The 56,464-nt window shown below is 71.4% G+C and carries 51 protein-coding genes (1 of these 51 running past the window's edge); 25 read left to right on the top strand and 26 right to left on the bottom strand.

Annotation, left to right across the window (positions count from 1 at the left end; translation table 11 throughout):
* Nucleotides 1–453: the 5' portion of a TMEM175 family protein gene (locus BJ992_RS12920; RefSeq protein WP_184980733.1), read on the bottom strand. The gene continues 147 nt to the left of window position 1, outside the view; 453 of the gene's 600 nt are visible here — the first part of the coding sequence; the start codon lies at nucleotides 451–453; the stop codon falls past the left edge of the window.
* Nucleotides 454–661: 208 nt separating this feature from the next.
* On the opposite strand from BJ992_RS12920, the gene BJ992_RS12915 reads away from it, so the two are divergent.
* Complete coding sequence (locus BJ992_RS12915) at nucleotides 662–1,432, top strand: hypothetical protein (RefSeq protein ID WP_184980731.1); 771 nt, start codon at nucleotides 662–664, stop codon at nucleotides 1,430–1,432.
* A gap of 8 nt (nucleotides 1,433–1,440) precedes the next feature.
* Here BJ992_RS12915 and BJ992_RS12910 read toward each other — a convergent pair whose 3' ends face one another.
* From BJ992_RS12910 to BJ992_RS12890, 5 genes are read right to left on the bottom strand one after another with little or no spacing between them, the layout of a single operon-like run.
* A complete protein-coding gene (locus tag BJ992_RS12910) occupies nucleotides 1,441–4,788 on the bottom strand; it encodes a CHAT domain-containing protein (RefSeq protein ID WP_184980729.1) in 3,348 nt (1,115 codons plus the stop codon).
* Between the two features lie 4 nt (nucleotides 4,789–4,792).
* Nucleotides 4,793–5,278, bottom strand: coding sequence for an FHA domain-containing protein (locus tag BJ992_RS12905; protein WP_184980727.1), 486 nt, complete (start codon nucleotides 5,276–5,278; stop codon nucleotides 4,793–4,795).
* A complete protein-coding gene (locus BJ992_RS12900) occupies nucleotides 5,275–7,137 on the bottom strand; it encodes an AAA family ATPase (RefSeq protein ID WP_184980725.1) in 1,863 nt (620 codons plus the stop codon). The genes BJ992_RS12905 and BJ992_RS12900 overlap by 4 nt, the downstream gene beginning before the upstream one ends.
* Nucleotides 7,134–8,639, bottom strand: a complete 1,506-nt coding sequence (locus BJ992_RS12895) for a coiled-coil domain-containing protein (protein WP_184980723.1) — start codon at nucleotides 8,637–8,639, stop codon at nucleotides 7,134–7,136. Before BJ992_RS12895 ends, BJ992_RS12900 begins: the two co-directional genes overlap by 4 nt.
* A complete protein-coding gene (locus BJ992_RS12890) occupies nucleotides 8,636–10,843 on the bottom strand; it encodes a protein kinase domain-containing protein (protein ID WP_184980721.1) in 2,208 nt (735 codons plus the stop codon). The genes BJ992_RS12895 and BJ992_RS12890 overlap by 4 nt, the downstream gene beginning before the upstream one ends.
* 136 nt (nucleotides 10,844–10,979) lie before the next feature.
* On the opposite strand from BJ992_RS12890, the gene BJ992_RS12885 reads away from it, so the two are divergent.
* From BJ992_RS12885 to BJ992_RS12870, 4 genes are read left to right on the top strand one after another with little or no spacing between them, the layout of a single operon-like run.
* The gene (locus BJ992_RS12885; RefSeq protein WP_184980719.1) at nucleotides 10,980–11,576 is read left to right on the top strand and encodes a hypothetical protein; all 597 of its coding nucleotides are present in this window, start codon (nucleotides 10,980–10,982) and stop codon (nucleotides 11,574–11,576) included.
* A gap of 16 nt (nucleotides 11,577–11,592) precedes the next feature.
* Nucleotides 11,593–12,312 carry a hypothetical protein gene (locus BJ992_RS12880; protein WP_184980717.1) on the top strand — a complete coding sequence of 240 codons (720 nt, stop codon included), beginning with the start codon at nucleotides 11,593–11,595 and terminating at the stop codon, nucleotides 12,310–12,312.
* A 13-nt stretch (nucleotides 12,313–12,325) separates the two neighbouring features.
* Nucleotides 12,326–13,654 carry a hypothetical protein gene (locus tag BJ992_RS12875; RefSeq protein ID WP_184980716.1) on the top strand — a complete coding sequence of 443 codons (1,329 nt, stop codon included), beginning with the start codon at nucleotides 12,326–12,328 and terminating at the stop codon, nucleotides 13,652–13,654.
* The gene (locus BJ992_RS12870) at nucleotides 13,654–14,301 is read left to right on the top strand and encodes a 4Fe-4S single cluster domain-containing protein (RefSeq protein ID WP_184980713.1); all 648 of its coding nucleotides are present in this window, start codon (nucleotides 13,654–13,656) and stop codon (nucleotides 14,299–14,301) included. Before BJ992_RS12875 ends, BJ992_RS12870 begins: the two co-directional genes overlap by 1 nt.
* On the opposite strand, the gene BJ992_RS12865 is transcribed toward BJ992_RS12870, so the two are convergent.
* From BJ992_RS12865 to BJ992_RS12845, 5 genes are all read right to left on the bottom strand, one after another.
* The gene (locus BJ992_RS12865) at nucleotides 14,287–16,110 is read right to left on the bottom strand and encodes a tetratricopeptide repeat protein (RefSeq protein ID WP_184980711.1); all 1,824 of its coding nucleotides are present in this window, start codon (nucleotides 16,108–16,110) and stop codon (nucleotides 14,287–14,289) included. The two genes, BJ992_RS12870 and BJ992_RS12865, sit on opposite strands and share 15 nt — an antisense overlap.
* 733 nt (nucleotides 16,111–16,843) lie before the next feature.
* Nucleotides 16,844–17,455, bottom strand: a complete 612-nt coding sequence (locus BJ992_RS12860) for a GAF domain-containing protein (protein WP_221474792.1) — start codon at nucleotides 17,453–17,455, stop codon at nucleotides 16,844–16,846.
* Entirely contained in the window at nucleotides 17,442–18,317 is an 876-nt protein-coding gene (locus BJ992_RS12855) for a S8 family serine peptidase (protein WP_221474791.1), read from the bottom strand. The genes BJ992_RS12860 and BJ992_RS12855 overlap by 14 nt, the downstream gene beginning before the upstream one ends.
* Nucleotides 18,292–21,384 (bottom strand): adenylate/guanylate cyclase domain-containing protein, encoded by a 3,093-nt coding sequence (locus BJ992_RS12850; RefSeq protein WP_184980709.1) that lies wholly within the window; start codon nucleotides 21,382–21,384, stop codon nucleotides 18,292–18,294. The genes BJ992_RS12855 and BJ992_RS12850 overlap by 26 nt, the downstream gene beginning before the upstream one ends.
* Entirely contained in the window at nucleotides 21,381–21,593 is a 213-nt protein-coding gene (locus tag BJ992_RS12845; protein WP_184980707.1) for an aroma-sacti cluster domain-containing protein, read from the bottom strand. Before BJ992_RS12845 ends, BJ992_RS12850 begins: the two co-directional genes overlap by 4 nt.
* Nucleotides 21,594–21,784: 191 nt before the next feature.
* On the opposite strand from BJ992_RS12845, the gene BJ992_RS12840 reads away from it, so the two are divergent.
* The 12 genes from BJ992_RS12840 (at nucleotide 21,785) to BJ992_RS12805 (ending at nucleotide 30,648) form a co-directional block, all read left to right on the top strand.
* Nucleotides 21,785–21,925, top strand: a complete 141-nt coding sequence (locus BJ992_RS12840; protein WP_184980705.1) for a hypothetical protein — start codon at nucleotides 21,785–21,787, stop codon at nucleotides 21,923–21,925.
* Between the two features lie 86 nt (nucleotides 21,926–22,011).
* A complete protein-coding gene (locus BJ992_RS33755; protein ID WP_281390350.1) occupies nucleotides 22,012–22,143 on the top strand; it encodes a hypothetical protein in 132 nt (43 codons plus the stop codon).
* Between the two features lie 87 nt (nucleotides 22,144–22,230).
* On the top strand, nucleotides 22,231–22,365 hold the full coding sequence (locus BJ992_RS33750) for a hypothetical protein (protein ID WP_281390349.1): 135 nt from the start codon (nucleotides 22,231–22,233) through the stop codon (nucleotides 22,363–22,365).
* 88 nt (nucleotides 22,366–22,453) lie between these two features.
* A complete protein-coding gene (locus tag BJ992_RS33745; protein WP_281390348.1) occupies nucleotides 22,454–22,585 on the top strand; it encodes a hypothetical protein in 132 nt (43 codons plus the stop codon).
* Between the two features lie 87 nt (nucleotides 22,586–22,672).
* Complete coding sequence (locus BJ992_RS12835) at nucleotides 22,673–22,810, top strand: hypothetical protein (protein WP_184980703.1); 138 nt, start codon at nucleotides 22,673–22,675, stop codon at nucleotides 22,808–22,810.
* Between the two features lie 81 nt (nucleotides 22,811–22,891).
* Nucleotides 22,892–23,023, top strand: coding sequence for a hypothetical protein (locus tag BJ992_RS33740; protein WP_281390347.1), 132 nt, complete (start codon nucleotides 22,892–22,894; stop codon nucleotides 23,021–23,023).
* 82 nt (nucleotides 23,024–23,105) lie between these two features.
* Complete coding sequence (locus BJ992_RS12830; RefSeq protein ID WP_184980701.1) at nucleotides 23,106–23,246, top strand: hypothetical protein; 141 nt, start codon at nucleotides 23,106–23,108, stop codon at nucleotides 23,244–23,246.
* Nucleotides 23,247–23,533: 287 nt separating this feature from the next.
* Nucleotides 23,534–24,748, top strand: a complete 1,215-nt coding sequence (locus BJ992_RS12825; protein WP_184980699.1) for a radical SAM protein — start codon at nucleotides 23,534–23,536, stop codon at nucleotides 24,746–24,748.
* Nucleotides 24,749–24,756: 8 nt separating this feature from the next.
* Entirely contained in the window at nucleotides 24,757–26,892 is a 2,136-nt protein-coding gene (locus BJ992_RS12820) for a prolyl oligopeptidase family serine peptidase (RefSeq protein ID WP_343072633.1), read from the top strand.
* A complete protein-coding gene (locus BJ992_RS12815) occupies nucleotides 26,889–28,064 on the top strand; it encodes a glycosyltransferase (RefSeq protein ID WP_184980695.1) in 1,176 nt (391 codons plus the stop codon). The genes BJ992_RS12820 and BJ992_RS12815 overlap by 4 nt, the downstream gene beginning before the upstream one ends.
* Nucleotides 28,061–29,245: a cytochrome P450 gene (locus tag BJ992_RS12810; protein ID WP_184980693.1), complete on the top strand. Its 1,185-nt coding sequence runs from the start codon at nucleotides 28,061–28,063 to the stop codon at nucleotides 29,243–29,245. Before BJ992_RS12815 ends, BJ992_RS12810 begins: the two co-directional genes overlap by 4 nt.
* A 29-nt stretch (nucleotides 29,246–29,274) precedes the next feature.
* Nucleotides 29,275–30,648, top strand: coding sequence for an MFS transporter (locus tag BJ992_RS12805; RefSeq protein WP_184980691.1), 1,374 nt, complete (start codon nucleotides 29,275–29,277; stop codon nucleotides 30,646–30,648).
* Here BJ992_RS12805 and BJ992_RS12800 read toward each other — a convergent pair.
* From BJ992_RS12800 to hutU, 8 genes are all read right to left on the bottom strand, one after another.
* Nucleotides 30,598–32,391: an AfsR/SARP family transcriptional regulator gene (locus BJ992_RS12800; RefSeq protein WP_281390346.1), complete on the bottom strand. Its 1,794-nt coding sequence runs from the start codon at nucleotides 32,389–32,391 to the stop codon at nucleotides 30,598–30,600. The two genes, BJ992_RS12805 and BJ992_RS12800, sit on opposite strands and share 51 nt — an antisense overlap.
* A gap of 36 nt (nucleotides 32,392–32,427) precedes the next feature.
* Nucleotides 32,428–33,444: an ATP-grasp domain-containing protein gene (locus tag BJ992_RS12795; protein WP_184980687.1), complete on the bottom strand. Its 1,017-nt coding sequence runs from the start codon at nucleotides 33,442–33,444 to the stop codon at nucleotides 32,428–32,430.
* A 353-nt stretch (nucleotides 33,445–33,797) separates the two neighbouring features.
* On the bottom strand, nucleotides 33,798–34,301 hold the full coding sequence (locus BJ992_RS12790) for a flavin reductase family protein (protein WP_184980685.1): 504 nt from the start codon (nucleotides 34,299–34,301) through the stop codon (nucleotides 33,798–33,800).
* Nucleotides 34,302–34,315: 14 nt separating this feature from the next.
* Nucleotides 34,316–36,043, bottom strand: coding sequence for a tryptophan halogenase family protein (locus tag BJ992_RS12785; protein WP_184980683.1), 1,728 nt, complete (start codon nucleotides 36,041–36,043; stop codon nucleotides 34,316–34,318).
* Nucleotides 36,044–36,407: 364 nt separating this feature from the next.
* Complete coding sequence (gene hutI / locus BJ992_RS12780) at nucleotides 36,408–37,565, bottom strand: imidazolonepropionase (protein WP_343072632.1); 1,158 nt, start codon at nucleotides 37,563–37,565, stop codon at nucleotides 36,408–36,410.
* 43 nt (nucleotides 37,566–37,608) lie between these two features.
* On the bottom strand, nucleotides 37,609–38,982 hold the full coding sequence (locus tag BJ992_RS12775; RefSeq protein ID WP_184980679.1) for a formimidoylglutamate deiminase: 1,374 nt from the start codon (nucleotides 38,980–38,982) through the stop codon (nucleotides 37,609–37,611).
* A gap of 77 nt (nucleotides 38,983–39,059) precedes the next feature.
* Nucleotides 39,060–40,322 carry an allantoate amidohydrolase gene (locus tag BJ992_RS12770; protein WP_184980677.1) on the bottom strand — a complete coding sequence of 421 codons (1,263 nt, stop codon included), beginning with the start codon at nucleotides 40,320–40,322 and terminating at the stop codon, nucleotides 39,060–39,062.
* A complete protein-coding gene (gene hutU, locus BJ992_RS12765) occupies nucleotides 40,319–41,980 on the bottom strand; it encodes a urocanate hydratase (protein WP_184980675.1) in 1,662 nt (553 codons plus the stop codon). Before hutU ends, BJ992_RS12770 begins: the two co-directional genes overlap by 4 nt.
* A 260-nt stretch (nucleotides 41,981–42,240) precedes the next feature.
* On the opposite strand from hutU, the gene BJ992_RS12760 reads away from it, so the two are divergent.
* Entirely contained in the window at nucleotides 42,241–43,125 is an 885-nt protein-coding gene (locus BJ992_RS12760; protein WP_184980673.1) for a hypothetical protein, read from the top strand.
* A gap of 51 nt (nucleotides 43,126–43,176) precedes the next feature.
* The gene (locus BJ992_RS12755) at nucleotides 43,177–44,694 is read left to right on the top strand and encodes an aromatic amino acid ammonia-lyase (protein ID WP_184980671.1); all 1,518 of its coding nucleotides are present in this window, start codon (nucleotides 43,177–43,179) and stop codon (nucleotides 44,692–44,694) included.
* Nucleotides 44,695–44,710: 16 nt separating this feature from the next.
* Here the strand turns inward: BJ992_RS12755 and BJ992_RS12750 are convergent, their stop codons facing one another.
* Entirely contained in the window at nucleotides 44,711–45,307 is a 597-nt protein-coding gene (locus tag BJ992_RS12750; protein WP_184980669.1) for a TetR/AcrR family transcriptional regulator, read from the bottom strand.
* Nucleotides 45,308–45,384: 77 nt separating this feature from the next.
* Between BJ992_RS12750 and BJ992_RS12745 the strand changes: the two genes are divergently transcribed.
* Nucleotides 45,385–45,597, top strand: coding sequence for a hypothetical protein (locus tag BJ992_RS12745; protein WP_184980667.1), 213 nt, complete (start codon nucleotides 45,385–45,387; stop codon nucleotides 45,595–45,597).
* Nucleotides 45,598–45,700: 103 nt separating this feature from the next.
* Here BJ992_RS12745 and BJ992_RS12740 read toward each other — a convergent pair whose 3' ends face one another.
* On the bottom strand, nucleotides 45,701–47,272 hold the full coding sequence (locus BJ992_RS12740) for a carboxylesterase/lipase family protein (protein WP_184980665.1): 1,572 nt from the start codon (nucleotides 47,270–47,272) through the stop codon (nucleotides 45,701–45,703).
* Between the two features lie 626 nt (nucleotides 47,273–47,898).
* Between BJ992_RS12740 and BJ992_RS12735 the strand changes: the two genes are divergently transcribed.
* Nucleotides 47,899–48,666: a DUF72 domain-containing protein gene (locus tag BJ992_RS12735; RefSeq protein ID WP_221474790.1), complete on the top strand. Its 768-nt coding sequence runs from the start codon at nucleotides 47,899–47,901 to the stop codon at nucleotides 48,664–48,666.
* 10 nt (nucleotides 48,667–48,676) lie between these two features.
* Here BJ992_RS12735 and BJ992_RS12730 read toward each other — a convergent pair whose 3' ends face one another.
* The 3 genes from BJ992_RS12730 to BJ992_RS12720 all read right to left on the bottom strand — a co-directional run bounded on the left by BJ992_RS12730 (nucleotide 48,677) and on the right by BJ992_RS12720 (nucleotide 51,964).
* Entirely contained in the window at nucleotides 48,677–49,213 is a 537-nt protein-coding gene (locus tag BJ992_RS12730) for an NUDIX hydrolase family protein (RefSeq protein ID WP_184980663.1), read from the bottom strand.
* A 37-nt stretch (nucleotides 49,214–49,250) separates the two neighbouring features.
* A complete protein-coding gene (gene recD2, locus BJ992_RS12725) occupies nucleotides 49,251–51,416 on the bottom strand; it encodes an SF1B family DNA helicase RecD2 (protein ID WP_184980661.1) in 2,166 nt (721 codons plus the stop codon).
* 149 nt (nucleotides 51,417–51,565) lie between these two features.
* Nucleotides 51,566–51,964 (bottom strand): ATP-binding protein, encoded by a 399-nt coding sequence (locus BJ992_RS12720; protein WP_184980659.1) that lies wholly within the window; start codon nucleotides 51,962–51,964, stop codon nucleotides 51,566–51,568.
* 197 nt (nucleotides 51,965–52,161) lie between these two features.
* Here BJ992_RS12720 and BJ992_RS12715 point away from each other — a divergent pair, with 197 nt between their 5' ends.
* Nucleotides 52,162–52,983, top strand: a complete 822-nt coding sequence (locus tag BJ992_RS12715) for a helix-turn-helix domain-containing protein (protein ID WP_184980657.1) — start codon at nucleotides 52,162–52,164, stop codon at nucleotides 52,981–52,983.
* Nucleotides 52,974–53,186, top strand: a complete 213-nt coding sequence (locus BJ992_RS12710; protein WP_184980655.1) for a DUF397 domain-containing protein — start codon at nucleotides 52,974–52,976, stop codon at nucleotides 53,184–53,186. The genes BJ992_RS12715 and BJ992_RS12710 overlap by 10 nt, the downstream gene beginning before the upstream one ends.
* An 82-nt stretch (nucleotides 53,187–53,268) precedes the next feature.
* On the opposite strand, the gene BJ992_RS12705 is transcribed toward BJ992_RS12710, so the two are convergent.
* Nucleotides 53,269–54,174: a helix-turn-helix domain-containing protein gene (locus BJ992_RS12705; RefSeq protein WP_184980653.1), complete on the bottom strand. Its 906-nt coding sequence runs from the start codon at nucleotides 54,172–54,174 to the stop codon at nucleotides 53,269–53,271.
* A gap of 148 nt (nucleotides 54,175–54,322) precedes the next feature.
* Nucleotides 54,323–54,571: a DUF397 domain-containing protein gene (locus tag BJ992_RS12700; RefSeq protein ID WP_184980652.1), complete on the bottom strand. Its 249-nt coding sequence runs from the start codon at nucleotides 54,569–54,571 to the stop codon at nucleotides 54,323–54,325.
* Nucleotides 54,572–54,803: 232 nt separating this feature from the next.
* Between BJ992_RS12700 and BJ992_RS12695 the strand changes: the two genes are divergently transcribed.
* The gene (locus BJ992_RS12695) at nucleotides 54,804–55,454 is read left to right on the top strand and encodes an ATP-binding protein (protein ID WP_184980650.1); all 651 of its coding nucleotides are present in this window, start codon (nucleotides 54,804–54,806) and stop codon (nucleotides 55,452–55,454) included.
* Nucleotides 55,455–55,567: 113 nt separating this feature from the next.
* Nucleotides 55,568–56,389, top strand: a complete 822-nt coding sequence (locus tag BJ992_RS12690) for an SAM-dependent methyltransferase (protein ID WP_184980648.1) — start codon at nucleotides 55,568–55,570, stop codon at nucleotides 56,387–56,389.
* Nucleotides 56,390–56,464: the final 75 nt, after the last annotated feature.

The following is a 56,464-nucleotide window of genomic DNA, read 5'->3' as shown; positions in this document are numbered from 1 at the left end:
CCTCACCGGCACCGGGTCCTCGGCGACCACCGCGTCCGGCGTGCGGTGCAGGATCAGGATCATGGCCGTCTGGCAGAGGCTCGCGGCGAGGATCGTCGCGATGTAGAAGCCGGCGGTGAAGCGGTCCCCTCGGTACACCGAGGTCATCGCGGTGGGGAACGGCAGCACCACGATCGCGAACAGCCACCCGAGGTTCCACCGCATCAGCCCGCGCGTGTAGGCCCGCACATGGCGGAACAGGTGGTGGTGGTTCAGCCAGAGCTGCGCGATCACCACGAAACTCAGCACGAAACTGAACACCTGCGGCCAGTGCTCGGCCACCACGTCGTACGCCGGCCGTCCCACCCCTTCCGGCACCACCTCGACCAGAGGCAGCACCAGAAGCGTGAGCGCGATCGCCACTACGGCGTCGGTGAACAGCACGAGCCGATCAGGCTCCCGCGGAATGGTCATGACGCCGCAATCTATCGCTAAATCCTAAACAACCGAAAATGGGTCGTTCCGCCGCTGTCACCTGACCGATAACCGGTTACGGACCGGCCGCCGCGCGGTATCGGAAAAGCCGTCTCCACCTGGGGTGGGAAGCCGATCGGATGGCCATTGTTCTCCAATCGGCCGTCAATCGGCGCGAGGCAGGCTTGCCAGCACCGGAAAACGACAAATGGACGAGGACACGATGGCCGAGCAGGCGACCACCCCCTACAGCGAATTCGACGAGCTGGTACCTCTCACCGGTCTCAAGGACTGGGCCTTCAAGGCGCGCACCGACCTCGCGCGGTACCTGAAGCCGCTCACGATCCAGGACGACGTCAAGCCGTACGCCGAGGCGGTGCACGGCCGGCTCATCACCCTGGAGACCGCCATCGGCGTCAAGAACGTCGCGGAGGCGGACGCGCGGGCCGCCTTCGTGGGCTGGCTGGAGAAGAACGACTGGGGTGGCGGCTTCCGGTTCTTCATCGACACCAACACCGAGGAGGTCAGGAAGGCGCAGGAGGCGGCGGCCCAGGCCGCCGTCAACAGGATCATCCAGAGTGCCACCAGCGTCGCCGTCGACTTGCGCAACGGCTACAGCGGCGTAGGAAACAAGATCGGCACCGTGGTCGCCGGCCTGTCCGAGACCGCCGCCGGCCGCACGTTCACCGGCAACAGCGGCGGCTACGTCCGCGCCGCGCAGCAGCACGCTCTCATGGCGGAACTCCTCTCCCGGACGGCCCAGCGCGAGGACTGGGACGTGAACGCCTGCGCCGAGGTCGACGCCATGAACAAGTACCTGCTCGCCACCCCCGCCGTCCGCCGCCTGTCCGACATCCCCCGAGGCAAACTCTTCTTCCACGCCGAGACCTACGCCTGGGAGAAGGGCACCTGGCAGGCCCGCAAGGCCTGCAAGAACTGCGACCAGTGGCTCATCCGCATCGGCGCCGGCCGCGTGTAGAACCGGCGTCAGCGTCCCTGATGCGTGAACGCCGCCCAGCACCGCATGTCGGTGAGATCGACCCCCGGCGCGGTGAGTGCCGTGCGCAGACGTTCCGGCATGGCCGGCGGACACACCCGGGCCGGATCGAGCATCCACATCTGCGCGCGGCGCAGCGCGTCGGCGGGTGACGCGTCGGCCAGGTAGTGGTGGAACATGAACATCAGGCCGGCGGTGCGGTCGTCCGGCACGGCCCACCGGCTGCCGACGACGGTCGCCGCGCCGGCCACGAGGAAGGCGGTGGCGAGCGTCAGCGCCTCGTCGTGCGCGGACGGCGTGAGGTCGGTGCGGCACGCCGACAGGACCACCAGCCCACCCGGCGCGCCGGCGGGACGGCCGCTCGCCTGGCGCAGGATCCGGGCGGCCGTGAGCGATCGCGAGGTGTCCGGGTCCGGATCGGCGGCCAGCTTGAGGTAAGAGGCCTCGGGAGTCGCGGCGGAACTCGCGTGACAGGCCAGATGGAGCAAGGACGCGCCGAGCCTGTCACCCGTCGGCAGGCAGCCGAGCACTTCGGCCGGCCGGCCGGTCCCGCTCTCCCCCTGCGGCCCGTAGACCCTGCCGAACGGGTAGAAGGCGGCGCGCAGCGCGTCCACTTCGAGGCCGGCGTACGGCAGGTCCCGCGTGGGGTCGGCGACCATCGCCACGTTCGCCGTCAACGGCCGGGACGGCCGGCCCGCGAGATCGGCGAGTTGCCGTCCGGAGGCGATGTAAGAGATGACGGCGTCCTCGCAGGCGTGGCGGCCTCCGTACCTGGCGGCGTGCCAGTGGACGCGCCTGAGGGCCATCATCGGCACGAGCGTGAGCCGTGGTTCCCTGCCAGGGGCCCACTCCCTGGCCGCGCGGACGAGGGGTTCCATCACCGCGATCCCGGCCCAGTCGCAGACCTCCTCGAGCCCGGCGGAGACGGGGAACCTCATGTCCAGCGGTTCGACCTGGGTGAACGTGCCGTCGGCGCGCAGGACGAGCACGCGGCCGACGGCACGGACGCGGCCGGGCAGCAGATAGACGAGCGCGTCCATGCCGACCCGCCGCAGGGCCTCGGCGAGCACACCGGAGGACGGCGGGGGCAGCACGCTCCGTCCGGCCTCGGCGAGCGCGCTCAGTACACGATGCCGCAGATCGCTCGGCAGCGGCGCGGCCATCTGCGTGCCGACGACCGTGCTCACCAGGTCGCCGTAGGACCGGTCGCGCAGCGCGTTCCACTGGTCCGGCAGCGTGTCCCACCGCACGGTCCGTCTCCCGCCGCCGGTGAGCTCCCATTGCTCGGCCAGCCTCTCCTCACCGCCGGAGCGCAGCAGGTCGGGAACGCTCAGAGAAGCGGTCGCGGCGCTGAGCACCAGGCCTCTCCCGCGCTCCAGGGCCGCCAGTGCCGCCTCGCAGTCGCCGAGGTCCAGCGCCGACGACGCCACCGTCGCCGAGTACGCCGCGGCGTCCCGCACGGCCGTCAGCCCGTAGGCGACGTCGGTCTGCAGGAGCACGTCCTCCTCCATGCGTTCCAGTGCGGCGAGACCTGCGGCTACGGCCTCCTCGCGCTCACCCGGTCCAGCGCGCCGCTCAAGGGCCGTGGCCAGATCGCGCAACATTCTTCCGGCAACCGGGTTGAACCGGTCCTTCGCCAGGAGCGCGCAGCCTTCCTTGAGAACCCGTATCGCCTCATCGAGGTGGTCGTCGTCACCGGTCTGCCGATGCAGTGCCAGGAGCACGCCGGCGCGGCTGGAACGCGTGATCACTGCCTCACCCGGGGCCGCACCGGCCAGGTCCTGCGCCTGCTCCAGCAGGTGCAGGCCGCCGGTGATCCGCTCGTCCGTGGGACGTCCTCCCTCCGCCTCGATCATCGCGAGCAGGATCGTCCCCATCCCGGCCAGACCCTTCATGCCCGCCTCGGCGACCGCGCGCGGCGGCGGACCGTCCGCCAAGGTCATCATCATCCGAGCGCCTTCCGCGATCTCCGTGACGTCAGCGCGACGCGCTCCTCTTCCGATCTTGGTCGCGGCGAGACCGGCCACCAGCGACCGGCGCATCACGTGACCCCGAGGCAATCCGGCGACCGCCTCCTTCAAGGCGTCGATGTGCTGGTCGACCCCGTCGAACTCCCCGTCATCCCACTTCTGCTTGATACCCAGCAGAGCGGACATGCCGCGGACCGTGAGCAGGTCGCGCGAGGCCGAGGGGGTCATCCGTGCCACGTCCTCCAGGCGCCGACGGGCCATCCGCAGGTACGCCTCACCAGCGGCGGCACCCTCCAGTCCGTCGTTGCGCATCCATTCCTCGCTGAGGGTCGCGCCGAGCATGGCCATGGTGACAGGCCACATCTCGTGTTCGGGGTGCATGTGGCCCGCGGCAGTCGCGATGTCCCTCACGGCGTCGCCGAACCTGTCCTCCTCACCATGAAGATAAGACAGGAGCAGCGAGGACAGACCGGCGAAGAACTGTGAACCCGGCTCGTCGCCGCCTTCTCGCGCGACCAGCCCCGCGAGCCGCTGCGCTTCGTCGCGCGCACCGCTCTCCCCGCTGAGAACGGCCTCCACGACACTGGCGCCGGCGTTTCTGCGCAGGGCCAGCGACCAGAGCGGATGGTCCCGGTGCGGCGCGATGCCGTGCCACCCGCGCGACAACAGCCGTCCCGCCAGTTCGAGGTCCTCGCCGTCACCGGACTCCTCCGCCCGCCTGGCGAGGTCGGCGCCGAGTTCGGCCAGGAGCATCGGCCCGAGCAGGTGGGTCTCGCCGAGGCTGTCGGCCAGGGCTTCGGCGGCGGACACGACGGGGCCCGCGGGCTCACCGGCGGCGATCGCGGCGGACGCGCGGCACCAGAGGGCGATGCCCTGCAACTCGGCGTGCCCGGGGCCGGGTGGCATCCCGGCGAGCACCTGCTCCAGCAGCCCGCCCATGGAGACGATCTCCTGGTCGAGCTCCGGCAGGGTCTCGGCCTTCAACGCGGCGGCGGATGCCGTGATCAGCCCGGCGAAGGCCTGTAGCTCGGCCGGCACCGACGGGTTCCCTTGTGTCCCGCGCAGCAGGGCCGCCGCGCGGTCCAGTTCGGCGCGCACGGCCGGATCGGACAGGTCGCGCGGCACGGGAGGCGAGGCGAAGACCGACGCCAGGGAGTGCCCGGCACCGGCCGGCAGGCCGATCACCCGTTGGTACAACAGGATCCCGAGCAGGGCCTCGGCCATGACGGCGGACTCCGCCGACGGCGCCTCGTCCCGCAGCAGGGCCTCGATCCGGCCGATGGCGGCGTCGCGGTCCTGCGGGGGCCCGCCCTCGGCGAGGTGGCGCACGGCGCCGGACAGTTGTTCTCTGAACTCTTCGTCGTTCATCGGGTCACCTGGGAAGCTCGATGGTCACGCGGACAGGCACGCGGCGGGACAGACGCAGTACACAACCGTCGGCGAGGGCTACTCTGCGGCCGGGTTCGACGAGGTCGTCACCTGCGTAGGTGTCGTTCCTGGTGCCGGGCTCGACCAGGATCCAGGCGGTGCCGCTCTCGCGCAGGCCGACGGTCGCGTGCCTGCGCGACATATGGCCGTAGGGGGCGAGCAGGTCCGCGTGCGGGGACCAGGCGGGGTCACGGCCGAGCCGCACGTCGGTACCGGGTTCCACCTCCACCACGTCGCCGTCGCCGAACGTCAGGCGCAGCAGCGTCCGGCCGGTTCGCGTCCCTGGTCCCGGCGGCCCCGTCCCGATGGGGACGGCGCCGCCTGCCTCCGCGGTGACGACCGACGGGACGAGTGGTGCGTAGTCGTGCGGGCACGCGGTCTCGGCGTCGTCCTCGGTCACATAGGGGCAGTACTCGCATCGTCTGGTCATCTCAGCTCCAGTGAGACGGTTCCCGATCCGTCGTCCCTGACGTCCGTCACGGTGAAGCGTGCTCCAGGCCCCGCGTCCCCGCGGGGGAAGAGCGCGCGGGCCAGCGGGTTGACGAAGCAGGACTCCAGTGCGGTCCCGATGCCGCGTCCGCCCTTGAGCAGGCGCTCCGGCCTGGTGCACCACTTCAGGAGCAGGGCCCGCACGTCGTCCGGGACGAGGATCTCGACGCCGAGGACCTCCCGCACCCGCGAGACGATCGTGGTGAGCATCAGATCGAAGATCTGCCCCGCGACCTCCTCGCTGATGTACCGGAACACGATGATGTTGTCGCCGAAGCGGTTGAGGAGCTCCGGCCGCTTCAGCACCTTTTCGAAGTGCTCCTCGATCGCCTCCCGCAGCTTGCGCTCGTGCACCCGGTAGTCCTCGCGGTCCCCGTTCTCGATCAGGCGGCCGGGGTTGTCGGGGTCGGGGACGAGAACCCCGAGGTTGGAGGTGAACACGAGCACGCACTCGGAGAAGTACGTGGTCCTCCCCTGGCCGTCGGTGAGCCTGCCGTCCTCCAGGATCTGCAGGAACTTGTCGAGGATCCTCGGGTCGGCCTTCTCGATCTCGTCGAACAACACGACGCGGAAGGGATCGCGCCGGACCGCGCCGGTCAGTTCCCCGCCGGCCTCGTACCCCACGTAGCCGGGAGGCGCGCCGATCAGGCGGTCGGCGGAGTGCTCGGCGGCGAACTCGCTCATGTCGAACCTCAGCGGTTCCGACGCGGCGCCGAACAGGACCTTGCTGATCGCCTTGGCGAGCTCGGTCTTGCCGACGCCGGTCGGCCCGGCGAAGAACAGGATCCCGCGCGGCCGGGTCGCGGCGGAGGCGGCCTGGGCCCCCGACAGGCCGAGCGCGGCGCGCTTCAGGATGTCCATGGTCTTGGTGACGGCCTCGGGCTGGCCGAGCACCTTCTCCGGTATCCCCTGCTCCCCCGCGATGATCAATCGCCTGACGTGGTCGCTGCGCCACGGATTGCTCTCGATGCCGAACTTGTAGACCCGGATGGCGTCCGGCAGGCCGGAGTGATCGTGACCGCCGTCCCTCGCGAGCACGGCGACCTCCCGCACGGCGCGCAGGGTCATGCCGTCGGTCTGGTCGGCGAAGTACCTGATCTCCGGTGACTCCTCCACGTCCGGACCGGACAAGCCGAGCCGGGCCGCCTCCAGCACCGCGACCTCGGTGCGCTGTTCCAGGCCGGGAAGCGGCACGCTGATCGGCCGGATCCTGTCGTTGCCGACGACCAGCGCGGCGGGGAGGTCCCGTTCCCCCTCCACCAGCCAGATGATCGGGTTGAACAGCAGCTCCGGCCGGGACGGCGGGCCGGGTCTCGCGCCGGTGACCTGGGAGAGCTTCTCGGCGAAGCGGAAGAACGCGCGTTCCTCCTGACGCATGCGGTCGGGGCTCGCGGCGATGCGGGAGGCGTAGTCGATCACCACGGCCGCGCGCCGCGGCGCCTGCGGCCGGGTCACATTCCTCAGCACCGGCTCCAGGTCGGCGAGCGACAACCGGTCGGACGGCTTGACGTCCGGCAGCAGATCATTCTCGATCTTGCTCACCGTCTCGGGGTCCACGCCGAACGCCTGAACGCCGAGCAACCGGTCGACGGGGTCGTACACCACCAGGCACTCGTAGCCGTGGACCCGCAGCGCCTCCCACAAGGTGGGGATCATCGGCAGCAGCAGCGGAACGGAATCGGGAGTCCGCCGCACCAGGAAGCTGTCGCGGATGTTGCCGTACAGCACGAACTGCGAGTGGACCGGCAGCGTCGCGCACAGTTCCCGCACGAAGTGCGGCACGGCGGCCGGCGCGTTCACGGGTTCCTCCTGGCCCTGAGCTCGTGGGTGGCCTCGTCGTCGAGGTCGGCGTCGGCGTCGGCGTCGGCGTCGGCGTCGTCGGGGCCGGGCCGCGCCTGGACGTCACCGGCCGACCGCGGGTCCACGGGCTCCGCCGTCGTCTCCACCAGATGGAGATCTATCCCCTCCAGGTGGTCGCTCAGCGTCGCGGCCTGAGCCCGCCACCGCTCGACCTGCGCCGGGGCCGGCGCCTCGCCGGTCACCGTGCGCAGGGTCGCCGCCACGTGGTTCCGCGCGTCGACCTCCAGATCCACGAAATGGCCGCCCCAGCGGGGCCCCTGCACGCGGAGCCCACCGGTCACGGTGACGTCCACGTCCATGCCGAGGCCGTCCAGAGTGCCGGAGACGATCTCCATCAGGTGCCGCCGCTCCCGTGACCGGCGAACCTCGGCGAGGTGCTGTTCCGCCTCCTCCAGCAGCGCCTGGTCGAGCGGTGCGCGGCCGGCGCGCACCGCACGCAGACGCTCGGCCAGCCGCCGGGGGCCGCCGTCGGGGCCGTCGAGGACCTCCAGGTAGACGGCCGCGCGCTCGGCCTCCGCCGCCGCTCCGTTGGCCTGGCGCACCTGGTCCTGCAGCTCCAGCAGCCAGGTCCGCGCCATGGACGCGTCGGCGCCGCGGGCCACGCCGGCGATCCGCAGGACCTCGGCGAGGTTCCTCGCGCCGACGTCCTGGCGCAGCTCACGCAACTCCCGCGCGACCTTGTCCTCGATCTCCTCGGTCCCCTTGGTCCCGCCGTTACGTGCGGCCTGACGCGTCTCGTCCGCCGAGGCGTCGGGGCCGGGCCAGATCTGCTCCTCGAACCTGTTCACCTCCGCCATCGCCTCGTCGTCCTCGTGCTCGCGCAGCTTCGCCCTGGCGGCGGCGCGGCGCGCACGGAACAGGGTCGCGACAGCCTCCCCGAGTATCTGGTCGGCCGTGCGGCACCAGTCCAGGAGCGCCTCGACCGTGGAGCCGCCGATCGCGCGCGCGGCGGGAAGGGGGAGGTCGGGGTCGCCGGGGCCGAGCGAGTCCCGCAGCGCGGCGATCCGCGCGTTGCGGCTCAGCACCCCGGCGACGGCCCTCTCCCAGAGTCTCTGCGCCTCCTCGTCCCGCAGGTTCCTGCTCCGGTCGCGCTCGATCTCCTCGGCGAGGTCCGCCAGCCGCTCGGTCGCCCCGCCGGCCAGGCGCGCCGCGGCGTACGTGACGAGGACGGCGGCCGCGGTGACCGCGATCGGCGTCGCGACCGCCGCCGCCACGCTCAGCCCCGAGTGGACCCCTGCGGCGCTCCCGGCCCCGACGACGCTCCCCGTGCTCGCCGCGCTTCCGGCACCCGCCACACCGGCCGCGTTGAGCTTGGCCACGGTGGCCAGCTTGGCGAGGTACGCCGCCTCCGCGGCCTTGGCCGCCGCCACCTTCGCCGCGTAGGCCTGTGCCGCGGTGACGACACTGTTCACCGACGCGTATGCTCCCTTGCCGATACTCATGCGGTGCTCCTTTCTCCGGTGTGACCGGCACTCCGGGAACGATCAGGCCGGCGCCGCACCCGGATGACGAACCACACGAGGTGGGCCGCGATCGCGGCGGCCGGCAGCACGACCGGCAGCAGTGACAGAGCGGCGCCGAGGACGAGAGCCGCCGCGACCACCACGGCCAGTGACGCCAGCCGCCGCCCCCGGACCGGCCGCGCGAGCCTTCCGAGTACGCCGATGATGTCGGCGGCGAGTGAGTGCGCGGGGTGGTAGTCGCGGCCCACCCACGTGGCGAAGGGGATCTCGGTGGCCGCGATGACCAGGACGCACAGTGCGGCCCACAGCCACGACTGGGCCAGCGCGGCCGTGGAGGCCATGCCGATCAGGTCGCTCACGGTCAGTGCGACGACCCACGCCACGGCGGGGACCCCGACCGCGACGGCGGCCCAGCCGAGTGCTGTGGAACGCTGTGTGCGGTCCAGCCAGTCGTTCAGCGCGTCCGTGCGCCGATCGGCGAGATAGGCGCGCCACTGTTCGAGCCGTTTGTACGCGTACTCCAGGGCCGCCTCGGCGAGCAGGTGCGCCGCCAGTGCCTCCACGGGATCGGTGTCGGCGCGCAGAGACGTGAACCAAGGCACCGGGACCCGTGTGCGCGCCAGGTCGCGCAGGTCCGGAGCGAGCAGGCGCCGCAGCTCAGCGTGCCGGTCACGTTCGCAGGCCAGGCGGAGCGTCTCCGCGCGCATCACCTCCGGGCCGAGTCGTTCCACCGGCGCGCCGCTGCCACGCAGCCGCGACCGCAGGCTCCGCCAGCGCGCGTCGAGGTGCCGCCATGTCTCGTCGGCCACGTCGAGTCCGCCGCCGCCGTGTCCTCGCGCGAGCACGGGAAGCAGCCGGTGCCGCCACAGGTCGGCGACGACGCGCTCGTAGTCGCCGAACCCTTTGACGGCACGCCGGCAGATGACCGGCAGGTGGTCCGCGGTCATCTCGAACCCGCGGTACCGCAGCTGGCCGGAGGGGTTGAGTGCGACGAGGAGGTGCAGGAGAGCGACGTCGGGGTCGGGATGGCGGTGCTCCGGCGCCGGACGGCCCGCACCGGGGAACAGGCCGAGCCACTCGGTGAGTTCCTCGTCGTGCTGCCCCACCCAGGCCACCGCGGCGTCCCACGACAGGGACAGGACGATGGCCAGTTCGCGCGGTGTGCGGCAGGGATGACCGTGGAACATCAGCGGCCGCACGCCGGCTTCGCCGGCCGGATCGGGTTCGAGCGGCGGCGGGTCGCCGTCCAGGCACGCCGTGACCTCGCGGTACTTCCACCGCCGTTCCGAGTCGTACCGCAGGAGGCCTTGGCAGAGCACGCGCAGCAGAGGGTCGGTGATCGCGGTGAGCCTGATGGGTGCGTGCCGGACGAGGTGGTCCACGTAGGCCGAGTCGCCGATCCGCGGGGGACGCCGGTCCGGGTGGGCCGGATCGGCGGCGTCACTTCCGACGGGATGCCGGCCGAGTGCCAGTTCCGCGAGCGTGATCCCGAGCGACCACCAGTCGTCGTCCGTGGACACCAGGCCCGCCACGGCCTGGGGTGACATGTAGGGCACGGTCCCCGACCGGTGCGAGGCGAGGCGGACACTGGCCACGCCGGTGCCGGGGAGGCGATCCCCTCCGCGTGCCACGCCGAAGTCGGCCAGCGCGATCACCACCGGGTCGGCCTGTCTGACCAGGATGTTGTCCGGTTTGATGTCCCGGTGTTTGACCAGGTTGCGGTGCAGGTCGTTCAGGGCCTCCGCGCACTGCCGCGCGATCGCGAGCACGACGGGAGCGGGGAGGCGGCCCCCGTGCCGGGCCGTGAGCCGCCGCAGGTCGCCACCGGGGACGAACTCACTCACCTCGTACGGCGGCGAGGCGTCCGGCGCCGCCTCCGTGGGCCGCACGACGTACGGGCTGGTGACCTCGCGCAGTGCCGCGTACACCTCGGCACGGTCCCGGGACGGCCGGTGGTAGATCTTCAGCACCACCGGCTCGCCGTCCAGCGTCGTCCGGTACACCCGCGCTTCGTGCGTGTCCGACAGCAGGTGGAGCTCGCCGAAGCGGCCGGTCAGCTCGGCGGGTGGCGGCGCGGGCCGGGGATCTCCTTCGTCGCCGGTGGCCGGCGGTACCTGAGAGGTGTCGATCAGGGTCGGCGGCGGTGGCTCGTCCGGGATCGTCGGGGCAGGGGATCGGCTCACGGTTCCTGATTGTCGGGATGGATATCGCGTTTGGCACTGCCGCGAATTTGACCTCGGCGGCATAAATGCGGATACGCGTTAGATGCCGCGCGAGAGGCATTCTTTAGTCCTGATCACATTCGTCAGGGTGGAAGGCATGACGATGGCGAAGAGTGACACGATCAAGCGGGAAGCCCGGATGGCCGAGCTACCGCTCCTCGACCGCGCGAAGGCCGCGTGGAACGGCAGGCGGGACGGCCGCCTCACCGTGCCGTACGGAGATCCGCCGGTCACCGGGTACCTGAAGTACCTGGAGGGACGCGCTCACCGTGCGTCCAAGCAACTCCAGGCCGGCTTGCGGCGGCGTGGCAGGCGGGAGGTCGTCATCATTCACGGCCTCGCTCAGGTCGTCGTGCACGCGCACCTGAACAGAGGAGCGCTCACCGAGGGTGAGCGCGGCCGGTTCGGTCAGGCGTACGCCGCATGGGTGTTCCAGGTCGAGGAGTACCGGCGTCGCGCCGAGGCGATCACGGATTATCTCAACGAACTCCGGAACTACTACTGGATGCATCTGACGAGGGTGCGGGAGGCGGCGGCAAAAGACGGCGCCGTGCCGGTCCCGCTCACTCCTGATCCTATTTGGGATAAATCCGACGTGCTGCTCTTCCTCAGGACCGACGCCACCGACGATCCGGAGTCGGCGCGGCAGATCCGCGTCATCACCAAGGCGCTCGAACTCCTCACCGACCTCTGAGCAACCGGGAGCACAGATGACCAACCTCCGGCGCGGTCTCGCCGCCGCCGCGATCGCCGCCGCCGCGCTGCCTCTGTCGTCGTGCGGCGAGGACCCCGAGCCCCTGGCCACTCCCTGCGCGGTCGTGCTGGACGGGTCCGGATCCGGTGAGGCGCTCAAGGTCGAGCAACTGATGAGACAGCACCTGCTCGCCTTCATCAGTGAGAAGAAGTGCGGAGTCGTGAGCTTCGTTCCCATCACCGGCAACTCGGCGTCCTCCCGCTGCTATGTGCCCGACGTCGACCTCGACCCGCCGAAGAAGGCGAACACCGACCGCGACCGGATCCGCGCCGCCGCTCTGCAGAACGTCAAGACGAACGCGACGGCCATGCTGAAGTGCGCCAAGCAGGAGGAGGACACCGTCGCACCCGGGTCGGACATCGTCGGAGGCCTGCGGCGGGCCGTGGAGAAGCGTCCGGACGGCACCGGCTACTACGAGATCCTGGTGATCAGCGACTTCGGCCAGTCGGCCGGCGGGATCGACCTGTACCACGACCGGCAACTCGGGTCGAAACAACACAGAACCGTGCTAATCGCCAAGCTTGCCGCAAAAGCCCGCATCCCGGACCTGTCGCAGGCCCACATCACCACGCGTGGCTTCGGTGCGGGGTTGCCTGAGGTGGGGCTGCTCAAGGCGTTCTGGGTGGAGCTGATCACCGGGCCAGGCAAGGGCACCGTACCGGACAAACTGCCCTGACCGAGGGGGTCGCATGGAGACGACGAACGATCGCGGCCCCGGCCGCTTCCTCCGGAGGCGGATGGAGTCGATGCGGGACCGCGGCCCTGGCCGGCTTCTCTTCCGCGCACGGCGCGAGGGACGCCGGGCCGGCAGGTCCGGCAAGATCGACCAGTGGCTGATCGCCGACCGCGACCGGGTTCCGTACCTGAACCGGCTGACGGCGGAGATGAACGGCCGGCTGGCCGAACTGCGCGCGGGACGGGTCCAGGCCGTCGAGAAGCTGCGGCGCGGCGCGGCCGAGCGGCGCGGCGCGGCCGACGTGGCCGCGCACGGCGTCGCGGCCACCGAGAGGGACATCGCCGGGGTGCAGCGGTTCATGGACTCCTCCCTCGCGCGCATGGACCGCCTCGCCGTGCACGAGGCCAAGGTCAGGGACCGCACGCGTACGCGGGACGACACCGGCCGTCCCCCGGACATGCCGCCGGACATGGAACTCGACGACCTCGCCACGCCGGCGCACACGGAACTCACCGGGGAGTCCGCGCGGGGACAGGACCCGGCCCGGTGGGAGGGCCCCATGGGCAAGGGCCTCCCGGCCTGGCTGAGGTACGGCCTGATCGCCATGCTCATCGGGATCGAGGTGCCGGTGCAGTTGCAGATCTTCCTGCACTTCGACGACGACGTACGGCTCACCATGCCGTTCGCCGCGTCGGTGTCGGTGATCATGGCCGTCCTGCCGCACCTGTCGGGGAGGATCTACCGCGCGCGTCACCAGACCGGCGCGGAACGTGGCTCCGGCCCGGTGGCCCTGGTCCTGCTCGTGCCCTGGGCCGTCCTCGCCTGCCTCTTCGGCGACCTGCGGCGCAGGGTGCTGTTCCCCTCCGCGGACGCGGAGGGAACGGACGGGGACGACGGCTGGACCCTCCCCGACGACCAGGGGGTGGCCCCCCTGCTGATCGATCGGCTCGGCCTTGACTGGTTCACGGTCAGCGTGATGTTCGCGGCCCTTCTTCTCCTCTCCGGCGCCGTGGCGTTCCTGCTCGGGATCTCCGAGGACCATCCGGCGGTGTCGGCCTACCGAGGCGCGGCGGAACGGCAGAACGCGCTGGAGAGGTCGCTGCGCCAGGGCCGGGCCGCCGCCGACGAGGCGAAGCGGACGGCGACGGAGCTGGAGGGACGGGTCACCGCCATCAAGGAGGGGTTCGCGCACAAGGAGGAGCGGACACGGGCCCACTATCAGGCCGCCGGCTCGGCGTACCTGGACGAGGCGGCGCACGTCCTGCGCGACCCGAGCGTCACCGAGGCCGCCGGCCGCGCCACCGGCCCTCTCCCCGGCGACGACCCGAAGGTGAAGGTCTGATGGCCTGGCTCAGGGTGAGCCGGACGTACTATCCCGTCACGGCCCTCGGGCCGGGACGCCGGCTCGGCGTCTGGACCCAGGGCTGTCCCCTCGCCTGCCGCGGCTGCATGTCGCGCCACACGTGGGACCCCGGGGACGGCGAACGTGTCCCCGTGACACGCCTGCTCTCCCTGTGGCGGCGCGCGCTGGCCGCCGGCGCGACGGGACTGACCGTCTCGGGAGGGGAGCCGCTGACCCAGCCGGACGCGCTCGTGGAACTGCTCTCCGGTGCCAGGGACGCGGGAGACGGCGCGGCCGACATCCTGCTCTACACCGGCTACGAGCCGGCCGAGTTCGACGAGGCCATGCGGGCCGCCGCGGACCAGGCAGACGCCTTGATCACCGGCAGGTACGACGTGGGCCGGCCGACCCGGCTGCTGTGGCGCGGATCGGCGAACCAGCGGCTGATCGTCAACACCGGGCTCGGCAGGGCACGCTTCGGTCCGTACGAGACGGCGGAGGTGGACCGCGCACCCGTACAGGTCGTCCTCGGGGAGCAGGACGACCTGCTGTTCATCGGCGTGCCGCCGCCGGGGGCCCTCGGCCGGATGGAACGGGCCCTGGCGGAGCAGAGCGTCCACCTGCGCGACGTGTCATGGCGTCCCTGAACGTCCGCCGTCCGGGTCGCCGTAGATGCGCAGGAGGCGGGTGGCCTCCTCGGCGAGTTCGAGGTCGGGGTCGAGCAGTTCCACCGGAGGCAGCGTCGCGACCAGCCTTGTCGCGGTGGCGTGATCCCCGGCGTGACGAGCGACGCGAGCCCTGCCGAGGACGGCGGCGATCCGCAGCGGATGCGCGGCGTCCAGCGCCGCGTCGCCGATGACCCGGTCGTACCGCCGCGCGGCCTCGCCGGCGGGGTCGCCGGCGGCCTCCGCGCACTCCCCCAGTTCCAGGTGGGTGGTGGCGACACAGGGGTGCATGGGGAACAGGCGTCCGTCCGCCACGCGCCGTTCCTGGGACTCCGCGACCTGGATCAACTCCTCCACCGCCGCCGCGACGTCCCCGCGGTTGCGCAGCAGCCGTGCCATGGCCCAGCCGAAGTCGTCGAACAGCGGATCATCGTGCTCGAACACCGGCCGGCCGCGTGCCTCGTCCCGATGTGCGGCCAGCGCGTCGGCGGAACCCGACGCCAGAGCCGTGAGGATGAGCATGTGGAACGTCGCGCGCACGGAGACGTGAGTGGCGTACCGCCGCCAGTTGTCCGTCAACGGGAGGAGGACCCGCAGTGCCGCCGCGGGCCGGTCCAGGTCGAGCTCACAACGCGCTCGCTCGGTGTGGCATTCCAGGCCGAAGGCCACCTCGTCCATGCGCGCGGCACGGTCGAGGCATCGCAGCGCCGCCGACGGGTGGCCGGCCTGGCGCAGCACCGCGGCGTGGAGCACCAGGTCCGCCGGCTCCGGGGAGCCGTCGGCGAGGAGCCCGGCCAGTTCCACGGCCCTGGTCACGCGGCCGTACTCGGCGTAGGCGGCGGCCCGCACCCGCTCGATGGTCCGCACGCGGCCCGGCCCGGCGGGACCCGTGTCCCGCGTCCGCGTGTCGAGCACACGAGTGATCATGCTCAGCGCATGGTCGGGCCGGCCGCTCCTCGCCAGCAGTTCGGCCTGGCCGGACAGGGCTCGCGCGACCCTCGGGTCGTCCTGTCCGAGATGAGCACGGCCCAGGTCCTCCGCCTCCCTCAACCGCGAGCCCGCCTGAGCCCAGTCGCCGTAGCGCAGTGCCGCCAGGCCCGCCCTGCTCAGGGAGTCGCACGCCTCGCCCCAGTGGCCGAGGGACGCCGAGCGCTTCGCGGCCTTCGCGAACGTGGCGGTCGCCGCCGGAAGGTCCTGTGCTCCGGCGAGCAGGCTGCGCGCCAGGCGCGTCAGCGGCGGACCCTGGCGCTCACCGGCCCTGAGTTCGTGCTCCGCACGTTCCCGTTCTTCTGCGGCGGGACCGGCCCGGCCGACCACGCACTGCTGGAACCAGAACCCCCACACCGCGTCCGGACGAACCGGACATCCCACGGTGTCGAGACAGGTACGGATGATCAGATCGGACAGCATCTCGGCGTCCTGCCGCACCTCGCGGGCCGTGAGCGCCTGCACGGGATACTGGGCCCCCGTCAGGACGGGCACCAACGCCTCGGCGAGCACCGCGCACCTGCCCTGCCTGGCCGCTCTGATGATCGGCTGCATCACGGCGTCCCGATGCAACCTCCCCACCTGCGCGTCCGTCACGTCGGTCATCGCGTGGAGCAGTTCACGGAACAGGATGGTCTCCCCGTCGAGGAAGGCCAGCAACCGGCCGACGGCATCGATCACCAGCAGCCGTGCCTCCATGATGGACGACGCGGGCCGAGGGGCCGTCCAGTCGTCATCCGCGCCGGCGAACCGCGTCCAGGCGACCCACCCGGAAAGCAGCGCGGCGCAGGACTTGTGACCCACCCGGTCACGGACCCAGTTCTTGGTGCGCCTCGTCCCGTCCGCCGGCCGGCCCGCTCGGCGAGGCAGATCGATCCTGCGTCCGATTTCCGATAAATCGACCTTCTTGTAACCTATTTCATGAAGAGCCAGACTTGTTGCACGACCCAGCTCCATGAGCGTTTCATCCATAGCAACCTTCGCATCTCCCACGGACAACCACGGAAGTCCAAGAACCATCCGCACGTGATTGTGACGAGGCACTACAGGATCTCGTTGTCATGAATCCATAAACTCATAGAATTATGACAATTATCCGGTATAAGCAGAATGACGGGTTGACCACCGGGACGATGACACCGGCAGGACCGCCATTCGACCGACGACCCGGCACACCTGCGGATCAGGCTCAGAACGCCGTGACACGGTGGCACAGAACATCGTCGGAGCAGACGGAACAGGAGCTTCGACCGGCTCCCGGACGACCGGTACCCGATCAGGGACGGAACGTCGCGCGGCGCACGGAAATCGCCCCTTCACCTGGGGCCGAAGCCGACCCGCCGACCATTGTCGTCCCATCATTCGCCGGTCGGCGCGAGGCGGACTTTCCAGGCATCGGAAAACGACGATCGGACGAGGAGACCATGACGCGCAGCCGCCTCCCGGCGCGGGATGACCGGCGCGGTTCCGGCATCGGGATATGCAGGACCGTCTCGCCGGTCAGGCGGACCCGGTCCGGTGAGCGGCCGGCGAGTGGTCAGGCGAGGAGTTCGTCGGCGGCGGCGAGGAGTTTGAGGGCCGTGGGGTGGGGGGCTCCTCGCGGGACGCGGGTGGCTATGCGTTGGAGGAGGATGTGGACGTCGTCGGCGCCGGACAGTGCGGTGTCGGTGTGGCGGAGGCGCAGGAGGAGTTCGAGGCCGCAGGCGGCTTGCGCGGCTATCAGGGAGAGCAGGTCGACGTCGGCGAGTTCGCCTCGGTAGGAGGTGGAGCGGTCGAGGACTTCCAGGACGCCGATGACCTCTTCCCCGCGGAACAGGGGTGCGGCCATGATGCTGCTCGGGACGTAGCCGGTGGATTCGGCGGCGTCTCTGGCGAACGGCGCGTCGAGGAGGTCGTCGGCGATCATGGGCTGGCCGCTGGCGGCGACCCAGCCGGCGATGCCGGTGCCCTGGGGGAAGCGCATGCCGATGAGGTGTTCCTCGCCTTCGCCGGCGACGGCCTCGAAGACGAGGTCGCCGGTGGTCTCCTCGACCAGGAAGATCGAGGAGGCGGCGGCGCCGAAGACGGCGCGTGCGACGTCCACGATGGACAGCAGGAGCCGGCGTTCGATGAGCGCCGTGCCGGAAAGCATGGGGTCATACGCGGACATGTGTGCCTCCGTTGACGGCCGTGACGTTGTCGGCCGCTAGGTAGAGGACCGATTTGAGCTGGAACGGGGTCATCCACCGGTGCTTGCTGAGGATGAGCGCGCAGATGCCGGTGATGTGGGGGGCCGCGAAGCTGTTGCCGGTGCTGCTGATCTCGCGGCCGCCGGGCCAGGCGACGGGGACGCGGACGCCTCGCGCGTAGAACTCCGCCGGGGGGTTCGGGTTGTAGTAGTAGGCCAGCGGGTCGGGCCGGTCGTGGCTGGCGACCGAGATGACCGAGGAGAACGTCCAGGGGAAGCTCAGCACCGGCATGTTGTGCGCGGAGGCCACCAGCAGGCAGCGGCGGAAGTACGCGCGGTCGGCCAGCTCGTGCAGCGCCGGCTGGAACTCGGTGCGGGTGGTGGACAGGCTGAGGTTGATCAGGTCGTACCCCTCGTCGACGGCCCAGCGCAGGCCCTCGATGAGCGCGGCGCCGGTGCCGGCCTTGCCGTCGGTGAGGACGCGCACCGACGACAGCGCGACCCCGGGGGCGATCGACCTGATGACGCCGGCGCACGCGGTGCCGTGTCCCGCCGGGTCGACCGGTTCGCAGTCGGTGACGGCGAGGCGGCCGTCCTCGCCGCGTGCCACCACAAGAGAGCGTTCCAGCCCGCCGACCCTGGGATGGGAGCCCTCGACGCCGGTGTCGAGGACGCAGACCCGTACGCCGGAGCCGTCGGCCCCGCCGTAGGCCCACTCCTTGGTGATCTCCTCCTGACGGCTGACGTGGAACTCCTCCAGCGCCGCCTGCGAGGTGCTGAGGCTCCACGCCGGCATGCCGGGGAAGTGTTCCCGCCGCTCACGGCGCCAAGGAAGCTCGGTCACGTGTCCCCTCCTCCGTGGGTGATCCGAATGCGGTGAGCCGCTCGCGTGCGCGCGCGGCGGGGAGTGTGGCGCCTTTGTCGGTGTAGTGGCGCAGCGCGCGGCGGGCCGCGGTGACGGACTCGGCGAGGAGTCCGGCCTCGCGGCAGATGTCGGAGATCTCCACGAGCACGTCGCCGCGCAGGCAGGGGTCGTCGGTGCGTTCCAGCAACCGCTCGGCCTGCGCGGTGAGCGCGACGGCGGCGCGGTGGTCGCCGCGGTGGGACAGCACCCTGGCGCGCAGCACGAGCCGGGTCAGCTCACCGCGTGACTGGAGCCGCGCGGCGTCGGCCTCCAGCGCGTCGAGCTCCGCCGCGGCCTCCTCGACGCGTCCCTGGCGCAGCAGCTCGCGCGCGGCGTAGGTCTCCAATGTGGTGGCGGGCCCGGTCTGGCCGGTGGCGCGCAGAGAGGCCGCCCCCTGCCTGAACAGCCGTTCGGCCTCCGCGTGCCATCCGGCCAGGGACTCCACCAGGCCGCCGACCTGGACGACGGCGGTACCCGCGAGCTCCAGGTGCAGGTCCTCCGCGTGCCTGCCCGCGGTGCGCAGGACCTCGCGCGCGGCGTCCACCTCGCCGGACAGGGCCAGCAGGCGTCCCTTGGTGACGAGGACCGGCACGAGCAGCGCGCGGTCCCCGGCGAAACGCTCGGTGAGGTCCTCGCACAGCGCGAGGCCGTCGGCGACCGGGGTGGAGGACCACTGCGCGAGCTCGCACAGCCCGCTGAGCAGCCGGCTCTCCTCGTACCTGTCGCCGAGGGCCCGCGCACGGGTGAGGCCCTCACGCAGCGCGTCCTCGGCGCCGGCGAAACATCCCTCGCCGAGGTGGACCAGTGCTTCGAGCTGGTGGAAGCGGCACCAGCTCAGGTCGTCGCCGGGGTCGGCGAGCAACAGTTCGCTCAGCGGGCCGAGATCGGGGGTGCGTGCGCCGAAACGCACGGCCAGGGTCTCGTGACCGATGGCGCAGGTGAGCAGGTTACGGGGGTCGTCGGGGAGCATGTCCTGCGCGGCGTGCAGCGCGGCGGACGCGCGGTCGCCGTCGCCGTACGCCAGTCCGGCGTCGCAGATGCGCACGGCGAGCTCGCGGTGGCCGGGGTCCCCGGCCGGCAGCAGGGTGCGGCCGCGTTCCAGCAGCGCGAGGGCCGCGGGGAGGTCCTTGCGGTGCAGCGCCTGGGTGCCGGCACCGATGAGCGCGTGCGCGGCGCGTCCGGTGAGGACCGGCAGGCCGGGGTCGTCGGGCCGGACCTCGCGTCTGAGCAGGCAGGCGGTCTCCAGGTGGTGCGCGAGGTCGCCCTGCGCGGAGTCCTCGAAGGAGAACTCTCCCGCTCTCTGGGCCCTGGTCCGCTCGGTCCGCTCCGCCAGCCGGTCGGCGAGAGCCAGGTGCCAGGTGGCACGCAACTCCTTGCGGGTCATGGCGTAGACGGTATCCCGGGTAAGCGTCTGGGTGAACTGGTACGCACCCGGCGTCTCGCCGCGCCTGATCATGCGGTTGCGCAGCAGCCGCCGCAGCAGATCGTCCAGCCGGGGACGGTCCGCGGCGGCGTCCTGGAACAGCAGGCGCATCTCCTCGACGGTGAAGGCGTGACCGATGGTCGCGGCGCGTTCCAGCACGTCGCGTTCCCCGTCGCCGAGCCGGTCGAGGCGCGCGCCGAGCAGCGCCTGGATGGTGGGGGGCAGCGGCGCGTCCTCCCCCTCCTCCAGCAGCATCTCCAGCATGAGCTCGGCGAACAGCGGGTTGCCGTCGGCGCTGTCGGCGATGCGCTGCCACGGCGGGTCGGCGCCGTGCGCCATCACCTCGACGTCGCCGGCCTGCGCGGCGGTCAGCTCGGCCACGAGGCGGCCCATCTCCATGACGCCGAGCGGCCCGAGTTCCAGTGACGCGGCGCACGCCATGCCGCCACCCCACGTCGGCCTGGCGTCGAGCAGGTCGGGCCGCGCCACGCACACCAGCAGCACCGGCACGTCCAGCAGCCACGTGGCGAGGTCCTCGATCAGTTCCAGCAGCGTGGGCTCGGCCCAGTGCAGGTCCTCCCACACCGCCACGAGGGGACGTTCCGCGGCCAGGGTCTCGAACAGCGACCGCACCGCGCTGGAGATCTCCTCGACACCCGCGCCTTCCCCGCCGCCGCCGGACGCGCCGGTGAGCCCGCGCAGGGCATTCGACCCGGCGGATTCCGGCGCGGGGACGGCGGACGGCCAGTGCAGGCTTTCCAGCATCTCGGCGACCGGCCGGTAGGTGATGCCGGCGCCGTAGGACAGGCACCGGCCGGTGACGACGGTGACCTCACCGGGGAGCGCGCCGGTGAAGTCGCGCACCAGGCGGGACTTGCCGATCCCCGGCACGCCGAGCAGCGTCACCACGCAGCACCTGCGGCCCTGGGTGGCGCGGCGGTACGCCTGGAGAAGCTGCTCCATCTCGTCCTCGCGGCCCACCAGCGGGATCTGGTCGTCGTCGGGCCGCCTGCCGTACGGCTCCAGCGACAGCAGCCGCCAGGCCCGCACCGGCGCGCTCTTGCCTTTCAGCGTGAGCGGCGGCACGGGTTCCACGGTCGCCTCGGCGCGGACCATGCGGGCCACCTCGTCGCCGAGGAGGATCTCTCCGTCCCCGGCCGCGGACTGGAGCCGCGCGGCGGTGTTGACGGTGTCGCCGATCACCCGCAGGTCCGATCCCGGGCTGACGATGACGATGGCCTCACCGGCGGAGATGCCGCAGTGCACGTCGAGGCGGATGCCGTGGGTGGGGGCCAGCTCGTCGCTGAGCAGGTGCACCCCGGCCATGGCGGCGTGCGCGGCGCGCGCGGCGCGCAGCGCGTCGTCCTCACTGCTGACCGGGATGCCGAAGGTCGCCATGATGGCGTCGCCGATGAACTTCTCGACGACGCCGCCGTGCTCGGCGATTGCGGTCGTACAGACCCGGTAATAACGGTCCAGGATGTGCCGGAGCAGTTCGGGGTCGAGGCGTTCGGCCATCTCGGTGGAGCCGACGAGGTCGATGAAGACCACGACCACGTGGCGGCGAGCCGGGCCGGCGTTCATACGAGCTTGAGCTCCTGGCCCTCCACCTCCCCCGCTGCCGCGTCCAGGCGCGTCTTGATCGAGTTGAGGAGTTCGACCTCCGGCGGGCTGAGCTCGGCGAACACCTGCCGCTGCCGTTCGCTGAGCAGCTCGATGGGGTGTCCCGCCTCACGTAACAGTGTCAACGCGTCGAACGGCTCGGTCCGCGGTCGAGCCTGGCTGGGGTTCATCGGCTACCTCCGGGGTCCACGGCCGCCGTTCCTGTGCTCGGCCGGCTGAATGACTCAGAAGCTAGTGACCTCAGGTTTCGAGCCAGTATGGCGTCGCCATGCCGTCGCCATACTGGGCCGAAACTGGGTCTCCCTAGCGTGTTGCTCGCCGATGAACAGCACGGCCTGCGGACCACTTCGAGGAGCCTGCCATGACCGAGCCCAACGAAGCCGTGAACCCCGAGATCGAGCCCGAGGACGAGCCCGACGTGATCGCCCATGAGGACGAGAGCGGAGAGGGCGAAGAATTCCCGAAAGACGGCTGGTGCGGCGTCCACCAGTCGCAGAACTAGGTCCGGCGCGGCACGAACAGGTTTCCCCTGCCGGCGTTGATCGCCGATGAGCGGCACCGCCTGCGGACCACTTCGAGGAGCCTGCCATGACCGAGCCCAGCGAAGCCGTGAACCTCGAGATCGAGCCCGAGGACGAGCCCGACGTGATCGCCCACTCCGAGGACGAGAGCGAGGAGCTTCCGGCCGACGGCTGGTGCGGCCTGCTCCAGCAGAACTGAGCCTGACGCGGCACGGACGAGATTCCCCTGCCGGCGTTGATCGCCGATGAACGACACCCACCACCGGACCACTTCGAGGAGCCAGCCATGACCGAGCCCAACGAAGCCGTGAACCCCGAGATCGAGCCCGAGGACGAGCCCGACGTGGTCGCCCACGAGGACGAGAGCGAAGAACTCCCCGGCGCCGACTGGTGCGGCGTCCACCAGGAGAAGACGAAGTAGGCCTGACGCGGTACGAGCGAGCTTCTCCCCTGTCGGTGTCACCCGCCGACGAACACCATCGCATCCGGACAAATCCGAGGAGCCTGCCATGACCGAGCCCAACGAAGCCGTGAACCCCGAGATCGAGCCCGAGGACGAGCCCGACGTGGTCGCCCACTCCGAGGACGAGAACGAAGATCTCCCGGCCGACGACTGGTGCGGCGTACACCAGAAGAACTAGGCCCGACGCGGCACGGACGAGGTTCCCCTGCCGGCGTTGATCGCCGATGAACGACACCCACCACCGGACCATTTCAAGGAGCCTGCCATGACCGAGCCCAACGAGGCCGTGAACCCCGAGATCGAGCCCGAGGACGAGCCCGACGTGGTCGCCCACTCCCTCGACGGGAGCGAAGAGTTCCCGGCCGACGACTGGTGCGGCGTACACCAGAAGAAAGACGCCTGACGCGGCACGAACAGGGTTCGCCCTGCCGGTGTTGACCGCCGATGAACGGCACCGCCTCCGGACCACTCTAAGGAGCCAGCCATGACCGAGCCCAACGAAGCCGTGAACCCCGAGATCGAGCCCGAGGACGAGCCCGACGTGGTCGCCCACTCCGAGGACGAGAGCGAAGGCCTCCCGGGCGATAGCTGGTGCGGCATCCACCAGAAGAACTAGGCCCGACGCGGTACGAACACCCCCTGTCGGCGTTGATCGCCGATGAACGGCACCCCCTTCGGTCAACTTCGAGGAGCCTGCCATGACCGAGCCCAACGAAGCCGTGAACCCCGAGATCGAGCCCGAGGACGAGCCCGACGTGGTCGCCCACTCCGCGGACGAGAACGAAGAGTTCCCGGCCGACGACTGGTGCGGCGTTCACCAAGAGAAAAAGGGCAGCTGACGCGGTACGAACAGGGTTCCCCCTATCGGCGTTGACCGCCGATGAACGGCACCGCCTCCGGACCACGTCGAGGAGCCTGCCATGACCGAGCCCAACGAAGCCGTGCACCCCGGGATCGAGCCCGACGTGGTCGCCCACGAGGACGAGAGCGAAGAGCTCCCGAGCGCGGACTGGTGCGGCATATACCAGTCCGAGCAGTGACGCGGTACCTACGATTCCCGGCCCTCGCGGGGGCCGGGCTCGTTCCTGAAGCCGGCCGGGACACCGGAACGACGCGGAGGAATCCGATGTACAAAGGTCAGCACCGTGGCGCGGAGATCCTGCCCCGCGTGCTCCGCGGGGAGCACGGCTGGTGGTTCCTCGGGCCCGGCGGCGTAGCCCGCCTCAAGGACGATCACCTCACCGCGAGCCGCGAGCTGCGTCCGGCCGCCGAGCGCAGTCTGCGTCAGCGCGGCCTCTTCGACGTCCCCGCGTACAGCGGCTACTCCCTCACCGTACTGACGAGCACCCACTGCAACCTCGGGTGCGCCTACTGTTTCCAGAACACCGAGCAGGACACCAGCGGCGCGAACCGGCCGACGCGTATCCGGTACGCGCGCCTGACCTCGGCCACCATCACCTCGGTCCTTGAGTTCGCCGCGCGCCGCATGGCCGACGCGGAGCTGAGCCACCTCGACGTGATGCTGTTCGGCGGGGAACCGCTGCTCAATCCCCAAGGCTGCCGCGAGCTGCTCGCACGGGCCGCCGACTACGGTCTGCGCCGGGCCAGCATGACGTCCAACGGCACGCTGCTCACCCCGAAGCTCGCCAGGCAGCTCAGCGACCTCGGGCTGCGCGACGTCCAGGTGACGTTCGACGGCGACCTGGCCGACCACGACGCGATCAGGGTCCGCAGGACCGGCGGCGGCACCTTCGACGACATCGTGCGCAACATGGCCGCGGTGACCGAGGCCACCCCGCTGACGTGGGGCCTGCGGGTGAACGTCTCGCACCACAACCACCGGGGCATCGACGAGCTGGTGGAGCGGCTCGCCGGCGGTCTCGACCCCTCCCGCTGCTCGCTGTACTTCGCGCGCGTCGGCGACGTCGGCATCGGGTACGGCAACGACCTGGAGTTCTCCGGCACGATCGCCGCGAGCTTCATCAGGTGGCAGCGCCGCGCGCTGGAACTCGGGTTCCACGTGTCGCGGCCCCGTACGGTCAACCCGTGCCAGGCGTGCTCGTACACCGACGGCAGATACGGCGCCGTGGTGAACGCCGACGGCACCCTGTCGAGCTGCTGGGAGACGGCCGGCAAGCCCGGCTGGCAGGTGGGGACGGTACGCGACGGCTACCTGCCGCGTGAGCGCACCGAAGGCAAGTGGATCTCCTGCGAGGAGTTCTACCAGTACGACGACGAGCTGTCGGCGCTGACGCGGTTCCAGGACACCGTGGACGCGGCGCTGCTCGACTACCTCAGCGCCACCGGACGGCTCGGCCGGCGCACGCGCCAAGACAGATGAGGAGTACCGTGCGGTACCCGGACGCACCGCGCCTCGACAGCGCCGACGAGTTCCACGGCGAGGTCGTCGCCGACCCCTACCGCTGGCTTGAGCACACCGCCGATCCACGTACCCGTACCTGGACGGCCGCGCAGGAGGAGCTGTTCGCGCGCGAACGCGCCGGGTGGGACGGCCTGCCGGGGTGGCAGGCGAGGCTCGACGCGCTGAGCCGGGTGCCGGTGACCTCGCCGCCAGTGCCGCGCGGCGACGTGATGTTCGTCAGCCACCGCGAACCTGGAGCCGAGCATCCGGTGCTGACGGTGCGTGACGGCGGCGTCGAACGGGTGCTGGTCAGCCCGCTGGCGCTCGACCCAGACGGCGGCACCGTGATGGAGGCGTGGCATCCCTCGCTGGAGGGAACCCTGCTCGCGTACCAGTTGTCGACCGGCGGCACGGAGGACTCGCTGCTGCGGGTGCTGGACGTCGCCACCGGCGCCGTGGTGGACGGGCCGATCGACCGGGTGCGGCGCACACCGGTGGCCTGGCTTCCCGGCGGTGAGGCCTTCTACTACGTGCGGCGCCTGCCTCCCGAGCTGAACCCCGGTGAGGAGCGGTACCACCGGCGAGTGTACCTGCACCGTCTCGGCACCGATCCCGGTGACGACGAGCTGGTGTTCGGCGAGGGCCAGGACAAGACCCGGTTCTACACCGTCGCGGTCACCCCGGACGGCCGCTGGCTCAGCGTGTCGGCGACCACCGGCACCGGCCCCGCCACCGACCTGTGGCTGGCCGACCTGACGCAAAGCCCCCTAGGACGGCCGCGCTTCCACCCGGTGCAGGTGGACGCCGGTGCGCGGAGTGGGCTGCGGATGACAACCGGCACCGGGCCCGGCGACCCGCTGTGGCTGCGCACCGAGCTGGACGCGCCGCGCGGCCGGGTCGTCGTGGCGACCCCCGCGGCGCCGTCCGCCGAGTGCTGGCGCACCCTGATCCCCGAGCGGCCGGACGCGGTGCTCGACGACTTCGTCCCCCTGACCGGCCTGCCGCGTCCGGTGGCGCTGGTGTCGTGGACCAGGCACGCCGTGTCGGAGATCACTGTGCACGACCTGGCCGACGGCCGCGAGGTCGCCACGGTGCCGCTGCCGGGGAGCGGTAGCGTGGGAGCGATCTCCGTCAGGCCGGAAGGCGGCCACGAGGCGTGGTTCAGCTATGCCGACTACGCCACCTCGCCGGTCGTCCTGCGGTACGACGCGCGGACCGGCGTGACCGGGCCCTGGCCCCGGCCGGCCGAGCCGCGCTCGTCCGCCTCGGCGCGGACCTCGCACGTGACATTCCACTCCAAGGACGGCACGCCGGTGCGCATGTTCGTCCTGTCGCCGGCCGGCGTGCCTGACCGGCCGCGGCCGACGTTGCTCACCGGGTACGGCGGGTTCGGGGTGTCGATGTCACCGAAGTACCTCCCGCAGGCGCTGGCGTGGGTCGAGGCCGGCGGGGTGTACGTCGTGGCGTGCGTGCGCGGCGGCGGCGAGGAGGGGGAGGCATGGCACCGCGCCGGCACGGGGCCGCGTAAGCAGAACGTGTTCGACGACCTGGACGCGGCGGCCGGTCACCTCATCGAGCACGGCTGGACGGCAACCGGCATGCTCGGCGTCGTCGGGGTGTCCAACGGCGGCCTGCTGGCGGGGGCCGCGCTGACCCAGCACCCGGAGAGGTACGGCGCGGTGGTCTGCGTGGCAGCGCTGCTCGACATGCTCCGCTACGAGCGGCACGGCATGGGGCCGAGCTGGCGTCCCGAGTACGGCAGCGTGGAGGACCCCGAGGGGTTCGCGGCGTTGCGCGCCTACTCCCCCTACCACCGGATCCGTGACGGGGTGCGGTACCCGGCGGTGCTGCTGGCCGCCGCCGACGGCGACACCCGCGTCGACCCGTCGCACTCGCGCAAGATGTGCGCGGCGCTCCAGCACGCGTCGTCCGGCCCCGGCCCTGTGCTGCTGCGCGTGGAACGCGACGTCGGCCACGGCGCGCGCGCCGCGTCCCGCTTCGTCGGCCTGCTCGCCGACGTCTTCACGTTCCTGTCCCTCCACCTCGGCCTGTCCCCCGCGGGGTCCTCCGCACCCGACACCGCTCCTGTCGCCGTCGCGGCGGCGGCCACCGGGCCGGCATGAACGTCCTGCTGTGCCCGTTCAGCGACCCGGGATACCTGTACCCGGTGCTCGCCGCCGGCATCGAACTGCGGCGGCGCGGCCACACGGTGGCGGTGCTGGCGCGGCGCGGCGCGGCAGGCGCCGTCGCCGAGGCGGGCCTGACGGCGCTGGACGCCGCCGAGTACGGCGGCAAAGGCGCGTTCTCCGTCGACCGCTGGATGCTGTCGGGACACGAGCAGTACCGCGCGGTGATCGCGGCGGCGCGCGACACGGAGGCGGTCGCGCTGGTGACGTCGGCGCTCTGCCACGGCGCGCTGCTGGCCGGCGAGGCCCTCGGCCTGCCGGTCACCGTGCTCGGCTTCGCCGCGCACCTGTGGCCCTACAAGGCAGGCGGCGATGACGAACCCCAGCACGTCGTGCGGCGGGAGTGGCGGCTGCGCGAGCTGCTGCACCACTACCACCTCCTGCGGGACCGCACCGGGCTGCCGAGGCGCGACAACCGGCCCGCCGACCGTCCGCTGATCGGCGCCGGCCTGCTGCTGCGCGGCGGCCCCGCTCTGGAGTACCCCGGCGCCGTCCTGCCGGACGGTGTGCGGCACGTCGGGCCCTGCCACTGGGAGCCAGGGCCGGGCCCCGCCGAGTTGGGCCGGGTGAGTCGGCTGCTGGCCCGCACCGGCAAACCGGTGGTGTACGTGCACCTCAGCCGCGTGTTCGGCGGGACCAGCCTGTGGCCGCGGCTGAACGCGATGTTCACCGGCGGCCCGTACCAGGCGGTTGTGGAGGTCGGCCGTTCCGGCGCTTCGCAGGCCGATCCGCGTGCGGACATCGTCACCGTCCGCCTGCCGTGGATGGACCCCCTGGTCGAGATGTCGCATGCGGTGCTGACCAGCGGCACCAGCGCTCCTGTGCTCGCCGCGCTGCGCCACGGCCGGCCGCTCGTCGTGGCACCCGCCGCCTCGGAACAACCACTGCTGGCGGAGGCATGCGTGCGCGCCGGCGTCGCCGTGCGTCTCCCCGCCGGCGACGACGAAGGCGCCGCGCTGGCCGCCGCCGTCACCGGTGAGCCGCTGCGGCGGCGCGCGCGGTGGCTCGGGTCCCGGCTGCGGGACGCCGGCGAGGCCGCGGCCGCCGCCGACCTCGTCGTCTCGACCGTCTCATCCACTCCGGCGACCAGGACGGGAACCCGCCGATGACCACACCGAAGACCAGGCCGTCGCCGTTCGACAAGAGCTTCCCCCGCGACCCCTACCCGCTGCTCGCCGGGTACCGTGAGCAGTGCCCGGTGACACAGGTGCTGACGCCGCGCGGCAGACCGGTATGGATCTTCACGCGTGACGCCGACGTGCGGGCCGCGTTGACCGACACGCGGCTGTCCACGCAGGGTGACCGCGACCACTCGGGGCCGCGCCGCCGCACGCTGGACGTCAGCCTGGTCATGTACGACCCGCCGCACCACACCACGATCAAGCGTCTGGCCACACCGTGGTTCACGCCGCAGCGCGTCGAGAAGTACCGGCCGGTGGCCGAGGCCGTCGCGGCAAGGCTGCTGGAACCGCTCGCGTCGCGGCCGGTCGTGGACCTCATGACGGACTTCGCGCACCCCTTCTCCTTCCAGGTCATGTGCGAGCTGTTCGACCTGGACCACGCGGTGCGCGGCGAACTGTACACCTGGGTCGCCTCGGTGTTCCCCATGCTGGACCGCGAGGCGGCCGACGCCAACATGGACGGTCTCGACGCGTTCTTCCAGGACCTGACCCGGCGCAGGCTCGAGGCGCCTGGTGACGACGTGCTGTCGGCGATCCTGCGCGCCTGGGACCCCGCGAGCGGGGTCGAGGAGCGTGAGGTCGTCTCGCTCGGCGCGTCGCTGCTGCTCGCCGCGTACGAGACCACCGCACAGGTGATCGGCATGTCCATCCGGGACCTGCTGACCCGTCCGGAGGACCTCGCGACACTGCGCGCCTGCCCGCACGCCGTGCCGAACGCCGTGGACGAACTGCTGCGCTACCACCCGCCTGGGCCGTTCGCCACGCTGCGGTACGCCACCGAGGACATCCACATGGGGGACGACGTCATCCCGGCGGGTTCCCGTGTGCTGCTGTCCATCGCCGCCGCCAACCGCGACCCCAGGCGGTACCCCGACCCCGACCGGTTCGACCTGAACCGGTCCGGCGCCGCGAAGCACGTGACGTTCGGCCTCGGCCCGCACTACTGCCCCGGGGCTCCACTGGCCAGGATGGAACTCGGTGTGGCGATCTCCGCGGTGCTGGGCCGCTTCCCCGGCGTCGCACTGGTGCCGGGCCCCACGCACTGGCGGGGCAACATACTCAGCCGAGGGCTGTCCAAGCTGCTCGTGAACCCAGAACCGCTCCGGTGAAACGGCGCCTACCGACGAAGGTGGACCACATGAGCGAGTTACCGCCGCTGCGCCGCAACTTCCGTTTCCAGATGTTGTGGATCGGCGCGGCGACATCGGGTTTCGGCTCGACGCTGACCTGGCTGGCCTTCCCGCTGCTGATCCTCGCCATCACCGGCTCCCCGGCGACGGCGGGCCTCGTCAGCGCGATCCGCATCACCGTCGATCTGCTGATGTCGCTGCCGGCGGGGGTGTGGGTGGACCGGTGGGACCGGCGCCGCATCCTGATCATCGCCGAGGCCGCGCGGTTCGGGAGCTACGCCGCGCTGACCCTCCTGATCTTCGCCGACCAGGTGGCGCTGTGGCACATCGCCGTCGTCGCCGTGATCAACGGGACGGCCGACGCGTTCTTCGGCCCCGCGCGCGCCACCGCCATCCGCTCGGTGGTCCCGCCGTCGCAGCTCCCCTCGGCGTACGCGCAGGAAGAGGCGCGCAGCCACGCGGCGTCCCTCGCCGGGCCGCCGATCGGCGGTTTCCTGTTCGCGGTCGGCCGGGTCGTGCCGTTCGCCGTGGACGCGCTGACGTATCTGATCTCGCTGGTGTGCGTCATCCTCGCCAAGGTGCCGCGCCACCCGGAGAACGCGGCGCAGCGGCGCAAGACGCGGATGCGCGCCGACATCGCCGAGGCGGGTGGCTGGCTGTGGCGTCAGCGGGGCCTGCGCGCGGGGCTCGCGTTCTCGCTGGTGTCCAACCTGGTGGCCAACGCGCTGCTGCTGCCGGTGATCGTGATGATCGAGTCGCGTGGCGGCGACTCGACGGTCACCGGGTTCGTGCTGGCCGGCATGGGTCTCGGCGGGCTGCTCGGCGCGTTGGTGTCGGCGCGGATCGGCGCGATGCTGCCGCCGGGACGGCTGATGCTCGCGGTGGTGGGATTCTTCGCGCTGATGGTGTGCGCGACGGCCCTGCCGTTCGGCGCCTACTGGCCGGCGGTGCCGCTGTTCCTCGCGATGGTCGCCGTGCCGGCGCTCAACGTGGCGCTGCGGGTGCTGGTCGCCACCATGGTGCCCGACGCCATGATGGGACGGCTGACGTCGCTGTTCGGCACGGCCAGCATGGGCCTGACGCCGCTCGCCCCGCTGATCGGCGGTGTGCTCGCGCAGTACATCGGCGGCTCGGGAGCGCTGCTGGTCATCGGCGGGCTGCTGGCGGTGAATGTGGTCGTCGCCGCCATGGGGCCCGGCCTGCGCAGCCTGGACACCCCCGCACCCGAGCCGGCGGCTCCGGCGCGCGACGACGCGGACTCCGGTGAGCTGGTGGCGGCCGGTGAGGTCGTGGCGCACGGCGCACCGGAGGCGGAGGCGGCGCGGGACGGCTCAGGCGCCGCCGAGGTGGAGCTCGACCGCGAAGCGATGCGCGAGCGGTGACATGGTGTACAGCATGGCGTGCGCCGTCACCTCGTAGTCCGGCACCGACAGGATGTTGGCCTCGAGCAGCGACTCGATGACCCGCTCGGCCCGCATCCCTGTGCCGTCCAGCGTGCCGTCCAGCGTGTCGACCAGCTCGTCGTGGCTGAACGGCGGCGGCCCGAGCGCGCCGAGCGTGCGGAACGCCTCCCACGGCGTCCACGTCGGACGGTTGTAGCCGTCCTCGAAACGCTCCCGCAAGGACAGGTCCCCGGCGACGAACTCGTCCAGCACGCACTCGGCGCGGCCGAGACGCTCGGCGAGCCGCGCGAGCGGCACGTGCGGCAGCCCGGCGAACCGGCCGCCGAGCACGCGCAGGATCAGCGGTGACAGGCCGTACCTGTCGAGCATCGCGGTGACGGCCGTCACGTCGCCGCGCACCCGGTCGGCACCGATCACGCGGCGCAGGAACTCGATGCCCTCCTCGTGCGACAGCTCCCCGAGGCCGATCCTGGTCACCGACTCCAGGCCGCTGAGCCTGCTGCGGCTGGTGACCAGCACCCTGCTCGCGCCGGCCCCCGGCAGCAGCGCGCGGACCGCCGCCTCGTCGGGTGCGTCGTCCAGGATGAGCAGGAGCCTGCGGTTGGCCAGCCAGGACCGCCACACCGAGGCCAGCACGTCCTCGCCGCGCACCCCCGGTACGCTCACGCCGACGGCTTCGAGCAGTTCCCGCTGGATCTCCGCGGTCGGCCGCGGCGCACCGCCACGCCGCCGCAGCGGCAGCACCACCGCGCCGTCGGGGAACATCGGGGCCAGCGTGTGCGCGACGTGCACCGCGAGAGTGGTCTTGCCGATGCCGAGGTCGCCGGTGATCAGGGTGACCGGGGACGGGTCGTCGGCGATGCGGCGCATCTCGCGCTCACGGCCCACGAAGTCGGTGATGTCGCGCGGCAACTGGTTGGCGCCGGCCTGCAGCGGCTTGGCCGGTGCCGCGCCGCCGCGCGGCGCCGGCGCGGGTGTGCCGGACCCGCGCAGGATGTCCTGGTAGAGGGATCTCAGCACCGGGCTCGGGTCGATTCCCATCTCGGCGGACAGGTGGCGGCGCAGGCTCTCGAAGTGCGACAGCGCCTCTGAGGTGCGGCCGCAGCGCGCCAGCGCCGTCATGCGGGCCGCGGCGATACGCTCTCGGGTCGGGTACCGCGCCGCGACGAGGTCGAGGCCGCTCAGCACCTCGACGTGCCGGCCGAGCTCGATCTCCAGTTCGGCCCAGTCCTCGTACACGGAAAGGAACAGCTCGGTGAACCGGCCGACGTCGCGCGACACCAGCGGCACGTGCGAGAACTCGGCCAGCGGCTGGTCCCGCCACAACCCGACGGCCTCGCCGAGCAGTTCGGCCGCGACGGCGGGAGCGCCGCCGCGTATGGCGCCTCTGCCGGTGCGCGCGGCCTCCTGGAACCGCAGCAGGTCCACCTCGTCACGCTCTGCGCGGAAGCTGTAGCCCCAGCCCTGAAAATCGATGCGGTCGCCGACGATCTTCCGGAGCGCGGAAACGTACACCTGGAGATTCTTGCGCGCGGTGCGCGGAGGAATTTCCCCCCACAGCGCGTCGATGAGCTGAATGGAAGGCACGACCATATTGGCGCGGCATAACAATATGGCCAGGAGAAGCCGCTGTTTCGGCGCACCGATGACCACCTTGACACTGTCGGCCCGGACCTCCAGCGGCCCTAGTATCGAGCACCGTAACAACGTTCCCTCGCGCATGTCTCCCCCTCGATGTCACTTCGCGGTGACCTTTGGTCACCGGCCACGGGGGCCGTTCCCTGAGCCCAGCATGAGCAGATCGACCACGCCGAGCGGCGGCCGCAGGCCCGCGCTCGGCACCGCGCGCAGATGCAGCGCGCACACCATCCGCGCGGCGGCGAGCGACACGGCGCGGTCACCCGCTCTCGACTCGTACCACCGCCAGTCGCCGTCCACGTTGATCTCAAGGAACACCACGTCCTCGCCGTCGAGCAGCAGGTCGAACGCTCCGTAGGTGAGGCCGAAGCGCGCGGCGAGCCGCAGCACCGCGTCGGTCACTTTCGGAGGCGGCGGCACAGGGACGACCCGCACCGACGCGGCGTCGCGCCACAGCGCGTCCGGCGCGGCCTTGGTGACGGCGTACGCGTGGACGGCGCCGCCGAGGTGGTAGACCCGTAGCTCGGTGTCATGCCGCACGTGTTCCTGCACGATGACGGGGAAGTCCAGCGGTGTCCAGCGCGCGGCGTCGCGGCGTGGCACCACCTCGGGGAACACGCCGACGAGCAGGCCGGGGACGGTCTCGACGAAGTGCTCGTCCAGCACCTTGACCACGATGTGCGTGCCGCTCATCGCGGCGGCGGCCGCGCCGGGGTCGGTGGTGACGACGGTGCGGGGAGTGCGTACACCTTCGCGTGCCGCACCGGCGAGCTGTTCGAGGCGGCCGGGTGCGCCGCCGGGGAGCGCGGACGGCGCCAGTGCGCGCAACTGACCCACCAGGGTGTGCCAGGAGTCGGCGCGGACCCGGCCCGCGAGGTCGGCGGCGGGGGCCCGCGGCAGGTCACGGGCCCAGACGACGGTCGGGGTGACGAGCCGGCCGTCCAGAGTGAGCGTGCCGTCCCCGGGGACGGCCGACAGGGAAGGCGACGCGCCGGACTCCACGCGGACACTCGGCACGCCGAGCGTGGTCAGGGTGCGTTGCAGCGCGGCGAACTCGGCACGGCCCGCGCGGTCGGCGAGCACCACGCACGGCTCGGGGACGCCGGGGTCGCCGCCGGAGGGCGACGGCCAGGACACCGAGGGCCGCTCCGTGCGCAGGTCTACGGTGACGGGGGAATCATGGAGCCGGCCAAGGAGGGGGGCCCTTACCGCGCTCAACAAGTGCTCACCGGTAATCCGCACCGGGCGAGCGGGTTTTTCGTACGGGCCGCAGATGATTTTCCAGAAACCGCGGCGGTGATCACTCGCACGCTTCTAGCTAACGTTGTCACGACTTACGTGTCAAGAGAACGGGACGAGAACCGCTGGAATATAGCACAATTCACGAAGAGAATAAGCAACCTTAACGAATCCCAAACCGGACAGCGGACAGCCCGTTATCCCGCGCGGTGCGCATCGGCGTGAACACGGCGCGTCGTTTTTAAGAGGCCTCATTCCGGCCAGGACTCGTAACGCCGCAACCCGTACAGCAGAGGCGCGGCCTCCGGCCGCCACGCCGTGGCGCCGACCACCTTGCCGATGACCAGAGTGTGGTCACCCGCGCCGACCACGTTGTCCACCGCGCACTCCATCGTGGTGTGCGCGTGCTCAGGCAGCGCGGGCAGCGACCAGACGGGGGTGGTGGCCCAGATCACGGCGCCGAACCGCGACGGGAGAGGCGAGGAGAAGACGATCGCCGCCTCCCTGCCGTCCTGGTGCAGCAGGTTCACCGCGAAGACGCCGGCGTGCCGCACCTCCTCCAGGGTCTCGCTGCCGCGGCGCAGCGAGACCAGCAGCAGCGCCGGCTCCAGCGACAGACTGCACAACGATGAAACGGTCATGCCACAAGGCACGCCGCGCCGCCCCTCGGTGGTCACCACGGCGACGCCGCTCGGGAACGTGCTCATCAGATCGCGGAACCGCTCGGAGGCGATCGAGTCGAGTTGGCGCGTCATCGCCGGCCGCCTGGTCAGAGAGTGTCGGCGGACTTGGCGACCCAGCCGTCCCTGTCCTTGACCACCTCGTCGTGCAGACGGGGCTCGGCGTCGAACATGGCGAGCGCCTCGGCCTGCGGCAGCGCCTGGCGTACCAGCACGTCGGCCGCGGCCTTGCGTGTGCGCCACCGCTCGATCGGCTCCGCCGAACGCAGCAGCCTCGTCGGCACCTTCTGGCCGAGGAGCACGCAGTCGATGCCCTCAAGACCGTAGAACGTCGGCGCGGTGAGCCCGAGGTGCAGCTGCGTCAGCTTGTCGCGCAGCCGCAGCGGCGCACCCGCGGCGTACACCTCAAGCAGCGGCTGCAGACCCGAGACGTCGGTGCGGCTGCGGGCCTCCCGCCAGAACGGCGTGTCCAGGCGCGTGTTGAACTTGTAGTGCACCGACAGGAACCAGCGGATCTCGTCCCACTTCTTGCCGAGCACCGAGTTGACGACCTCGCGGCCCACCGGGTCGGACCAGGACGCCGGCATCGAGCGGACCAGCGCCAGGATGCCCTGCGTGATCATGAGCAGGCCGCTGGACTCCAGCGGCTCCACGAACCCGTAGGAGTTGCCGATGGCCATCATGTTGCCGCGCCACGCCGACTCGTGCCGTCCCACCCGGAACCGCACCAGCCGTGGCGGCGTGATGCCGGGGTACTTGCGCGCCAGCTCGTCCGCGGCCTCGTCGTCGCTGATCGCCGCCGAGGAGTAGACGTAGCCGCGGTGGTCGTCCTCCCTGGTCGGGATGTTCCAGCACCAGCCGGCGTCCATGGTCGTGGCCGTCGTGTACGGCTTGATCACCCCGTTGTGCGGGATGTTGCCGGTGACCGCGCGGTCGGTGAACAGGCTGTCGGAGTAGCTGTGGAACGGCGTCTTCAGCGCCTGGCCGAGCATCAAAGACCTGAACCCGCTGCAGTCCACGTAGAAGTCGAACTCCAGCCGCCGTCCGTCGGTGGTGACCAGGTGGTCGATCCACTCGGGTCCGGCCGGCACCACCTCGGCGATCTTGGCGTCGAGGTGGCCGACACCACGGGACCGCGCCAGATTCGTGAGGAACCGGACGAACCGCTCGTTGTCCAGGTGGTACGCGAACGACAGGAACTTCATCAGCGACACCGGGTCGCCGTCCGGCGCGAACACCGGGGTCCGGCCCGCCGTCATCATCAGCGACTGCAACGTGAACGCGTTGATGTCCCCCTGCTCGGCCAGCGACCCGAGCACCCCGATCGAGTTGGACCCCCAGTCGAACGGCGCCATGAACCCCTCGGGGTCCGGCCCCCAGTCGAACCGGATGCCGAGCTTCCACGTCGGCCGGACCTCGCGGTACAGCTCCACCGGATCGATGCCGAGATAGTGGTGCAGGAACGTCACCATCAACGGCACCGTCGCCTCACCCACCCCGATGATCGGCACCGTGGACGACTCGACCAGCGTCACATCCAGCCACGGCCTCTTGGCCTGAAGCGCCAGCGCCGTCAGATACCCCGCCGTCCCCCCGCCGATCACCCCGACCCGCCGCACCCCCCGCGGATCATCCGCGGCCGGCCGCGCGAACTCGTCGGCGACCCTCTCCCGCCCCGCCCTCAACCCCCGCGGCTCCCGCCGGCTCTCCGGCACCAGCCACGAGCGCACCAACGCGCTCTCCTCGTCGCTCATCCCCCCGGCGAGCCCGTCCAGCAGTCCGCTCAGATTGATGGGCTCACCAGAACTCGACACCATACCCGGACTCCGTTTCTCGCCGCCGCACAGTCGCTCGCAGGCTAAGATCCCCAAGTTCGGATTCGGTTCAGCCCTGGTATGGAACCATTCAACTCCCACCCCGACCCCCAGACCGGCCCCCGCCCGCAGCCCCCCGGATCGCACCATCCGCCCCTCCGCACGGCCAGACGTCCCCGCACCAGCAGCCCTTCCGCACGGCCAGACATCCCCGCACCAGCAGCCCCTCCGCACGGCCAGACATCCCCGCACCAGCAGCCCCTCCGCACGGCCAGACGTCCCCGCACCAGCGGCCCTCCCGCACGGCGCCGACGCGGCGGGACGTGGTACGGCGAATCCGGCGCCGTCTTACGGCGACCGGCCGGTGTCAGCGGACCTCGCGGCCCGCCTGCCATACCCGTGACACCAGAGGCACGCCGGGCCGGTACGCCAGATGGATCGGGGACGGTGCGTCGAGGAGGACGAAGTCGGCGCGTGCGCCGGGGGTGAGGTGGCCGAGGTCGGGTCGTCTCAGTGCGCGGGCTCCGCCGACGGTGGCGGCGCGGAGGGCCTCGTCCGGGGTCATGCGCATCTCGCGGACGCCGAGAGCCATGCAGAACGGCATATTGGTGGTGTAGCTGGAACCGGGGTTGCAGTCGGAGGCCAGTGCGACGGTCACTCCGGCGTCGAGGAGGCGCCGTGCGTCCGGGTAGGGGGAACGGGTCGAGAACTCGGCTCCAGGGAGAAGAGTCGCGACCGTCTCGCTGGAGGCCAGTGCGTCCACGTCGGCGTCGGTCAGGTGGGTGACGTGGTCGGCGGACGCGGCTCCGAGTTCCACGGCGATCCGCACGCCGGGGCCTTCACCAAGCTGACCGGCGTGGACCCGCGGCACCAGTCCCTTGGCGATCCCGGCCTCCAGGATGGCGCGGGTCTGCTCCCCGTCGAATGCGCCTCGCTCACAGAAGACGTCGATCCACCTGGCGTACGGCGCGCAGGCCTCCAGCATCGGCCCCCGCACCAGATCGACGTACTCGTCCGCACGACCGGCATACTCCGGCGGCACCACATGAGCCCCGAGGAACGTCCCCTCCTCGGTGAACCCGCGCGCCACCCGCAGGCTCCGCACCTCGTCCTCGACCGTCAGCCCGTACCCGGACTTGCACTCGATCGTCGTCGTCCCGGCCCGCGCCGCCTCCTCGGCCAGCCGCCGCACGTTCCCGGCCAGCTCGTCGTCGGACGCGGCCCGCGTCGCCGCCACAGTGGTCCTGATGCCTCCGGCACTGTAGGGCCGTCCCTGCATGCGCGCCGCGAACTCCTCGGCCCGATCCCCGGCGAACACCAGATGCGCGTGGCTGTCCACGAAGCCGGGAACCACGGCTCGCCCCCCGGCGTCCACCCTCTCCTCGGCCCCGTCCGGCGCACCGCGCCGTTCCCCGGCCCACACCACGACCCCGTCGTCCACCACGAGCGCCGCGTCCGTCACCACCCCGTCCCCGGGGCCGTTGGTGACCAGCACCCCGATCCCGTCCACCAGCAGAGACGCCACCCGATCCCCCGTTCCCCGAAGCATGACCCACGCTCTCACAACGTCAGTCGCGGACGACCTCCGCCACCGCCGCCGACAGCAGACCCGCGACGTCCCCGAGCACGTGGCGGCCGTCGGACACGATGTGGCGGCCGGTGGCGACGACCTCGCGGACGTCGGCGGCCGTGGCGGCGAAGACCACGGACTCGGCGAGGGCCGCGGGGTCGGCGCCGGCCAGGCGGACCGAGTCGAGCGACAGGGTGACGAGGTCGGCCACGGCGCCGGGACGGATCTGGCCGGCCTCGGGCCAGCCGAGGCAGGCGTGACCGGTCTCGGTGGCGGCCCTGAGCAGGTCGGTGGCGGGCCAGTGGCCGCGCCGGAGGGTGACCAGGCGTTCGCCGAGCTCGACGGCGCGGGCCTCTTCGAACAGGTCGATGACGGCGTGGCTGTCGCTGCCGAGGGACAGCGGAGCGCCGGAGTCGGCCAGCGTGCGCAGGGGGCCGACGCCGTCGGCGAGGTCGCGTTCGGTGGTGGGGCAGGCGCAGACGGTGGCGCCGGCGCCGCCGAGCAGCGCGATGTCGTTCTTGGTGAGGTGGGTGGCGTGGACGGCGGTCGACGCGGGGCCGACCGCGCCGCGGTCGGCGAGCAGTTCGGCGGGGGTACGGCCGTGCGCGGCCTGGCTGGCGTCGTTCTCGGCGGTCTGCTCCGACAGGTGGAAGTGCAGCGGCACGCCACGAGCGCGGGACCACCCGGCCACCGTGCCGATCTCGTCGGCGGGGACGGCACGGACGGAGTGCACCGCGGCGCCGACCCGCGCGTGGCCGCCGAACGGGCCGCCGGCGGCCTCGCCTCGGGTGGTGACGTCGTCCAGGAGGTCGTCCACACGGCTGGCCCAGGCGGTGGCGCTGAGGTCGGTGAACCTCGTCTGCGGCCCGGCGAGCGGCACGTCGAAGCCGCCGGTCAGGTAGCAGGTGTCGAGCAGCGTGACCCGGATGCCGGCCTCGGCGGCGGCGGCGATCAGCGCCTCACCCATGACGTTGCGGGACGAGTAGCGGCGTCCCTCGGTGTCGTGGTGCAGGTAGTGGAACTCGCCGACGCACGTGATCCCGGCGAGCGCCATCTCGGCGTACACCGCCGTGGCCAGCCGGAGGTAGCCGTCCGGTGTCAGCCGGCCCGCCACCTGGTACATCTGCTCACGCCACGTCCAGAACGTCCCCCGGTCGCGCTGCGTGCGTCCCCGCAACGCGCGATGGAACGCGTGCGAGTGCGCGTTGGCGAGCCCGGGGATCGTCACCCCGCGCAGCCGCACGGCCCCCGGCGGCGGTCCCCCGGCCTCCACCCGCACGTCCGTGATCACCTCACCGGTGACCTCGATCACCACCCCCGCGACGACCGCGTCCCCACCCAGCCACGCGTGATCCGCGTAGTACACCGGCACGTACGCCCCCCGAATCGGCAGCACTTCACCGCCGGGCTACTCCCCCGACGGCCCGAAAGCGACCAGCATGTCACGCCTCATCCCCGGTGAACGGGGTTTTCCCGCCGCTCGGAGTCTCCGCCGTCCTCAGCGGCGGCCAGATCCTCGATCACCGCCGCCAGAGCGGTCACACCGGCCACGCAGTCGGCGACGGTGGCGTGCTCGGCGGGGCTGTGGCTGGTGCCGGTGGGGTTGCGGACGAACAGCATGGCCGTGGGGACGTGCGCCGACAGGATGCCGGCGTCGTGACCGGCGCCGGTGGGGAGTGCGGGGACCCCGCCGAGGAGCCCGGCCAGGTGGTCGCGCAGCGAGGTGTCGAACTCGACCACCGGGGTGTACGACTCGGCCACCACCTCGACCCGCACCTCGTGTCCGGCGGACGCGTGCTCCGCCGCGCGGGTCACCTCCGCGACGACGCCGCGCACGGTGTCCTCATCGGGTGCGCGCGCGTCGAGCCAGGCGTCCACACGGGACGCGATGGCGTTGGTGCCGTTCGGGGTGACGGCCACCTTGCCGAACGTCGCGAGGCCCCCGAGGCGCTCGGCGGTGCCGCGCGCGGCCAGCACGGTCGCGGCGAACGGCGGCATGGGGTCGCGGCGGTCGGCCAGGCGGGTCGTCCCCGCGTGGTCGGCCGAGCCGTGGAAGGTGAACCGCCACCGGCCGTGCGGCCAGATCGCCGCCGCCACCCCGACCGGGACACCGAGGTCCACCAGGCCGCGGCCCTGCTCGACGTGCAGCTCGACGAACACCCCGATGCGTGCCAGCGCCTCCTCGTCCCGGCCGATGACGCCGGGGTCGGCCCCGGCGGCGCGCATCGCACCGGCCAGCGTGACCCCGCCGGCGTCCCGCAGCGCGCGAGCGTCGCCGGGGGCCAGCAGGCCGGTGAGCAACCGGCTGCCGACGCACGCCACCCCGAACCGCGCTCCTTCCTCGTCGGCGAAGTCCACCACGGCCACCGGCCGGGCCGGCGTCACGCCGCGCTCCCTCAGCTCGTCGATCGCGAGGAACGCCGACACCACCCCGAGCGGCCCGTCGTACGCGCCACCCCCCGGCACGCTGTCGAGATGGCTCCCGGTGACCACCGCGCCGGGCCCCGGCTCCCCCCACCAGGCCCACAGGTTGCCGTTGCGGTCCCGCTCACAGCGCATGCCGCGCGCGGCGGCCTGCCGGGTGAACCATTCCCGCAGCTCCAGATCGACCGCCGTCCAGGCGAACCGGTGGTACCCGGCGGCACCGCCGTCCCCGATCGCCGCCAGCTCGGCCCAGACCGCCTCGAACCGTGCCTGGAGCGTCGCCGTCACGCGTCCGCCATGGGGATGGTGACGCCGCGTTCTCCGGCGACCTGCGCGGCACGGTCGTACCCGGCGTCGACGTGGCGGATGACCCCGGTGGCGGGGTCGTTGGTGAGAACGCGTTCCAGTTTCCGCGCCGCCAGTGGCGTGCCGTCGGCCACGGCGACCTGGCCGGCGTGGATGGACCGGCCGATGCCGACGCCGCCGCCGTGGTGGATGGAGACCCAGGACGCGCCGGAGGCGACGTTCACCATGGCGTTGAGCAGCGGCCAGTCGGCGATGGCGTCGGAGCCGTCCAGCATCGCCTCGGTCTCGCGGTACGGCGAGGCGACCGACCCGGTGTCGAGGTGGTCGCGGCCGATGACCACCGGGGCCGACAGTTCGCCGGAGGCGACCATCTCGTTGAAGCGCAGGCCCGCGCGGTCGCGCTCGCCGTAGCCGAGCCAGCAGATGCGGGCCGGCAGGCCCTGGAAGGCGACCCGCTCACCGGCGAGACGGATCCAGCGGGCCAGGGACTCGTTCTCGGGGAACAGGTCGAGCACGGCGCGGTCGGTGGCGGCGATGTCCTTGGGGTCCCCCGACAGCGCGGCCCAGCGGAACGGGCCCTTGCCTTCGCAGAACAACGGCCGGATGTAGGCCGGCACGAAACCGGGGAAGTCGAACGCGCGGCCGTATCCGGCCAGCTTCGCCTCACCTCTGATGGAGTTGCCGTAGTCGAAGACCTCGGCCCCCTTGTCCTGGAACCCGACCATCGCCTCGACGTGCCGTGCCATGGACTCGCGGGCCCGCTGCGTGAACCCGGCGGGGTCCTTGGCCGCCTCGTCGCGCATGTCGTCGAACGCGACGCCGATCGGCAGGTAGGCCAGCGGGTCGTGCGCGGAGGTCTGGTCGGTGACGATGTCGACGGGTGCGTCCATGGCGAGCAGCTCCGGCAGCACCTCGGCCGCGTTGCCGAGCAGGCCGATGGACAGTGGCCGCCGTTCCGCACGGGCCCGCTCCGCCAGCCGCAGCGCGTCGGCGAGATCGTCGGCCTGGACGTCGAGGTACCGGTGCTCGATGCGCCTGGCGATGCGTGAGGGGTCGCATTCCACGCAGATCGCGACCCCGCCGTTCATGGTGACGGCCAGCGGCTGCGCGCCACCCATGCCGCCGAGCCCCGCGGTCAGGGTCACCGTGCCGGCCAGCGACCCGCCGAACCGCTTGGCGGCCACGGCCGCGAACGTCTCATAGGTCCCCTGGAGAATGCCCTGGGTGCCGATGTAGATCCACGACCCGGCGGTCATCTGGCCGTACATGGTCAGCCCGAGCGCCTCCAGCCGCCGGAATTCCTCCCAGGTGGCCCAGTCCCCCACCAGATTGGAGTTGGCGATCAGCACCCGCGGGGCCCACTCATGGGTCCGCAGCACCCCGACCGGCTTCCCCGACTGCACGAGCAGCGTCTCGTCGTCCTTGAGCCCCTGGAGGGTGCGCGCGATGGCGTCGAACGACGGCCAGTCGCGCGCCGCCTTCCCCGTGCCGCCGTACACGACCAGGTTGCCGGGGTGCTCGGCCACCTCGGGGTCGAGGTTGTTGTGCAGCATGCGGTACGCCGCCTCCTGCTGCCAGCCGAGACAGGACAACCCGGCTCCTCGCGGTGACCTGATCACCCGGCTGTCCTGATGCTCCATGACGTCCTCTCCTTCTGTCACTCCGGCCGCGCGGTGACAACCGCCGCGCGGCCCTGACCGCCTGCTCACCGACCGGCTGTCCCCGACCGACTGCTCCCGACCGACTGCTCACCGACCGGCTGGCTGCTCAGCGCCGACCGGCGGCGATCGAGCGGCCCGCTCCATGCATGTATACCTGTCAACATCCCACGTCGGCCCGCCGCCGCCGAGGGCCCCCCATCTCCGGACGAGCACGGCCCCGGTCAAGGTCATACTCAGGTATGGCCGATCCGCGCACCCGCGTCGACGACTTCATGCGTGCCCCCATGGCGGCCGCCATGTTCGTCCTCGCCGGCCGTCAGGGGTTCGACGCCGACCGGCTCGCCGAGCCGGCCACCGTGACCGCCTTGACGACCACCGCGCAGCACGACCTCAACCCGTGGTACAGGGACGCGGCGGCCGAGCGTACCCGGGCCCTCACGCTGGTCCGGCCCCTGCACGACCTGGTCACCAAGGTCGTCACCGATCCCCGCAACGCCTGGTGGTCGGCACCACTGGACCGCCACACGCAACTGCTCCTCACCGGCCGTGACGACCGCCGGCGCGACGACCTGCGCGTCCCGACCGGCCCGAACGACGGCTGGGAGACGTACGCGCAACGACCGGCGCACGCCGTCATCACCTCCACCGAACTCCCCGTGGCCACCGGCGACCCGATCCGCTCCGGCGCGCACGCCGAACTGTCCCACGGCGTCGGCGACTGGGACCCCGTCTACCCGATGCGCCAGGAACGCCTGACCGTCTCCCCCACGGCCCGCGTGTACGAGGTGAACTCCCCCGAAGACTGGCACCACCTCGTCCTGCGCCACACCGACACCACGACCCCCACCTTCTCCGACGAGAACCTCCGCGACACCGCCGGCCTCGAACACGGCCCGGCCCCCACCTGGAGCACGGCCGCCACCGAGCACGACGCCGTCCACCTCACCTTCACCGGCCTGCTGACCACCCTCTACGTCCCCCACACCACCGCGAACGTGACCACCACCCTGTGGTCGTGGAGCTACGAGAGCACCCTCTGGCTACGACAGGCGTTCGACGCCGCCACAACGCTGGACGACCTCCTCGAACCCCCGGGAGCACACGCGGACGGCCCTCGCCTCTAGCCTCATGTCACCTCATGTCTGCGCGTATGGTGGCCAAAGGGGCTCATCGAAATGGCGGCACGCACGATCACCTTGGACGGCGCGGGTGTCGCGGCGGCGGACATCGCGAGCGTCGCGCGGCACGGCGTGCGGGTGCGGCTGTGTCCGGACGGGCTCGGCAGGGCCGCGGCGGCGCGTGCGGCGGCCGAGGAGGTCGCGGGACGGCGAGCGGTCTACGGACGGACCACGGGGGTGGGGGCCAACCGGACGCAGGCCGCGGCCGGGGACGATCACGGGGTGCGTCTGTTGCGCAGCCACGCCGGAGGCATCGGGGCCGTGCTGCCGCCGGAGCAGGTGCGGGCCATGCTCGCGGTGCGGGTCAACCAGATCCTCGCGGGGGGTGGCGGCACCGATCCCGCGTTCGCCGTGGCGATGGCGGAGGCGCTCGGCTCGGGGTATCTGCCGCGGGTCCACGAGTTCGGGTCCCTCGGCACCGGGGACCTGACGGCGCTCGCCGAGACGGCCCTCACCTTGACCGGTGAGCGGCCCTGGGTCGCGACGCCGGACGCGCACGGCGGCCCTCCGGCGGCGGTGCGGCCGCGGCCGGGGGACGCGCTGGCGTTCTGCAGCAGCGGCGCGCTGACCGTCGGCCAGGCGGTGCTGGGGTGGGACCAGATCGTGCGGTCGCTGCGCGCGGCGCAGGTCGTGGCGGCGTTGTCGCTGGTCGCGGTGCATGCGGGGACCGAGCCTTACCACGAGTACGTCCACGTGAGACGACCTCATCCAGGGCCGGCCGCCGTGGCCGCCGAGACCCGGCGGCTGCTCGGGGACGATCGGCCGGTCCCGGTGCGCCAGGACCCCGGGGGACCGGCCCCCGAGGCGCGACGGCTGCTCGGGGACGACCGGCCGGTCCCGGCGCGGGTCCAGGACCCCTTCGCTCACCGTTGTCATCCGCAGGTGCACGGCGCTGCCGTCGAGGCGGCGGACGCGCTGGAACGGACCTTGGCTGTGGAGATCAACGCGGCGGCGGAGAACCCGCTGGTCGACGCCTCCGCCGGGACCGTGCACCACCACGGAGGGTTCCACCTCGCGTCCCTCACCCTCGCGCTGGACCACCTGCGGCTGGCGGTGCTGAACACCGCGCACCTGTCGGCGGCCCGCCTGTCGTCCCTCATGGACCCGGCCTTCACCGGCCTGCGCCCCTTCCTCGCCGACGGCCCGGACGGCAGTTCGGGCCTGATGGTGCTGGAGTACTCGGCGTCCTCGGCGCTGGCCGAGCTGCGTGCCCGCGCGTACCCGGCCTCGCTCGGCCACACCGCGGTGTCCCGCGGCCTGGAGGAGCACGCCAGCTTCGCCTCCCAGGCCGCCCGGCAGACCCTCGATGCCGGCCGCGCCTACCGCCTGGTGCTGGCGTGCGAGCTCGTCACCGCCGTTCGGGCCCTGCGCGGCCGTGCCCTCTCCCCCGCCACCCCGGCCGGCGAGGCCTTCGCCGTCGCCGCGGCCGTTCTGGACCCTCGCACCGGGGACCGGCCGCTCACCGAGGACGTCGAGACCGCGGCCGGGCTGCTGGGCCGGCTGGCCGAGATCTGAGCACGGTCAGCCGCCCTCAGCCGAACAGGCGGCCGAGCTGGTGGTCGATCAGGGACACGACCTGTTCGGCGGTGTACTGGCCGAGCAGCATGCCGGCCTGCAGCCCGCCGGCGGCCGCGACCAGGAAGGCGCCTTCCGGGCCGGTGGCGACGTCCGGGGGGACCAGGCCGGTCGCCTGGCCCTGCGCGAGGAGGCCGGCGACCAGTTCCTCCAGTGCGTGGGGGGTGTCGCGTACGGCCTCGGCGAGGGCCGGGTCGGTGAGGAAGCGGACGAAGTACGCGACGTACACCAGGTGGCGGTTGCGTCGTTCCTCGTCCAGGGGAAGCAGTTCGAGCAACACCATGCGGACGGCGGCCCGGACCCCGGGGTCCGGGCCGAGCCGTTCCAGCCGTTCCTTGGCGTGTCGCTCGGCGTCGGCGTTGAGGATCTCCAGAGCGCCGAGCAGGAGCCGGGAACGGGTGCCGAAGTAGTACTGCAGCAGCCGCACCGAGACCCCGGCCTCGGCGGCGACGTTCCGCAGTGTGACGTCCTCCAGGCCGCCCCGTGCGGCGAGCCGCCACACGGCCTGCGCGATCTGCCGGCGGCGCAGGTCGTGATCCGCCTGTCGGGGCATGTCCGTCCCTTCCTTGCTGGTGCGATCGTACCAAAACCATGTTATGGTGCGATCGCACCACAAACTTAGGGGATTCGATGAGGAACGTGACAGGGCTGGTCGCCGGCATGGTGCTGCTCGTCGTCGGCGCGCAGGGAGCGGTCCGGCTGCTCGTGGACCATGAGAACGCCGGACTGCTCGCCTGGCTCCCCGGCGGCTTCGGCGTGCGGCTGGCCTGCTACGGCCTGGCCGTCGCCGCCAGTCTGTCGCTGGCCGGATGGGGCGGCAAGAAGGCCTCGGGGGGCGACTAGTGTCATACGCCGGAAATTTCGCGGCTTTCACATGCCCTTCACCCCGACCGGCACCTCCTGCGGAGTGCGGCGAATTCCTCTCGCCATGACACCCGACGCCGGCTCAGAGCAGGGAATCCCAGAAGTCGCAGTTGTGCCGGGTGTTCAGGTCGGCGGTGCGCACGCCGCCCGGTTCCAGAGACCGCACCAGCGGCACCGGGGGCCAGGTGACGTCCGGCTTGCCCACGGTGGCGAAGCGGCTCCAGTAGCCGATCATCGTGTCCCCCAGCCGTCGCTGGTCCGGCGTCAGGGTGATGTCCAGGCCCATGATGTCGTACAGGTAGGGGAGCTCCGAGGCGTGGTAGGCCCCGAGGGGGAAGTCACGCGGCTGCGGGAACTCGAACGACTGGGGAGCGTCGCGGTCGGCGAACTCGTATCCGTGGACGGGCACCCAGCGGGCGAGTAGCTGGTCGTTGCGCCGGTTCGGGCAAGCGTACCCACGGTCGCTGATCACCGAGCCCAAGGCTTGACGTGGCGACGTTCCCGCCGGGTAGAGCTCGGCCACCCGTTCGGCGTCGCCGCCGAAGGAGAGCGCGAGCAGGCCCCGGTAGGCGGTCTCGTCGAGGGGCGGGTAGGTGGCGGCGAAGAAGGAGCCCTCGTCGCGGGTCGTCCCGGCCAGCACCGGTACGCGGTTGAACGCGCCGTCGCGTAGTGCCCGCGCGGGATGGACGGGAAGGGTGGGTGTGCCGTACGCCGGGCTCCAGAACACCGGCGGCTGTTGCGGCGCCAGCAGATCGGCCACCGGGACACGGCGCAGGCATTCCAGAGCCGTGGCCGGGTCGGCGCAGCCGAGCCGGGACGCCACCCGCGAACCGATGCCCTCGGCGAGCGCGCGCGGCTTCCAGGTGTCGTACTCGGCGCCGACGCCGGGGAACATCACGTCCGGCACGTTCAGCTCGGTGCAGGACCCGCTCTGGATCACCACCCGGTGGAAGAGCCCCCGCGCCGCCGGCGAGGCGAGCTGTGCGCACATGCTGTCACCTCCCGCGGACTGGCCGAACAGGGTCACCCGGCGGGGATCCCCGCCGAACGCCACCGCGTTGCGACGTACCCAGCGCAGCGCCGCCTGCTGGTCCATCAGCCCGAAGGTGCCCGAGCCGGCCAGCCCCGGGTACCCGAAGAACCCGAAAGCCCCCAGCCGGTAGTTGACCGTGACGACCAGGACGTCACCCCGGACGGCCAGACGCCGCACGTCGTAGTCGCTGCCGGAGCCGCCGCTGAACCCGCCTCCGTGCACCCACACCATGACCGGCCGGAGGCCGCGCGAGCTTCGCGGCGTGGTGACATCGAGGTAGAGGCAGTCCTCGGAGGCGCTGCCGGGTAGCCCTGAGATGGCGTCGGCGTTCTGCGCGCAGCGATTCCCCGGCCGGGAGGCGTCGCGCACTCCCCGCCACGGCTCGGCAGGACGCGGCGGCACCCACCGTAACGCGCCGACCGGCGGCGCGGCGAAGGGAATGCCCTGGAAGCGGCGGTGATCGGTGGCGACAGTGCCACGCACCGCGCCGGCATCGGTCATGACGACGGCGCCGTCAGTGGTTCTCGCGGTGTCCGCCTGGGCCGGCACACCCATCACGAGGCAGGCCATCACCGCCGAGATCAGGGCGGGGACCCTGCGGCCCGTCTTCAAGATATTCATAATCATGATGATGGAGCCTATAGCGATATCACGAAAACCTGTCTCCAAGGCTCGATCAGTGGGGAAATTCCTCGCCTCAACTAAATGGCCCGGGCTATGCACTGCTTCCAGGGACCCGTTTCGTCATTGATGGGGTCCGGTGGCAGGCGCGGGTGGGTCAGCCTTGTCGGGACGTGGGCCCGTGTCACGGCTCCTGACAGGCGGTTCACGGGCTGTTTCCCCGAAGGGGCACGAATTTCACCCTCACGGTTCGCCACGACGCGGCGCGTGCTGGTCAGGCTCATATGCGAGCAAGAACATTCTTGCGTCCGGGGGGGATGGTCGACGACCGAGCACATCGCCGGGCTGGAATCCAGTCCGGCCGCATCCGGCTGAGAAACAGCGCTCGGTGGCACATCGCGTTCAGTAGCGATCAGCGTCACTGTCCGGGATATTCGGTCCGGGATGTCCTGCGACGGTGCCGTGGGGGCCGGCCATTGCTCATCGTCCATTCCGGCGTCCCGAAACCGTTGGGATGCCTGGTGGCCCGCACCTGGAATTCGCCGGCGATATCGTGCGAGGGATTCGAGGAGCTCCTCGGCCGGGTGTGACGCGGGCCGCCTCGGGCATGCAGTCCCCGAGAGGGGATGGTCCTGGTGATCCTCGTCGGCACCTCCGGCTGGCAGTACGCGCACTGGCGGGACGTCCTGTACCGCAGCGTCCCCCAGCGCCTCTGGCTGGAACGCTACGCCGGCTCCTTCGCGACGGTGGAGAACAACAACGCCTTCTACCGCCTGCCGTCCCGCGAGACCTTCGCGTCGTGGCGCGACCGCACCCCGGACGGCTTCGTCATGGCGGTCAAGGCCAGCCGGTTCCTCACCCACATCAAACGCCTGAAGGACCCTGAGGAACCGGTCCACCGCCTGCTCGCCGCCGCCGAGGGTCTCGGTCCCAAACTGGGGCCGGTCCTCCTGCAACTCCCCCCGACCCTGCAGGCCGATCCCGCACGCCTGGACGAGTGCCTGCGCCGCTTCCCGTCCCAGGTGCGCGTGGCCGTGGAACCCCGCCACGCCTCCTGGTGGACGCCGCAGGTGCGCGACGTGCTCACCACCCACGGCGCCACTTTGTGCTGGGCCGATGTCCTCGGCCGTCCCGCCACCCCGCTGTGGCGCACCGCCGGCTGGGGCTACATGCGTTTCCACCAGGGCCGCGCCACCCCGTGGCCGTCCTACGGCGAACGTTCACTGCGGTCGTGGCTGCACCGCCTGACGAGCACCTGGCCGGGGGGCGACATCTACGTCTACTTCAACAACGACCCCAACGCCGCCGCGCTCCACAACGCCGTCCGGTTCGCGCACCTCGCCGAGTCGAGCGGTCACCGGGTCACTCCCACCCCGGCCCTCGTCCCCGGCTGACGGGGGGCCGTCAGACGAGGCGGCCGGCGAAAGCCAGCGCCTGCTTCAGGAGCGTGCCCTGCCCGCCGGTCATCTCCTGCTGCACCCCGGGGGACACGGCCTCCTCCGGGGTGAACCACACCAGGTCGAGCGCGTCCTGCCGGGGACGGCAGTCGCCGGCCACCGGGACGACGTACGCCAGCGAGACGGCGTGCTGCCGGGGGTCGTGGTACGGCGTGACCCCCGGCGTCGGGAAGTACTCGGCGATGGTGAACGGCTGCGGCGACGCGGGGACGTGCGGCAGCGCCACCGGGCCGAGGTCCTTCTCCAGGTGGCGCATCAACGCGTCACGGACACGCTCATGGTGCAGGACGCGGCCGGAGACGAGAGCGCGGCTGACCAGGCCGTCCGATCCGATGCGCAGCAGCAGGCCGACCCGGGTCACGACTCCCTTGTCGTCCACCCGCACAGGCACCGCGTCGACGTAGAGGATCGGCATCCGCGCCCTGGCCGACTCCAGGTCCTCGGGACTGAGCCAGCCTGGCGTGGTTTCGGTCATATCGGTCATTGCACGATGGTACTGGGGTGGCACGCGGCGGGGTGCGTCAGCCGTCCAGAGCGAGGGCGAGTCTCGGGGCCAGGCCTGTGTGCCTGCGGCGGCCCGTACGGTGCACGGCCAGTTCGAGGGCCTCGCGGTCGCCGACAAGCACCACCCACGATTTCGCCCGGGTGACCAGCGTGTACAGCAACTGCCGGCGGAGCATCACCCCTCCCGCCTCGGCGACGATCGGCGCGACCACGAACGGGTACTCGCTGCCCTGGGAACGGTGCACGCTGATCGCGTAGGCGTGACTGAGCTCGTCCAGCTCGCCGAAGGAGTAGCGCACGGTCTCCCCCTCGTCGGTGCGGATCTCGATCAGCCTTTCCTGCGGGTCCACGGCGGTGACCGTGGCGGTCTCGCCGTTGAACACGCCTTTGTCGTAGTTGTTGCGGATCGGCATCACGCGGTCCCCGGCCCGGAAGACCGACGGGCCCGACCAGTGCTCCGGCGCACCCTCGCGCGCGGGGTTCAGGCGTTCCTGCAACCTGCGGCCGAGCTCGGCGGTGCCGGTGACGCCGCCGCGCATCGGGCACAGCACCTGGACCCGGTCGGCGGTGACGCTCTGCTTGCGGGGGATCGCCACCGTCGCCAGGTGGACCACCCGGTCGGCCACCTGCTCGGGGTCCGCCAGCTCCTCGAACCAGAAGCCGCCCCCGCCGGGCAGGCCGGGCAGCTCACCGGCCCGGACGCGGTGCGCGGCCCGGACGATGCCGCTGTCCTGCGCCTGACGGAACACCCGGGTCAGCCGCACCCGCGGGATGCCCGGCACACGCAGCAGGTCGGCCAGGACGCTGCCGGGCCCGATGCTCGGCAACTGGTCGCCGTCCCCGACCAGCAGCAGGTGGCCGCCGGACGGGATCGCGGACGCCAGCCGGGTGGCCAGGTGGAGGTCCAGCATGGAGGCCTCGTCCACCACGACCAGGTCGGCCTCGGCCGGGGACCGGTGGAACAGCAGGCCCTCCTCGGGCTCCGGCCGCCGCGCGAGCAGCCGGTGCACGGTCGTCGCGGGCAGGCCGGTGAGCTCCGACAGCCGGCGGGCCGCCTTGCCTGTCGGCGCGGCCAGGGTGACGGTGCCACCCATGGCCCGCACGGTCGCCGCGATCACCTTCAGCGTGTGGCTCTTGCCGCAGCCGGGGCCGCCGGTGATGACGGACACGGTGCTGGTCAGCGCCAGGTTCACCGCGGCACGCTGGTCCTCGTCCAGGCTCTCGTCCTCGGCGTAGGCGCGCATCGGGAGAGTGGAGCGGGCCGTGAGGAGCCGGGCCAGGTGCCCCGCGAGCGCGACCTCGCGCGCGTGCTGCTCCTTGGCGTACACCACCGCCTGGCCCGGGTCGGACGGCGACGCCTCCACGACGACGCGACGCTCGGCGGCCAGCGCGTCCACGGCCCGGTGGACCAGGTCGTCGTCCTGGCCGACGAGCTCGGCCACCGCGGCGACCAGCGCGGGCAGCGGCAGGAAGCAGTGGCCGTCGCGCGCCGCCGCCGAGTCGAGCCGGTCGACGACCGCCGCCTGGACCCGCCGGGGGCTGGACTCCGGCACCCCCGAACGCAGCGCGATGCGGTCGGCCGTGTGGAACGCGATGCCCCTGACCCGGCCGATCAGCCGGTAGGGGTCGGTGGCGAGGACCTCGCCCGAGTCGTCGCCGAACACCTGGTAGATCTTGGCCGCGAGCAGCGGGCTGACCCCGAAGCCCTGCAGGACGATCATCAGCGCGGCGATCGCCTTCTGCTCGGCCCACGCCTGCACGATCTGCGCCTGCCGGGTGACCCCGATGTTGATCACCTCGGTGAGTCGCTCGGGTGCCGTGTCGATCACCGTGAGCGTCTGCTCCCCGAAGTGGCTGACGATCGCGTGCGCCAGCCGCGGCCCGATCCCCCGGATCAGCCCCGACCCCAGGTACAGCCGGATGGCCCGCACCGTGGACGGCACCACCCGCTCGCACAGCTCCACCACCAGACGTCCACCGTGCCGGGGATGCCGATCCCACTCCCCCGTCAGCCGCACCGTCTCCCCCGGCTGCACCCCCGCCAGTGCTCGCCCCGACGCCACGAACTCCCCCACCCCGTCGGCACTCACCCGCGCGACGGTGTATTCGTCCTCCCGCACGAACACCAGCCGCTCCACCGACGCCTCGACCGCCGTCGCATGCGGCCCCGCCAGCACGGTCACCGTTGGCCCCCCGAGATCAGGTGCGGCACCTCGCCAAGGACACTAGCGGTCTCCCGCGACAATTCCGTCCCCACCGGTGGTGCCGGCACGCGCCGACCCGCGGGACCTGATCCCTGACCTCGCCGGCACGCGGCCGGACGGCAGGGGGCTCACCTGAGGCGCCAGCAGGCCCAGACCGCCTTGCCGGGGGAATCGGTGAGTGGTGCCACTCCTGTGTCGTCCGCCAGTGCGGCGACGATCGCCATGCCGCGGCCGTGTACCGCTTCCACGTCCAGGCGCAGGCGGCGTGGCCGTCGTGCGCCGTGATCGGTCACCTGGACCCAGAGGTGCCGGCGGTCGGTCCAGAGGGACAGGCGTACCGGAGGCTCGCCGTGGGTGAGCGCGTTGGCGAGCAGTTCGCCGACCACGGTGACGACGTCGTCGTGGGCCCAGGAGATGCCCCAGGTATCGACCGCCTCGCCTGCCATCGCGCGGGCTTTTCCGGCGATCGCGGGGTCTTGGGGGAGGTCCCAGTAGACGGAATGTACTCCGTCCGTCATTTCAGACATGCCGCTCCTCTGGGGCAATCGGGGAATACGGCGTGATGCCTTTTCCCGGTGACTCGTGAACTTTTCGAATCACCGCACAGAGTGCCCTGGACCAGCTACGTTGTGGATCGGAACCCCGCGCACACCGGCGGACAATTTGTACTGCCGGTGTGCTGAGTGTGCTGAGGAGTAGCTTTTCCTTGTCGGACGGAGTGGCGATGTCCGTACCCCCCGAACCGGTCCCACCCACGAAACCACTGATCCTGCTCGGCGCCGAAATGCGTAAGCACCGGAATCGTGCGAATATCACCCAGGACCGGCTGGCCGGTGTCATCCAGTTCAGCCAGAGCCTGATCGGCTTCATCGAACGGGGTGAGCGCAACCCCAGTCACAACTTCATGCAGCGGTACGACGACGCGGTCGGCGCCGGCGGTGACCTCGTCCGTCTTTGGGCCGATCTCACGCAGGGGGCCAGTCCGCGATGGTTCCGCGACTGGCTCGACGTGGAGAAGGAGGCTCACACGCTGCACAGTTGGGAGCCACTGGTCGTCCCCGGTCTGCTTCAGACAGAGGCATATGCCCGCGCGGTCATCCGCGGTGAGCCCGGGATCACGGACGAGCAGGTCCATACCGCCGTCCAGGCACGCATGAAACGCCAGACGGTCTTGAGCCGCGCCAATCCGCCGATGCTACGGGTGGTACTCGACGAGGGTGTACTGCGCCGTCCCATCGGGGGCACCGACATCATGAGCCGTCAACTGCAACACCTCATGGACATCGTCGATTCACACAGGATCACCATTCAAGTGGTCCCCCTGGCGTTGGGTGCCACCACCGGGGTGTCCGGAGCATTTATCCTCGCGCAACTCCGAGGACGTACGGATACCGTGTACATCGAATCCGCCACTCACGGACACGTAACGAACCAACCGGACGACGTCGAAGCCATCCGCGCAAGGTACGACCAGATCCGGGCCGAGGCACACCCGCAACATGTCTCGATCTCGTTGATCAGAGAGGCGCAAAAATCATGGACCTGAGCGACGAACTGAAAACCGCCACCTGGCGCAAGGCGACCAAGAGCGCATCCAACCAAGGCAACTGCCTGGAGGTGGCGCCGCTGTCGGGAGGACGTGTGGGGATCCGCGACACCGAGGCCCCGCACCAGCCCCCGTTCGTGGTGCGGGCCGCCGTCTGGGACGCCTTCATCGACGGTGCCAAGAAGGGTGAGTTCGACTTCTGACGGCGCGGGGCCGGAGGTGGTCCTCAGGCTCCCGGGATCACCGGATCCCGGGAGCCAGACCTTGACCGGAGGCGGCGAGGCGTCAGATCTGGTCGAGGAGAGTGGTGAGGGTCTGGCGGGTTTCCGAGACGGGGACGGCGTCCAGGCAGAGGCGTTCCATGACGGCCTGGTAGCGGTCGAGGTCGTCTCGTTTGTCCAGGTAGATGGCGCTGGTCAGTTGCTCCAGGTACACGATGTCGGGGAGATCGCGTTCGCTGAAGCGCAGGATGCTGAAGGGGCCTCCGGCGGCGGCGTGGCCGCCGGCGCTGAAGGGCATCACCTGGAGGGTGACGTTGGGGAGAGCGATCATCTCGATGAGGTGCTCCAGCTGGGCCCGCATGACGTCGCGGCCACCCAGGGGGCGGCGCAGTGCCGCTTCGTCCACCACGGCCCACAGGTGTGGGGGGTTCGCGCGGTGGAGGAGCTTCTGGCGGGCCATGCGGAGGTCGACGCGGCGCTGGATCTCTTCCTCGGTGCCTTCGGGGTGGCCGAGTTTCACCACGGCTCGGGTGTAGTCGGCGGTCTGGAGGAGGCCGGGGACGAACTGGACCTCGTAGGCGCGGATGCGGGTGGCGGCTTCCTCCAGGCCGATGTAGGCCTCGAACCAGTTGGGGAGGACGTCGTCGTAGTTGTGCCACCAGCCGGGCCGGTTGGCTTGTTCGACAAGGGAGAGGAGGGCCTGGCGTTCGGTCTCGTCGACGACGCCGTACAGGGTCAGCAGGTCGCGGATGTCGCGTACGCGGAAGCCGACCCGGCCCAGCTCCATGCGGCTGATCTTGGAGTGGGATGCTCGGATGGAGTGGCCCGCGGCCTCCAGGGTGATCCCGTGCTTCTCGCGCAGCCGGCGCAGCTGGGAGCCGAGCAGGATGCGCAGGACCGTGGAGCTGCCGCGTTCCCGAGCCATCATGTTGAGCGGGGTCTCGTCCCCTTCGGCCCGGGCAGTGATCATCGTTAGTCCTTCAGGGGAGTCGAACTGATCTTGGTCTCACTTCTCGCGGTCACAGAGAAGTTCACGATACTCCCGACTCCCCAATTGAGATATACCCCAACATCACCCTTAGGCTACGATTTTGAACCCTCCGTAACCTCGGTACTGGTCAAAGCGCCAGGTCATCGAAGTCGCCGTTCTTCGCACTAAGGATGAAAGCGGCCATTTCTCCGCGACTGTAAACCAGTACCGGACCGGCCGGATGGCGGGAGTTGCGGACCGCGACGCCGCCGCCGGGGAGCCCGGCGAGCTCGACGCAGTTGCCGCTCGGGTTGCTGCGCTCACTCTTGCGCCAACGCACCCCGTCCACCGCGGAGTCCAGTGCGGACGCGAGCATGCCGTTGGATATTTCGTTCATCTTGCCTCTTCGTCGCCGTCAGATCCGACGAAACCCGACGAAACAGACAGAAACCTCGCCGGGCCCCCCACCGCACGAGAACCCCCTCTTGGCGCTCTCCGGTGCGAACCTCATCATAGTGTCTGTGCGTTTGCACGTGCATCGGTACTTGCATGTGCACAGCGAAGGGGAGCACTATGGATTAAGCGGTTCATCGTCTCCATAGCATCACCTAACCTCACAGGGCCTACCTATGACCGGTTATCGGACAGACCCCCACAAACCCACTGGCGTCAGCGACGACAAGTGGGAGTTATGGCTGGCGGCGCTGGACCGTGTCCTGTCCCCGGCGGGCCCCTGGATCGACGACCGCGCCGATCCCCCCGCCGAAGTGCTCCTCGCCGTCTGCGACCTGCGCCACGACCCGTACGCGGCCCGTACCGCGCGCAGATTCACCATCAGCACGCTGGACGCCTGGGGGCTGGCCCTGCTGCTCGACGACGTCGAGCTGGTCATGGGGGAACTCGTCATCAACGCGCTGCGCCACGGCCTCGCCGAGCACGCCGCCCCGGCCGGCCAGCCGGTACGCATCGTCCTGGCCCTCACCCGCGAGTCCCTGCTCTGCGTGGTCACCGATCCGAGCGACAACCGGCCCGCGCCGCGCGAGGTGGACTTCTCCGCGGAAGGCGGACGCGGACTGCGGGTCGTCGAGGGGCTCAGCCACAAGTGGGGCTGGGCCCCGTTGCGTTGCCCCGGCAAGGCGGTCTGGGCCGGCTTCCGGCTTCCGCGGGCCGCCGAGCGACCCGAGCAGACGCCGCAGAACGGTGCGAGGCCGATTGGATCCCCTGTTAACCGGACATCCGACCGTTTCAGCGTGCACACTGGTCTCACGTCGTACCGCTGACTTGCCGGACCGATCCGCGTCGCGTGGACATCAGTCGCGAGAACCTCGGATGGCGAGATATCGTCGCCCCCACCGGCGCATCGTCGGTTTTCCGGCGGAACGGGGGATAAGTGATGGATGTCACCCGCGCCGAACGCCTGGGGTTCGACCCCACCATCCCCAGCTACGCGCGCATGTTCGACTACTTCATGGGTGGTAAGGACAATTTCGCTGCCGATCGTGAGGCGGCCCGTCACATGCTGGACATCGCACCCGAGTTGCCACTGATGTGCCGCGAGGGCCGGCGCCATCTGGCACGAGTGGTGCGCCATCTGACGAGCGTGGGGGTGCGCCAGTTCCTCGACCTCGGCTGCGGCCTCCCCACCACCGGCAACGTCCACGAGGTCGCGCAGGCGGCGGCGCCGGGGTCGCGCGTCGTGTACGTCGACAACGACCCGGTGGTGGCGCTCCACTCGGAGGCCCTGCTGGAGAACACCGCGGACACCGTCGTCATCGAAGCCGACCTGCGCGACCACGAGTACATCCTCGGCCACCCGCGGGTGAAGGGGCTCATCGACCTGGCGCGGCCGGTGGCGGTACTGCTGCACTTCACGCTGCTCATGGTGACCGACGACGACGAGGCGGCCGAGGCCGTCGCGGGTTACCGTGACGCGGTGGTCCCCGGCAGTCACATCGCCGTCGCGCACTCGGTGTCCGACCCGAAACCGGAGGCCACCGCCGAGCTGGCCAAGATCTACAAGGGGTCCGGCGCGGCGGAAGGCGTGCGCCGTAGCCAGCTCCGTACCAAGGCCGACGTGGAGCGGTTCTTCGACGGCCTGCGGCTGGTCGAGCCCGGCGTGGTGTACATCCCGCACTGGCGGCCGGAACCCGGCGAATCGCTGCCGGCACCTGAGACGGTGTGGGCCGTCGGCGGGGTCGGCGTCGTCGAGCGCTGAGACGGCACCGTGACGCGCGGGGACACGCCGGAACGTGAAAAAACTTTGCGGCCCGGCCACCCGGTACGTCCGGCC

The organism is Sphaerisporangium rubeum (assembly GCF_014207705.1).
GTDB lineage: Bacteria > Actinomycetota > Actinomycetes > Streptosporangiales > Streptosporangiaceae > Sphaerisporangium > Sphaerisporangium rubeum.
Note: the sequence above shows the minus strand (reverse complement) of the source record. Positions and strands in the feature narration are given on the sequence as shown.

Excerpts from the sequence above, each read along its gene's own strand:
- BJ992_RS12915 (WP_184980731.1), top strand. The coding sequence starts at position 662 with ATGGACGAGGACACGATGGCCGAGCAGGCGACCACCCCCTACAGCGAA.
- BJ992_RS12910 (WP_184980729.1), bottom strand. The coding sequence starts at position 4,788 with ATGAACGACGAAGAGTTCAGAGAACAACTGTCCGGCGCCGTGCGCCAC.
- BJ992_RS12905 (WP_184980727.1), bottom strand. The coding sequence starts at position 5,278 with ATGACCAGACGATGCGAGTACTGCCCCTATGTGACCGAGGACGACGCC.
- BJ992_RS12895 (WP_184980723.1), bottom strand. The coding sequence starts at position 8,639 with ATGAGTATCGGCAAGGGAGCATACGCGTCGGTGAACAGTGTCGTCACC.
- BJ992_RS12885 (WP_184980719.1), top strand. The coding sequence starts at position 10,980 with ATGACGATGGCGAAGAGTGACACGATCAAGCGGGAAGCCCGGATGGCC.
- BJ992_RS12880 (WP_184980717.1), top strand. The coding sequence starts at position 11,593 with ATGACCAACCTCCGGCGCGGTCTCGCCGCCGCCGCGATCGCCGCCGCC.
- BJ992_RS12875 (WP_184980716.1), top strand. The coding sequence starts at position 12,326 with ATGGAGACGACGAACGATCGCGGCCCCGGCCGCTTCCTCCGGAGGCGG.
- BJ992_RS12870 (WP_184980713.1), top strand. The coding sequence starts at position 13,654 with ATGGCCTGGCTCAGGGTGAGCCGGACGTACTATCCCGTCACGGCCCTC.
- BJ992_RS12860 (WP_221474792.1), bottom strand. The coding sequence starts at position 17,455 with ATGTCCGCGTATGACCCCATGCTTTCCGGCACGGCGCTCATCGAACGC.
- BJ992_RS12850 (WP_184980709.1), bottom strand. The coding sequence starts at position 21,384 with ATGAACGCCGGCCCGGCTCGCCGCCACGTGGTCGTGGTCTTCATCGAC.
- BJ992_RS12845 (WP_184980707.1), bottom strand. The coding sequence starts at position 21,593 with ATGAACCCCAGCCAGGCTCGACCGCGGACCGAGCCGTTCGACGCGTTG.
- BJ992_RS12840 (WP_184980705.1), top strand. The coding sequence starts at position 21,785 with ATGACCGAGCCCAACGAAGCCGTGAACCCCGAGATCGAGCCCGAGGAC.
- BJ992_RS33755 (WP_281390350.1), top strand. The coding sequence starts at position 22,012 with ATGACCGAGCCCAGCGAAGCCGTGAACCTCGAGATCGAGCCCGAGGAC.
- BJ992_RS33750 (WP_281390349.1), top strand. The coding sequence starts at position 22,231 with ATGACCGAGCCCAACGAAGCCGTGAACCCCGAGATCGAGCCCGAGGAC.
- BJ992_RS33745 (WP_281390348.1), top strand. The coding sequence starts at position 22,454 with ATGACCGAGCCCAACGAAGCCGTGAACCCCGAGATCGAGCCCGAGGAC.
- BJ992_RS12835 (WP_184980703.1), top strand. The coding sequence starts at position 22,673 with ATGACCGAGCCCAACGAGGCCGTGAACCCCGAGATCGAGCCCGAGGAC.
- BJ992_RS33740 (WP_281390347.1), top strand. The coding sequence starts at position 22,892 with ATGACCGAGCCCAACGAAGCCGTGAACCCCGAGATCGAGCCCGAGGAC.
- BJ992_RS12830 (WP_184980701.1), top strand. The coding sequence starts at position 23,106 with ATGACCGAGCCCAACGAAGCCGTGAACCCCGAGATCGAGCCCGAGGAC.
- BJ992_RS12825 (WP_184980699.1), top strand. The coding sequence starts at position 23,534 with ATGTACAAAGGTCAGCACCGTGGCGCGGAGATCCTGCCCCGCGTGCTC.
- BJ992_RS12815 (WP_184980695.1), top strand. The coding sequence starts at position 26,889 with ATGAACGTCCTGCTGTGCCCGTTCAGCGACCCGGGATACCTGTACCCG.
- BJ992_RS12810 (WP_184980693.1), top strand. The coding sequence starts at position 28,061 with ATGACCACACCGAAGACCAGGCCGTCGCCGTTCGACAAGAGCTTCCCC.
- BJ992_RS12805 (WP_184980691.1), top strand. The coding sequence starts at position 29,275 with ATGAGCGAGTTACCGCCGCTGCGCCGCAACTTCCGTTTCCAGATGTTG.
- BJ992_RS12800 (WP_281390346.1), bottom strand. The coding sequence starts at position 32,391 with ATGCGCGAGGGAACGTTGTTACGGTGCTCGATACTAGGGCCGCTGGAG.
- BJ992_RS12790 (WP_184980685.1), bottom strand. The coding sequence starts at position 34,301 with ATGACGCGCCAACTCGACTCGATCGCCTCCGAGCGGTTCCGCGATCTG.
- BJ992_RS12785 (WP_184980683.1), bottom strand. The coding sequence starts at position 36,043 with ATGGTGTCGAGTTCTGGTGAGCCCATCAATCTGAGCGGACTGCTGGAC.
- hutU (WP_184980675.1), bottom strand. The coding sequence starts at position 41,980 with ATGGAGCATCAGGACAGCCGGGTGATCAGGTCACCGCGAGGAGCCGGG.
- BJ992_RS12760 (WP_184980673.1), top strand. The coding sequence starts at position 42,241 with ATGGCCGATCCGCGCACCCGCGTCGACGACTTCATGCGTGCCCCCATG.
- BJ992_RS12755 (WP_184980671.1), top strand. The coding sequence starts at position 43,177 with ATGGCGGCACGCACGATCACCTTGGACGGCGCGGGTGTCGCGGCGGCG.
- BJ992_RS12750 (WP_184980669.1), bottom strand. The coding sequence starts at position 45,307 with ATGCCCCGACAGGCGGATCACGACCTGCGCCGCCGGCAGATCGCGCAG.
- BJ992_RS12745 (WP_184980667.1), top strand. The coding sequence starts at position 45,385 with ATGAGGAACGTGACAGGGCTGGTCGCCGGCATGGTGCTGCTCGTCGTC.
- BJ992_RS12740 (WP_184980665.1), bottom strand. The coding sequence starts at position 47,272 with ATGAATATCTTGAAGACGGGCCGCAGGGTCCCCGCCCTGATCTCGGCG.
- BJ992_RS12735 (WP_221474790.1), top strand. The coding sequence starts at position 47,899 with ATGGTCCTGGTGATCCTCGTCGGCACCTCCGGCTGGCAGTACGCGCAC.
- BJ992_RS12730 (WP_184980663.1), bottom strand. The coding sequence starts at position 49,213 with ATGACCGATATGACCGAAACCACGCCAGGCTGGCTCAGTCCCGAGGAC.
- BJ992_RS12720 (WP_184980659.1), bottom strand. The coding sequence starts at position 51,964 with ATGTCTGAAATGACGGACGGAGTACATTCCGTCTACTGGGACCTCCCC.
- BJ992_RS12715 (WP_184980657.1), top strand. The coding sequence starts at position 52,162 with ATGTCCGTACCCCCCGAACCGGTCCCACCCACGAAACCACTGATCCTG.
- BJ992_RS12710 (WP_184980655.1), top strand. The coding sequence starts at position 52,974 with ATGGACCTGAGCGACGAACTGAAAACCGCCACCTGGCGCAAGGCGACC.
- BJ992_RS12705 (WP_184980653.1), bottom strand. The coding sequence starts at position 54,174 with ATGATCACTGCCCGGGCCGAAGGGGACGAGACCCCGCTCAACATGATG.
- BJ992_RS12700 (WP_184980652.1), bottom strand. The coding sequence starts at position 54,571 with ATGAACGAAATATCCAACGGCATGCTCGCGTCCGCACTGGACTCCGCG.
- BJ992_RS12695 (WP_184980650.1), top strand. The coding sequence starts at position 54,804 with ATGACCGGTTATCGGACAGACCCCCACAAACCCACTGGCGTCAGCGAC.
- BJ992_RS12690 (WP_184980648.1), top strand. The coding sequence starts at position 55,568 with ATGGATGTCACCCGCGCCGAACGCCTGGGGTTCGACCCCACCATCCCC.